Source organism: Orenia marismortui DSM 5156, from assembly GCF_000379025.1.
Classification (GTDB): Bacteria; Bacillota; Halanaerobiia; order Halobacteroidales; family Halobacteroidaceae; genus Orenia; species Orenia marismortui.
Map to the genome: position 1 here is coordinate 916,358 of NZ_KB900617.1, position 57,671 is coordinate 974,028.

Annotated in this window: 57 protein-coding genes and 10 tRNA genes (1 of these 67 cut by a window edge); 16 read left to right on the forward strand and 51 right to left on the reverse strand. The window is 30.5% G+C overall.

The genetic code is table 11. The annotated features are described in order from the left end of the window. Positions 1-156: 156 nt before the first annotated feature. The 18 genes from deoC to OREMA_RS0104105 all read right to left on the reverse strand — a co-directional run bounded on the left by deoC (position 157) and on the right by OREMA_RS0104105 (position 17,888). Positions 157-831 (reverse strand): deoxyribose-phosphate aldolase, encoded by a 675-nt coding sequence (gene deoC / locus OREMA_RS0104015; protein WP_018247999.1) that lies wholly within the window; start codon positions 829-831, stop codon positions 157-159. A 139-nt stretch (positions 832-970) separates the two neighbouring features. Beyond that, a complete protein-coding gene (locus tag OREMA_RS0104020; protein WP_018248000.1) occupies positions 971-1,822 on the reverse strand; it encodes a YitT family protein in 852 nt (283 codons plus the stop codon). A 46-nt stretch (positions 1,823-1,868) separates the two neighbouring features. Further along, positions 1,869-2,612 carry a WecB/TagA/CpsF family glycosyltransferase gene (locus OREMA_RS0104025; protein ID WP_018248001.1) on the reverse strand — a complete coding sequence of 248 codons (744 nt, stop codon included), beginning with the start codon at positions 2,610-2,612 and terminating at the stop codon, positions 1,869-1,871. Position 2,613: 1 nt separating this feature from the next. Continuing rightward, positions 2,614-3,699, reverse strand: a complete 1,086-nt coding sequence (gene csaB / locus OREMA_RS0104030; RefSeq protein WP_018248002.1) for a polysaccharide pyruvyl transferase CsaB — start codon at positions 3,697-3,699, stop codon at positions 2,614-2,616. Further along, positions 3,696-5,552, reverse strand: a complete 1,857-nt coding sequence (locus tag OREMA_RS0104035) for a DUF5693 family protein (protein WP_018248003.1) — start codon at positions 5,550-5,552, stop codon at positions 3,696-3,698. Before OREMA_RS0104035 ends, csaB begins: the two co-directional genes overlap by 4 nt. Positions 5,553-5,668: 116 nt before the next feature. Next, on the reverse strand, positions 5,669-6,358 hold the full coding sequence (locus tag OREMA_RS0104040; protein ID WP_018248004.1) for an LmeA family phospholipid-binding protein: 690 nt from the start codon (positions 6,356-6,358) through the stop codon (positions 5,669-5,671). Between the two features lie 92 nt (positions 6,359-6,450). Next, positions 6,451-7,173, reverse strand: a complete 723-nt coding sequence (locus OREMA_RS0104045; protein WP_018248005.1) for a ZIP family metal transporter — start codon at positions 7,171-7,173, stop codon at positions 6,451-6,453. Between the two features lie 118 nt (positions 7,174-7,291). Next, positions 7,292-8,384, reverse strand: a protein-coding gene (gene prfB, locus OREMA_RS0104050) for a peptide chain release factor 2 (protein WP_407667761.1) whose coding sequence is annotated in 2 segments (ribosomal slippage) — positions 7,292-8,314 and positions 8,316-8,384 — 1,092 coding nt in all. Because the reading frame shifts where the segments join, the coding sequence is not laid out codon by codon here. A 92-nt stretch (positions 8,385-8,476) separates the two neighbouring features. Then, on the reverse strand, positions 8,477-11,032 hold the full coding sequence (gene secA / locus OREMA_RS0104055; RefSeq protein ID WP_018248007.1) for a preprotein translocase subunit SecA: 2,556 nt from the start codon (positions 11,030-11,032) through the stop codon (positions 8,477-8,479). Positions 11,033-11,265: 233 nt separating this feature from the next. Then, positions 11,266-11,811, reverse strand: a complete 546-nt coding sequence (gene hpf / locus OREMA_RS0104060; RefSeq protein ID WP_018248008.1) for a ribosome hibernation-promoting factor, HPF/YfiA family — start codon at positions 11,809-11,811, stop codon at positions 11,266-11,268. Between the two features lie 205 nt (positions 11,812-12,016). After that, positions 12,017-12,220, reverse strand: coding sequence for a cold-shock protein (locus OREMA_RS0104065; protein ID WP_018248009.1), 204 nt, complete (start codon positions 12,218-12,220; stop codon positions 12,017-12,019). Positions 12,221-12,353: 133 nt separating this feature from the next. Further along, positions 12,354-13,076 (reverse strand): amino acid ABC transporter ATP-binding protein, encoded by a 723-nt coding sequence (locus OREMA_RS0104070; RefSeq protein ID WP_018248010.1) that lies wholly within the window; start codon positions 13,074-13,076, stop codon positions 12,354-12,356. Next, the gene (ehuC, locus tag OREMA_RS0104075; protein ID WP_018248011.1) at positions 13,069-13,728 is read right to left on the reverse strand and encodes an ectoine/hydroxyectoine ABC transporter permease subunit EhuC; all 660 of its coding nucleotides are present in this window, start codon (positions 13,726-13,728) and stop codon (positions 13,069-13,071) included. Before ehuC ends, OREMA_RS0104070 begins: the two co-directional genes overlap by 8 nt. A 17-nt stretch (positions 13,729-13,745) precedes the next feature. Beyond that, a complete protein-coding gene (locus OREMA_RS0104080; RefSeq protein ID WP_018248012.1) occupies positions 13,746-14,519 on the reverse strand; it encodes a basic amino acid ABC transporter substrate-binding protein in 774 nt (257 codons plus the stop codon). A 163-nt stretch (positions 14,520-14,682) separates the two neighbouring features. Beyond that, a complete protein-coding gene (locus OREMA_RS0104085; protein WP_018248013.1) occupies positions 14,683-15,438 on the reverse strand; it encodes a basic amino acid ABC transporter substrate-binding protein in 756 nt (251 codons plus the stop codon). A gap of 198 nt (positions 15,439-15,636) precedes the next feature. Continuing rightward, complete coding sequence (locus tag OREMA_RS0104095; RefSeq protein ID WP_018248015.1) at positions 15,637-16,392, reverse strand: basic amino acid ABC transporter substrate-binding protein; 756 nt, start codon at positions 16,390-16,392, stop codon at positions 15,637-15,639. 119 nt (positions 16,393-16,511) lie between these two features. After that, the gene (uvsE, locus tag OREMA_RS0104100) at positions 16,512-17,438 is read right to left on the reverse strand and encodes a UV DNA damage repair endonuclease UvsE (RefSeq protein WP_018248016.1); all 927 of its coding nucleotides are present in this window, start codon (positions 17,436-17,438) and stop codon (positions 16,512-16,514) included. 60 nt (positions 17,439-17,498) lie between these two features. Further along, positions 17,499-17,888 (reverse strand): Fur family transcriptional regulator, encoded by a 390-nt coding sequence (locus OREMA_RS0104105; RefSeq protein ID WP_018248017.1) that lies wholly within the window; start codon positions 17,886-17,888, stop codon positions 17,499-17,501. A gap of 303 nt (positions 17,889-18,191) precedes the next feature. Here OREMA_RS0104105 and OREMA_RS0104110 point away from each other — a divergent pair, with 303 nt between their 5' ends. The 11 genes from OREMA_RS0104110 to OREMA_RS0104160 all read left to right on the forward strand — a co-directional run bounded on the left by OREMA_RS0104110 (position 18,192) and on the right by OREMA_RS0104160 (position 21,011). Further along, positions 18,192-19,151 carry an L-lactate dehydrogenase gene (locus tag OREMA_RS0104110; protein ID WP_018248018.1) on the forward strand — a complete coding sequence of 320 codons (960 nt, stop codon included), beginning with the start codon at positions 18,192-18,194 and terminating at the stop codon, positions 19,149-19,151. Positions 19,152-19,210: 59 nt separating this feature from the next. Further along, on the forward strand, positions 19,211-19,432 hold the full coding sequence (locus OREMA_RS0104115; protein WP_018248019.1) for a NifU family protein: 222 nt from the start codon (positions 19,211-19,213) through the stop codon (positions 19,430-19,432). 275 nt (positions 19,433-19,707) lie between these two features. Continuing rightward, positions 19,708-19,784: transfer RNA gene (locus tag OREMA_RS0104120), tRNA-Pro, on the forward strand. Positions 19,785-19,846: 62 nt separating this feature from the next. Continuing rightward, positions 19,847-19,923 (forward strand) — tRNA-Arg (locus OREMA_RS0104125). Positions 19,924-19,957: 34 nt separating this feature from the next. Then, positions 19,958-20,034: transfer RNA gene (locus tag OREMA_RS0104130), tRNA-Lys, on the forward strand. Positions 20,035-20,054: 20 nt separating this feature from the next. Further along, positions 20,055-20,130 (forward strand) — tRNA-Lys (locus OREMA_RS0104135). A 92-nt stretch (positions 20,131-20,222) separates the two neighbouring features. After that, positions 20,223-20,298: transfer RNA gene (locus OREMA_RS0104140), tRNA-Glu, on the forward strand. Positions 20,299-20,507: 209 nt separating this feature from the next. Further along, positions 20,508-20,583 (forward strand) — tRNA-Val (locus OREMA_RS0104145). 95 nt (positions 20,584-20,678) lie between these two features. After that, positions 20,679-20,756, forward strand: a tRNA-Asp gene (locus OREMA_RS0104150). 5 nt (positions 20,757-20,761) lie between these two features. Continuing rightward, positions 20,762-20,837 (forward strand) — tRNA-Thr (locus tag OREMA_RS0104155). An 89-nt stretch (positions 20,838-20,926) separates the two neighbouring features. Beyond that, positions 20,927-21,011 (forward strand) — tRNA-Tyr (locus OREMA_RS0104160). Positions 21,012-21,131: 120 nt separating this feature from the next. Here the strand turns inward: OREMA_RS0104160 and OREMA_RS0104165 are convergent. The 8 genes from OREMA_RS0104165 to OREMA_RS0104200 form a co-directional block, all read right to left on the reverse strand. Continuing rightward, entirely contained in the window at positions 21,132-21,455 is a 324-nt protein-coding gene (locus OREMA_RS0104165) for a thioredoxin family protein (protein WP_018248020.1), read from the reverse strand. A 113-nt stretch (positions 21,456-21,568) separates the two neighbouring features. Further along, complete coding sequence (dat, locus tag OREMA_RS0104170) at positions 21,569-22,426, reverse strand: D-amino-acid transaminase (protein WP_018248021.1); 858 nt, start codon at positions 22,424-22,426, stop codon at positions 21,569-21,571. Positions 22,427-22,463: 37 nt separating this feature from the next. Beyond that, positions 22,464-22,922 carry a tRNA (uridine(34)/cytosine(34)/5-carboxymethylaminomethyluridine(34)-2'-O)-methyltransferase TrmL gene (gene trmL / locus OREMA_RS0104175; protein WP_018248022.1) on the reverse strand — a complete coding sequence of 153 codons (459 nt, stop codon included), beginning with the start codon at positions 22,920-22,922 and terminating at the stop codon, positions 22,464-22,466. Positions 22,923-22,964: 42 nt separating this feature from the next. Continuing rightward, entirely contained in the window at positions 22,965-23,438 is a 474-nt protein-coding gene (locus OREMA_RS0104180) for a DUF523 domain-containing protein (RefSeq protein WP_018248023.1), read from the reverse strand. A 4-nt stretch (positions 23,439-23,442) separates the two neighbouring features. Beyond that, the gene (locus OREMA_RS0104185; protein WP_018248024.1) at positions 23,443-23,790 is read right to left on the reverse strand and encodes a hypothetical protein; all 348 of its coding nucleotides are present in this window, start codon (positions 23,788-23,790) and stop codon (positions 23,443-23,445) included. Positions 23,791-23,908: 118 nt separating this feature from the next. After that, positions 23,909-24,841 carry a DUF362 domain-containing protein gene (locus tag OREMA_RS0104190; protein WP_018248025.1) on the reverse strand — a complete coding sequence of 311 codons (933 nt, stop codon included), beginning with the start codon at positions 24,839-24,841 and terminating at the stop codon, positions 23,909-23,911. A gap of 282 nt (positions 24,842-25,123) precedes the next feature. Continuing rightward, on the reverse strand, positions 25,124-25,393 hold the full coding sequence (locus tag OREMA_RS0104195) for a DUF4282 domain-containing protein (protein ID WP_018248026.1): 270 nt from the start codon (positions 25,391-25,393) through the stop codon (positions 25,124-25,126). Positions 25,394-25,610: 217 nt separating this feature from the next. Next, a complete protein-coding gene (locus OREMA_RS0104200) occupies positions 25,611-26,096 on the reverse strand; it encodes a superoxide dismutase family protein (RefSeq protein ID WP_018248027.1) in 486 nt (161 codons plus the stop codon). 181 nt (positions 26,097-26,277) lie between these two features. On the opposite strand from OREMA_RS0104200, the gene OREMA_RS0104205 reads away from it, so the two are divergent. Next, positions 26,278-26,354: transfer RNA gene (locus OREMA_RS0104205), tRNA-Ile, on the forward strand. 690 nt (positions 26,355-27,044) lie between these two features. Here OREMA_RS0104205 and OREMA_RS0104210 read toward each other — a convergent pair. Further along, on the reverse strand, positions 27,045-28,325 hold the full coding sequence (locus tag OREMA_RS0104210; RefSeq protein WP_244871484.1) for an HD-GYP domain-containing protein: 1,281 nt from the start codon (positions 28,323-28,325) through the stop codon (positions 27,045-27,047). 836 nt (positions 28,326-29,161) lie between these two features. After that, positions 29,162-30,232: an IS30 family transposase gene (locus OREMA_RS0104225; protein ID WP_018247563.1), complete on the reverse strand. Its 1,071-nt coding sequence runs from the start codon at positions 30,230-30,232 to the stop codon at positions 29,162-29,164. A 299-nt stretch (positions 30,233-30,531) separates the two neighbouring features. Between OREMA_RS0104225 and OREMA_RS0104230 the strand changes: the two genes are divergently transcribed. Then, on the forward strand, positions 30,532-31,173 hold the full coding sequence (locus OREMA_RS0104230; protein ID WP_018248031.1) for a DUF4397 domain-containing protein: 642 nt from the start codon (positions 30,532-30,534) through the stop codon (positions 31,171-31,173). A gap of 242 nt (positions 31,174-31,415) precedes the next feature. Here the strand turns inward: OREMA_RS0104230 and OREMA_RS0104235 are convergent, their stop codons facing one another. The 10 genes from OREMA_RS0104235 to OREMA_RS0104280 form a co-directional block, all read right to left on the reverse strand. After that, complete coding sequence (locus OREMA_RS0104235; protein ID WP_018248032.1) at positions 31,416-31,919, reverse strand: flavin reductase family protein; 504 nt, start codon at positions 31,917-31,919, stop codon at positions 31,416-31,418. Positions 31,920-31,981: 62 nt separating this feature from the next. Continuing rightward, positions 31,982-32,170 carry a 4-oxalocrotonate tautomerase DmpI gene (gene dmpI / locus OREMA_RS0104240; RefSeq protein WP_018248033.1) on the reverse strand — a complete coding sequence of 63 codons (189 nt, stop codon included), beginning with the start codon at positions 32,168-32,170 and terminating at the stop codon, positions 31,982-31,984. Positions 32,171-32,677: 507 nt separating this feature from the next. Continuing rightward, on the reverse strand, positions 32,678-34,321 hold the full coding sequence (locus OREMA_RS0104245; protein WP_018248034.1) for a Na/Pi cotransporter family protein: 1,644 nt from the start codon (positions 34,319-34,321) through the stop codon (positions 32,678-32,680). A gap of 322 nt (positions 34,322-34,643) precedes the next feature. Then, on the reverse strand, positions 34,644-35,999 hold the full coding sequence (gene bioA, locus OREMA_RS0104250) for an adenosylmethionine--8-amino-7-oxononanoate transaminase (RefSeq protein WP_018248035.1): 1,356 nt from the start codon (positions 35,997-35,999) through the stop codon (positions 34,644-34,646). Between the two features lie 548 nt (positions 36,000-36,547). After that, entirely contained in the window at positions 36,548-37,282 is a 735-nt protein-coding gene (gene bioD, locus OREMA_RS0104255; RefSeq protein ID WP_018248036.1) for a dethiobiotin synthase, read from the reverse strand. A gap of 126 nt (positions 37,283-37,408) precedes the next feature. Next, positions 37,409-38,374, reverse strand: a complete 966-nt coding sequence (bioB, locus tag OREMA_RS0104260; protein WP_018248037.1) for a biotin synthase BioB — start codon at positions 38,372-38,374, stop codon at positions 37,409-37,411. 183 nt (positions 38,375-38,557) lie between these two features. Next, positions 38,558-39,868 (reverse strand): hypothetical protein, encoded by a 1,311-nt coding sequence (locus tag OREMA_RS0104265; protein ID WP_018248038.1) that lies wholly within the window; start codon positions 39,866-39,868, stop codon positions 38,558-38,560. Between the two features lie 107 nt (positions 39,869-39,975). Continuing rightward, positions 39,976-41,106 (reverse strand): tRNA epoxyqueuosine(34) reductase QueG, encoded by a 1,131-nt coding sequence (gene queG / locus OREMA_RS0104270; RefSeq protein ID WP_018248039.1) that lies wholly within the window; start codon positions 41,104-41,106, stop codon positions 39,976-39,978. Positions 41,107-41,202: 96 nt separating this feature from the next. Further along, the gene (locus OREMA_RS0104275; protein WP_018248040.1) at positions 41,203-41,442 is read right to left on the reverse strand and encodes a hypothetical protein; all 240 of its coding nucleotides are present in this window, start codon (positions 41,440-41,442) and stop codon (positions 41,203-41,205) included. A gap of 47 nt (positions 41,443-41,489) precedes the next feature. Next, positions 41,490-41,678 carry a ferredoxin gene (locus OREMA_RS0104280; protein WP_018248041.1) on the reverse strand — a complete coding sequence of 63 codons (189 nt, stop codon included), beginning with the start codon at positions 41,676-41,678 and terminating at the stop codon, positions 41,490-41,492. 131 nt (positions 41,679-41,809) lie between these two features. Between OREMA_RS0104280 and OREMA_RS0104285 the strand changes: the two genes are divergently transcribed. The 3 genes from OREMA_RS0104285 to OREMA_RS18215 all read left to right on the forward strand — a co-directional run bounded on the left by OREMA_RS0104285 (position 41,810) and on the right by OREMA_RS18215 (position 44,034). Then, on the forward strand, positions 41,810-43,225 hold the full coding sequence (locus tag OREMA_RS0104285; protein ID WP_018248042.1) for an aminotransferase class V-fold PLP-dependent enzyme: 1,416 nt from the start codon (positions 41,810-41,812) through the stop codon (positions 43,223-43,225). A 102-nt stretch (positions 43,226-43,327) separates the two neighbouring features. After that, complete coding sequence (locus OREMA_RS0104290; protein ID WP_018248043.1) at positions 43,328-43,507, forward strand: hypothetical protein; 180 nt, start codon at positions 43,328-43,330, stop codon at positions 43,505-43,507. A 17-nt stretch (positions 43,508-43,524) separates the two neighbouring features. Further along, complete coding sequence (locus OREMA_RS18215) at positions 43,525-44,034, forward strand: DUF2085 domain-containing protein (protein ID WP_018248044.1); 510 nt, start codon at positions 43,525-43,527, stop codon at positions 44,032-44,034. Positions 44,035-44,097: 63 nt separating this feature from the next. Here OREMA_RS18215 and thiE read toward each other — a convergent pair whose 3' ends face one another. From thiE to OREMA_RS0104365, 13 genes are all read right to left on the reverse strand, one after another. Beyond that, positions 44,098-44,730: a thiamine phosphate synthase gene (gene thiE, locus OREMA_RS0104300; protein ID WP_018248045.1), complete on the reverse strand. Its 633-nt coding sequence runs from the start codon at positions 44,728-44,730 to the stop codon at positions 44,098-44,100. Beyond that, a complete protein-coding gene (thiF, locus tag OREMA_RS0104305; protein WP_018248046.1) occupies positions 44,727-45,341 on the reverse strand; it encodes a sulfur carrier protein ThiS adenylyltransferase ThiF in 615 nt (204 codons plus the stop codon). Before thiF ends, thiE begins: the two co-directional genes overlap by 4 nt. A 95-nt stretch (positions 45,342-45,436) precedes the next feature. Further along, positions 45,437-46,537, reverse strand: coding sequence for a 2-iminoacetate synthase ThiH (gene thiH, locus OREMA_RS0104310; RefSeq protein WP_018248047.1), 1,101 nt, complete (start codon positions 46,535-46,537; stop codon positions 45,437-45,439). Positions 46,538-46,539: 2 nt separating this feature from the next. Beyond that, complete coding sequence (locus OREMA_RS0104315) at positions 46,540-47,313, reverse strand: thiazole synthase (RefSeq protein ID WP_018248048.1); 774 nt, start codon at positions 47,311-47,313, stop codon at positions 46,540-46,542. Between the two features lie 4 nt (positions 47,314-47,317). Then, a complete protein-coding gene (thiS, locus tag OREMA_RS0104320) occupies positions 47,318-47,518 on the reverse strand; it encodes a sulfur carrier protein ThiS (RefSeq protein WP_018248049.1) in 201 nt (66 codons plus the stop codon). Positions 47,519-47,927: 409 nt separating this feature from the next. After that, positions 47,928-49,763 carry a methyl-accepting chemotaxis protein gene (locus OREMA_RS0104325; RefSeq protein ID WP_018248050.1) on the reverse strand — a complete coding sequence of 612 codons (1,836 nt, stop codon included), beginning with the start codon at positions 49,761-49,763 and terminating at the stop codon, positions 47,928-47,930. Between the two features lie 83 nt (positions 49,764-49,846). Further along, the gene (locus OREMA_RS0104330; RefSeq protein ID WP_018248051.1) at positions 49,847-51,601 is read right to left on the reverse strand and encodes a B12-binding domain-containing radical SAM protein; all 1,755 of its coding nucleotides are present in this window, start codon (positions 51,599-51,601) and stop codon (positions 49,847-49,849) included. Positions 51,602-51,803: 202 nt separating this feature from the next. Further along, positions 51,804-52,229: a CBS domain-containing protein gene (locus OREMA_RS0104335; protein ID WP_018248052.1), complete on the reverse strand. Its 426-nt coding sequence runs from the start codon at positions 52,227-52,229 to the stop codon at positions 51,804-51,806. A gap of 66 nt (positions 52,230-52,295) precedes the next feature. Then, positions 52,296-53,486, reverse strand: coding sequence for an MFS transporter (locus OREMA_RS0104340; protein ID WP_018248053.1), 1,191 nt, complete (start codon positions 53,484-53,486; stop codon positions 52,296-52,298). A gap of 124 nt (positions 53,487-53,610) precedes the next feature. Beyond that, complete coding sequence (locus tag OREMA_RS0104345; RefSeq protein WP_018248054.1) at positions 53,611-54,459, reverse strand: DMT family transporter; 849 nt, start codon at positions 54,457-54,459, stop codon at positions 53,611-53,613. Positions 54,460-54,486: 27 nt separating this feature from the next. Further along, the gene (locus OREMA_RS0104350) at positions 54,487-55,419 is read right to left on the reverse strand and encodes an AEC family transporter (RefSeq protein ID WP_018248055.1); all 933 of its coding nucleotides are present in this window, start codon (positions 55,417-55,419) and stop codon (positions 54,487-54,489) included. Positions 55,420-55,687: 268 nt separating this feature from the next. Then, a complete protein-coding gene (locus tag OREMA_RS0104355; RefSeq protein ID WP_018248056.1) occupies positions 55,688-56,383 on the reverse strand; it encodes an SDR family oxidoreductase in 696 nt (231 codons plus the stop codon). Positions 56,384-56,823: 440 nt separating this feature from the next. Next, positions 56,824-57,671: the final stretch of a bifunctional aconitate hydratase 2/2-methylisocitrate dehydratase gene (locus tag OREMA_RS0104365; RefSeq protein WP_018248058.1), read on the reverse strand. 1,660 nt of this gene lie beyond the right edge of the window; only the last 848 of its 2,508 coding nucleotides appear in the window; its start codon lies beyond the right edge, outside the window; its stop codon occupies positions 56,824-56,826.

A 57,671-nucleotide genomic window follows, 5' to 3' on the forward strand; every position in this document is an offset into this window, starting at 1 on the left:
AAACTTAGCTTTAATAACCTTAACTTACTCTAAAAATTAGCAAAAGTAAGTCGTCTGACATCTTACAATATAAGTCTAATATAATTAAGCTAATTTGTCAAGAGCATAAAAAAAGACTTATTTATCAGCTGATAAATAAGTCTAAAATATATAGATTTAATAATCACTTGTAGCTGTCCCACCTGTAACAATAGCTATACCTGAACTAGCTCCAATTCTAGTAGCCCCTGCTTCAATCATCTTCATAGCATCTTCTTTACTTCTAACTCCACCAGAAGCCTTAACTCCCATCTTATCTCCAACAACTTCTCTCATTAATTTTATATCTTCAACTGTTGCTCCACCAGTTCCAAAACCTGTAGAAGTCTTAACAAAATCAGCCCCTGCTTCTTTTGAAACTTCACAAGCCTTCCTTTTTTCTTCATCTGTTAAGTAACAAGTTTCTATAATTACCTTAACTATAGCTTTTCCTTTAGCAGAATGAACAACAGATTTAATATCATCTTTTACAATATCCCAAGCTCCCGACTTAATAGCACCAATATTAATAACCATATCGATTTCATCAGCACCATTTTTAATTGCATTCCTTGCCTCAAAAACTTTAGTTTCTGTTGTACTCTCTCCTAGTGGAAATCCAATTACTGTACATACCTTAACATTACTACCTTCTAGTTCTTTGTTTACAACAGAAACAAAGGTAGGATTAACACACACAGAAGCAAATTCATATTCTAAAGCTTCTTGACACTTCAACTTAATATCCTTTTCCTGAGCATCCGCATTTAATATTGTATGGTCAATCATAGCTGCTAATTCTTTATTATCCATTTATTCTCCTCCTAGTTTTAAAGTTATATATATCCAAAACAATTGTATGACGTCTAACAATCTTATGATACCATAATGTAAATATCTTTTCAAGCCCTTACAAATCTTATCATATCCTAATTCACTATCTTAATTCTTCTTAACCGTCCCTAAATAAACTTTCATTAAAGCCTTCTCCTAATACCTCATGCACCTCAGTAATAATAACAAAAGCATCTTCATCAATATTATGTACTAATCTCTTTAAATCAGATACTTCAGAACGATTAATAATACATAATAACACATCTTTATTATTATTGGTAAAACCACCTTTACCTTTTAAGATAGTAACTCCTCTATCCATACTATCCAAAATTTCTTTTCTAATATCTTCTGCATGATCTGAAATAATAAATGTTCCTTTAGAAATCTTTAATCCCTCTTGTACTAAATCAATTGTTTTACTAGCAATAACCAGCGAAATTAAGGCATAAAGTGCTAATTCAGCATTGAAGACTATTCCAGCCAAAGTAATTACACAAAAATCAATAATCAACAAAGCCTTCCCAACACTAATCCCAGTAAATTTATTAATTAATTGTGCTACTAAATCAGTTCCTCCAGTAGTCCCCTTAGACCTAAAGACCAGACCTAAGCCTAAACCTGTTATTCCACCACCATAAATAGAAGCTAATAACAGATCATGTGTCAAAACGCTTAAATAAGGAGTTAACAAATCTATCCCAAAAGATAAGACAATAATTCCATAAAAAGTTCTAATGCCAAATTTAGCCCCCATCTCTTTAACTCCTATTATAAAAAGAGGAATATTAATAGCCAAACTTAGCATTCCTACTGGCAAATTGAATAAATAATAAATCACTGTAGCTAAACCACTTACTCCTCCGGCAGCAATCTTATTTGGAATTAAGAAAATAACTAAACCTACTGCTGTCAAAAGTGAGCCAACTGTAATCCAAAAATAATCATAAATAACTTGTCTCTTCATTACCAACACCCTTATTAAATTCTTATTTAATTCTACTCTAAAATAACTATTTCAATTTATTTAACTTTCTTATCTTCTCCTGAACAATTCGGTAAATAAATTTAGGGATTGAAGACATTCTACCTAAACGTTCAGGTTCTTGAGCTAATCTATATAACCACTCTAAGTGAATCTTTTGCATTAGCTTAGGAGCCCTAGTCTTCTTTTCAGCCAAAATGTCAAAACTGCCACCAACTCCAATTCCCACTGCTACATTTAATAAATCTAAATGTTTATTTAGCCATTTTTCTTGTAAAGGAACCCCCATACCTACTAACAAAATATCTACCCTATTCTGTCCTATTTCATCTAAAACTTTAGCCTCTAAGCTAGCATTTAAATAACCATGATGGGTTCTAATCTTTAAATTAGGATATTTTTCTTTAACCTTATTTTTAGCTTCTTCAGCTACACCTGGCTTGCCTCCTAAGAAATAAAAACTATAACCTTTCTGATTACCTCTAGCCAATAACTCTTCAACTACATCTACTCCTGCTACTCTCTCTTCTAAATTATACTTTAATAACTTAGAAGCTAAGACAACACCAGCACCATCAGGAATAGATAACTGGGCTGAATTTAGAATTTTTTTTAACTCTTTGTCCTGTTGAGCTCTAATAATCATTTCAGCATTGGGAGTAACCACCAAATTACTATCCTGATTCTGTATAAACTCTTCTATCTTATTTATTGCCTCTGATTGGTTGACATGATCTATGAAAACCCCTAATATATTTATTCTTTCTCTCACCTCAATCACCTAGCAACCTTAAAGATAATTCTATATTTTGCTTAGCTAGTCCTTCTAAATTCTTAACTTTTTTATCTATTCTCTTTATTAAATCTTCTTTTTGCTCCCAAATCTCAACTATTTGCTTTAATAACTGTTGACTGTCTAATTTTTCTATAGTACCAATAGGTGACAAATCTAATTGATCTAGAAAGCTATCTATCTTAGGATCATAAGATATTCCTGCAATTGCTACCCGATTCAAACTAGCAAAGATCAATGAATGGAGCCTTACACCTAATAACATATCTACCTCTCCTATCAAAGATAATATTTCTTTGGGAGTATAACTGCCTTCAATTATTTCTACTTCCTCTTTCATCAAAGCTTCTACTTCCTTACTTACTTCTAAATCCTGTGGATAATGTAATGGTAAGAATAAAATCTTCACCCCCAAAACCTCTTTAACTTGATCTAACACTTTTGCTATTTCTTTTAAATAGTGATTATCCTGCCAGGGGCGTAAGGATACTCCTAACATACCCGTCCGACAACAAATACCTTCCTTTTTTAGGATTTCTTTTATTCTGCTTCTATTTGTTTTATTCAAAGTAAAAACAGGGTCTGCTGTTAAATAAATTTTCTTCTTCACCCCTATACTCTTCAGCAAACTTTTAGAGTCTTTATCTCTAACTGTTATTAACTCTAACTTATTCAAGATCTTTTTAATCATTTTCCTATTAAAAGACTTTTTAATAGGGCCTACTCCTTGAGCACAGAAAAAGACTGGTACTTTTAATAGTTTTGCTATAACTATAACTCCCAAATAATAGGGAATACTCCGATTACTACTTACATCCTGTAATAAGCTACCTCCACCACTAATTAATAGATCAGATTCTTTCAAATAAGAGATTAATCTCCTAATACCTACTCTATTAATAGAACTAACATTATAAGTATTTTCTGTCCATTCAGGATCAGCTGATAAAACTATAATCTCTATATCTTTGATAACTCTTTTTAAATTATCGATCAAGGCTGCTAAAATGGCTTCATCTCCTGCATTCTTAAATCCATAATAGCCAGATAAAATTATTCTTTTCACAATGGGTCACTTCCCCTTAGTCTATTATATCTATCAGATATACCATCAAAGATAATAATTAATAATAAACCTATAGCAGAACCTAAAACTATACCTATTAAAACTCTTATAGTAGATATTAATAAAGGAGTATGGAGATGAGAAAATGTATTTATTATATTAATCTGTCCAATTAATCCTAACAAATTAATCCATAGATACCCCCTCTTCTTATGAGATAAGTAAATTCCTAAGATTAATAAAGGATGTCCAAATAAAAAAGACTTAAATCTAGGTCTAACTATCAAAATCTCTTCTAATAATTCTCTAAATTTTAATTCTAAATCACTAACTGGAATGATTGGATTATTACCTGTGCGACTAAGATAGATAATAGTAACAACTATAACTACGAGAATAATCACTATATCATATAAGAATAATGGCCTTTTTAATAACTTTATTACACTAGCTTTTAAATCTCTAAAATTATTATATTGATAATACAAATAATAAATAAAACTCAAAATAAAAGGTAAAATAAAAGATAGCTTAATACCTCTCAAATATCTCACTTTTAATAAATATTCATTAGAGACTAGTAATGATAGCATTAATAAAACACCTATAATAGTTATAGAAGTTGACTTAAAAAACACTTTATAACTTTGTAAAATATCTCCGCTGTTATTAATTTTGTTAATTAAATACCTAAAACTTAGGACTGGAGAAATAATAGCAATTAGTAAAGCTATTATTTCTAAACTTAGATTAGGTTTTAATAAATAGAGTAACGATGCTATTGATATATCTACAATAAAACTTAAGTAAAACAACCTTATACTCCATAAACTTAAAATTAAAGAAATAATAGAAACAACCGATATAACCACCAGAAACTTAGCTAACTTATTGGGCTTTAGCTTTTTAAATCCTTGTGCTGAACCCAATTGATATCCCTCTTCATTTAAATCTTTAACTAATAGCTTAACAAACTCTAAGGTTTTATTCCTATCTGCAAAAGGTTTTAAATATAAATTTCTAACATTCCTCTCTTTTACCGCCCTAATATAACGATTAACTGTAGCTTCTATTCCTAATTTAGCTAACTCCGCTTGTTGTAAACTATGAACTCTAATCGCCTTTAGATCAATCATTTGAGCTAATTTATCTACACCTTGCTGCTTAGCAATAAAAGCTTCTATTATCCCCAATTTTATCTCTCTATCTTTTAATATTTCTGCTGTTTCTTTAATTTGATTAGGAAATCCTAATACACTTTCCCCATTAAAGATAATCTCCTTTACAGCAGGCAAGTTAGCTAATAACTCATCAAATTCTTCAATAGCAATATTATTTGAAATCCGAGGTATTAAATTAAAGCCTAAAGAATTTATAAGCTTAACCTCTGCTTCAGAAAAGTAAAATGGTTCTTCTAAACTTTCCTTATCAAAATCAGATAATATTAATACATCCTTTTGTGTAAGCACTTTATCTTCACCAAATCTACTAATTAAAACCTCTCTTAATTTATTTGAAAATTTATTACCACCACTAATATATAAATCTGAGTCATTAACCTTTTCAAGGTTAGGAAGAAAGTTAGCAAAGAAATTAAGTTCTCTTCCAAAATAATAGCTTATAGTATTATTACTACTTAAACTTTCTAAGCTCTGCTCATAAATAGCTACTGAATTAACCCCTATTTTTTTTAGCTCTGTTAATATTTCAGTTTGCTGAAAATCTTTTAACAATTTATAATCTATTGTTAACTCTACAACTTTATTACTCATCTCAACTTGATACCTATCAAAAATCAAATAAACCGAACTAATAAGCCCTAGAATAATAATTATAATCAATAATTTCCTCATGAAATTCCCCCACTAAGTTCCCATAAAGATTATTAAAAAATAAAAACTCATCCTTGTAATTAGGATGAGATTCTTCTAAGGCAATTATTCTATTATTCTTAGTATTTTAAAGCAAGCTATTGATTCTTACCTAGTATAGATAGTCTATCTTCTTCTAAGATAATCTGATTAATTTCTAAAGGAATAGGCAATTGAGAAAGATCGATCTCAAATTGTAATTTATCCTTTAACTGTTCTATTAAAGCTGTAGGAATTACAATATTTTCTAAAGCTAATTTATCAGAGCTAAATACTATAGTTTGAGGACCGGCTATGTTGAAATTACCAGATAATTGAATATTAACTTGTGCATTAAAAAAACTTATATCCCCAACTAACATTACTTTATTCTTTAATAGTTCAACTTTAAAGTTTTCAAATATATCTAATTCAGGTCTAGTATTTAAGTACTTATTTAATCCTTCTTCACTTAACTCTAAATCTAAATAATCATTTTTTCCTTTTATAACCTTCCATTTTCCTTCTACTTGCTTAAGCTTTAAGTCTTTAAAGCTACTATTCAATTTCGAAATAGGCAAAGAATCTACTACTAGACCCTCTCCTACCACAATAAGTTCATCAACTCTTCCTATTAATAATTTTAATGCTGGAAAACTACTAAGCTCTAATGATAATTCAGCACTTTTATTTATCTCCTTATCTAAACTAGCTTTAATTCTTTTAGAAACTGCATTTGGTAATATCAATTGAGTAGAAATAAGCAAAAATAATATAAAAAAAATCAATCCTACCCTAAACTTTCTCATATCATCACCTCATCTTTACCTAAATAATTTATCGGCTAACTCTAAGTATAGTAATGTCATCTAAAATATAATATTATGTATTATAAATCCATTTAAAGAATAATGGTTAATAAAATACCAGTAGACAAACCAGCTATAATACCAAAGCTAGCATCAAGTCCATAATTGAATTTATATGCTCCAGGTACTAGCTCAAAAATAGTAATATACAACATAGCACCACCTGCAGATCCCAAAATAATAGATAAAAAAACAGGAGAAATATCACCTATAACAGCCCCACAAAAAGCCCCAATTCCCATTGGTATCCCTGGTAAAATAGTAGAAAATAATATTTTACTAGGACTCCAACCTCCAACATTCATAGGTGTAGCCATCGAAAGACCCTCGGGAAAATTATGAAAAGCCATAACTAGAGCCAATCCAAAACCTAATTGCTCAGTCACAGCATAACCAGCTCCAATAGCTAAACCTTCAGGAAAATTATGGAGTGCAATCCCTACTCCCAATAAGATACCAGTTTGGATATACTCACTTTCCTTAATATAATGGCTAAAATAACAAGAAGACATATTAAGTAAAATAAAGCCTAAAACCATCCCCAATATGGCACAAAAAAGATTACTATTTTCAATAGCCTCAGGAAGTAAATCTATTATTACAATAGAAAACATTATTCCCCCAGCAAATCCCAATAATACACTAACTGATCTATTAGTAGGCTTTCGCCAAAAAAAAGTAACAAGACCACCAAGTCCTGTTCCTAACATACCAGCTACTAAGCCAACCATTGTTGTTAATAAGATAGAATTCATTATTTCACCCCACACAATCAAAATAAATTCTTTATATAGATTTATGTAAGGCATCTATCGCTTATAACTAAAAATAGGGGCTCAAAATTGCAAGCCCCTTGAAGATTTCTTGATTTAATTATGACTGTTTCAAATAACTTTCAATAAAGATATCTAAGTCCCCATCCATTACATCATTGGTCTTACTTGTCTCACATGATGTTCGATGATCCTTAACCATTTGATAAGGATGAAAGACATAGGATCTAATTTGGCTCCCCCAAGCAATCTCTTTGTGCTCTCCACGAATCTCCTCTAATTTTTCTGCCTCTTTTTCTTGCATATATTCAAACAACTTAGATTTAAGTATCTTCATGGCACTTGCTTTATTCTTATGCTGAGAACGTTCGTTCTGACATTGAGCTACAATTCCAGTAGGTAAGTGAGTAATTCGAACAGCTGAATCAGTTGTATTAACATGTTGACCTCCAGCTCCACTAGCTCGATAGGTATCTATCTTTAAATCACTTTGCTCAACTTCAATTTCGATATTATCATCAATTTCAGGCATAATATCTACAGAAGCAAAAGATGTATGCCTCCTTCCAGAAGAATCAAAAGGAGAAATTCTAACTAAACGATGCACACCTTTTTCTGATTTAAGATAACCATAAGCATAAGGTCCTGTTACTTCTAAGGTTACACTTTTCACTCCAGCTTCTTCTCCAGCTAAAAATTCTAAAGTACTAACCTTATAATCATGTTGTTCTGCCCACCTAGTATACATCCTTAACAACATCTCAGCCCAATCCTGTGATTCTGTTCCCCCTGCTCCAGGATTGATTGATAATAAAGCATTATTCTCATCATATTCTCCCGAAAGTAAAGTCTTCAACTCTAATTTCTCTAATTTTTTCTCTAAGTTCTTAACTCTTGATTTAACTTCATTTATGACATTCTGATCATCTTCCTCTATAGCTAGCTCTAATAATAAATCTAGTTCCTCTTGCTCTTCTACTAAAGTATCAAAATCAGAAATTTTTCCTTTAATTGTACTTAGTCTTTGGGCAACCTTTTGAGCTTTTTCATTATCATCCCAAAAATTTGGATCTGCCATTTCAAATTCTAACTCTTTTTTCTTCTCCTCTAAACTATCATAGTCAAAGAGACTCCCTCAAATCTGATAATTTTTCTGCAATCACTTCTAACTTTGAACTCAATTCATTTACAATCATTTTACCACCTCATAATTGATATAATTAAAATAAAGACGAACATAAGGTTCGCCTCTATTAATGATCATCTAGTATTAAAATAGCAATTTTTATTTATTTAAGCAACATTTTTTATATTTTTTGCCACTACCACACGGACATGGATCATTACGTCCTGGTTCATCTTCTTTTACAATTGGTTTAAGTTTTACCTCTTCAGGCTGCTGACCTTGGCCTTGAACTTCTGGTCTAACTGTATCATAGGCTGTTAATAAAGGGCCTTGCCCATAATCTAGTTTTCTCTTATCTTCCTGTTCACCTGTTACAACTTCAATTGTAAATAAATACTTAATGATATCTTCTTTAATCCAAGAATTCATCTGTTTAAACATCTCAAAACTTTCGAATTTATATTCAATCAACGGATCGCGTTGACCATATGCTCTTAAACCAATCCCTTGTCTTAGTTCATCCATCGCATGTAGATGTTCCATCCATTTTTGATCAATCAATTTAAGCATAACTACCTTTTCCAACTCTTCCATAGCTTCATTACCAAGTTCTGATCTTTTAGCACTATAAGTGTCAGTGAATTTATTAAATAATTTATCTTTGATCTCTTCTCTAGTTAATTTAGATAGTTCTGCCTCAGATATTCCTAAACCTCCTAATTGATTCTCTAAATAATGAATTAATCCTGATAAATCCCATTCATCAGGGGAATATTTCTCATTAACATAAATATCTAAAGTCTCTTCTAACCAACTATCAGCCATAGAGAAGATAATTTCTTCTAAATTTTCTCCCGTTAAAACCTGAAGTCTTTGATCATAAATAACCTTTCTTTGTTGGTTCAATACATCATCATACTCTAAAATACTCTTTCTAATTTCAAAGTTACGAGATTCTACCCTTTTTTGGGCATTAGCTAAAGATCTACTAATTAATTTATGTTCAATTGGCTGATCATCTTCTAATCCTAAGCTATCCATAATTCCAGCAATCTTTTCTGAACCAAATAATCTCATCAAATCATCTTCTAAGGATACATAAAAACGAGAAGCTCCCGGATCCCCTTGTCTCCCTGAGCGACCTCTTAGCTGATTATCAATTCTACGACTTTCATGACGTTCTGTACCAAGAACATATAATCCTCCAATATCTTGAACTCCATCGCCTAATACAATATCAGTACCACGACCAGCCATATTAGTGGCAATTGTAATAGCACCTTTTTGACCTGCTCTTTTTATAATATCAGCTTCACGTTCATGATGCTTAGCATTCAATACTTCATGAGGAACATGAGCTTGCTTTAATAATCTACTAAGCTTTTCAGAATTCTCAATTGAAACAGTACCAACTAAAACTGGCTGCCTTTTCTTATACCTTTCTTTAATATCAGCTACAACAGCTCTAAACTTTGCCTCTTCAGTTTTATATATAACATCAGGATGATCCTCTCTAATAACCGGTTCATTAGTAGGTATTACTACTACTTCTAAATCATAAATTTCTTCAAATTCTTCTTCTTCCGTTGCAGCAGTACCTGTCATTCCTGATAGTTTATTATACATTCTAAAATAATTCTGGAAGGTAATACTAGCTAAAGTTTGACTTTCTCTTTGAATTTTAACTCCTTCTTTAGCTTCAATAGCTTGATGAAGACCTTCACTATATCTGCGTCCAGACATCAATCTTCCAGTAAATTCATCAACAATATGGACTTCTCCATCTTTAACAATATAATCTTGATCTCTTTTCATTAAAACTTCTGCTTTTAAGGCTTGATTAAGGTGATGTAAATGATCCATGTATTGATTATCATATAGGTTTTCAATACCTAGCATCTCTTCGACTTTATCAGTTCCCTCTTCTGTTAAGGTTACAGAACTAGCTTTTTCATCAACTGTATAATCTTCTTCTTTCTTTAATTTTGGTACTACCTCAGTAAATTTATAATACAAACCTGGTGATTGCTGTGATGGACCTGAAATAATTAACGGAGTTCTTGCTTCATCAATTAAAATACTATCTACTTCATCAATAATAGCAAAATTTAATTCGCCTTGTACTAATTGTTCTGCATCTATAGCCATGTTATCTCTTAAATAATCAAAACCAAATTGATTATTTGTCCCATAAGTAATATCAGCTTCATAAGCCGCTCTTCTTTCCTCATAATCCATATCTGCTAAAACTAGTCCTACCTCTAATCCTAAAAATTCATATATCTGTCCCATCCATTCACTATCACGCTCAGCCAAATAATCATTAACTGTAACAATGTGAACACCTTTTCCAGTTAATGCATTTAGATAAGCTGGTAAAGTAGCTGCCAATGTCTTACCTTCTCCTGTTTTCATCTCTGAAATCTTACCTTGATGTAATACAATTCCACCAATTAACTGTACATCATAATGTCGCATTCCTGTTACTCTTTTAGAAGCCTCTCTTACAACAGCAAAAGCTTCTGCTAAAATATCATCTAAAGACTCCCCTTGACTTAAACGATTTTTAAATTCATCTGTCTTTGCCTTTAAATCATCATCATTTAAAGCAGAAATTTGATCTTCTAAAGAATTGATTTCTTCTACTAAAGGTTCTAGCTTTTTTAATTTCTTTTCATTTGGATCAGTAAATAACTTCTTCAAAAAACCCAACATATATTAATTCACCCCATTATATAATTTGCATATGATTCTTATTTTATAGAAAGTAATTTTGATTATTAGTTCTTAACCTTACTATATAACATTAACCATATACTGTCAATAAACTAAATTATCTGAATATATATTATTGTATACAATAATATATATTATTTCCTAATATTAATTATTTATATAAAAAAGACTAGCCATTAAACTAATAGCTAGCCTAAATAATTATCATTTTTTTAGAAAGTTGGTTCTATTAAACCATAGTCACCATCTTTACGTTTATAAACAACATTCACTTCATCAGTTTTAGCATTTGAGAATACGAAGAAATCATGATGTAATAAATCCATTTGCATAACTGCTTCTTCAATATGCATTGGTTTAATAGCAAATTTCTTAGTTCTCACAATCCTTGGATCAGATTCTTCTTCCTCTTCAGATTTATTTGAATCAACTAAATTACTTAGTATCTCTTTTTTATCTGCTCTAATTTTATTATGAATCTTAGTTTTATATTTACGGATTTGACCTTCTAATTTCTCAACAACTCCATCTATAGAAGCATACATATCGTCTCTTTTTTCTTCTCCTCGTAGAATTAATCCATCTACAAAAAGTGTTACCTCTACAATATGTCTTCCTCGTTCAACTTCTAAAGATATTTGAGCTTCTATAACATCATCATAGTCAAAATACTTTCTCACCTTGCCAACTTTTTCTTCAGCATAATCTCTTAAAGCATCAGTGATTTCTATGTTTTTACCTCTAACCATGAATTTCATTACTAGACCAACTCCTTCCAAAATAATATCTCTATATATACTAATTCGATATTTTGTTTGAAATTCCTTTTTTTAATAATATTTATTTTTACAAAGAACAATAAATATTATTATACAAAATAAAATTCATTAGTTATATTAGATATTAAAAAAACCCCCAGAAATAATCTGGGAGCTTTATAATGCTCTAATCATTCATATATAATTAAAGCTTAGTTACGTTATCAGCTTGAGGTCCACGTTCTCCTTCAACGATTTCAAACTCTACAGCTTGACCTTCTTCTAAAGCCTTGAAACCTTCTTCTTGAATTGCAGAGAAGTGTACAAATACATCGTCACCTTCTGGTCTTTCAATAAATCCATAACCTTTTTCATTGTCAAACCATTTTACATTACCTTCTAATCTCATTCTTTTCATTCCTCCTAAATATTGCTTAAAAAATTTCTAGTGATCTTATCACTTTCCAAATAAAACTATAACATAATACTCAAATATTGTCAATAGAATTCAGGATATAATTTATATTTTAATAAGATAAAATCTATAATATTTTAGCTAAGAATTCTTTAGTTCGTTCTTCTTGAGGATTATTGAAAATATCTTCTGGTGTTCCAGACTCTATAACAATCCCATGATCCATAAACAATACTCTATCCCCAACTTCTCGAGCAAATCCCATCTCATGAGTCACAACTACCATAGTCATACCTTCATTTGCCAAATCCTTCATAACCGCTAATACTTCTCCTACCATTTCAGGATCTAATGCAGAAGTCGGCTCATCAAACAGCATGACTTTTGGCTGCATAGCTAAAGCTCTAGCAATAGCAATCCTTTGTTTTTGTCCACCCGATAATTGACTAGGATAACTATCTGCTTTATCCTTTAGCCCTACCCTATCTAATAGCTCATAGGCTATATTCTCTGCTTTATCTTTAGACAATCCTTTAACTTTTATTGGAGCTAAAGTAATATTGTCTAATACATTTTTATGAGGAAATAAGTTAAAGTGTTGAAAGACCATTCCTGTCTCTTGACGAATAAGATTAATATTAGCATTTATAGAATTAATCTGTTTCTCCTCAATTAACACCTTACCTGCTGTAATATCTTCTAATAGGTTTAAACATCTTAAAAATGTACTCTTTCCCGAACCACTTGGCCCAATAACTACTACCACTTCTCCTTGGTGTATCTCTTCTGTAATCCCTTTTAAAACTTCTAAATCACCAAAGCTCTTGTGTAAATCATCTACTTTAATCACTGATACTCACCCTTCTCTCAGCATAGTTAACTAATCGAGTCATAATAAAGGTCATAATAAAGTATAGTACCGCTACTGCTGCAAAAATTAGGAAAGATTCATAAGTTCTACTAATTATTAATCTACCTTGCCGAGTTAAATCCTTAACTGCAATTACTGATACCAATGATGAATCCTTTAAAAGTGCAATAAATTCATTTCCTAAAGGTGGAATAACTTGTTTAATAGCTTGAGGCAAGATGACATATCTCATTGACTGGAAGTAAGACATTCCTAGAGAACGAGCTGCTTCCATCTGCCCCTTATCAATGGCATTGATTCCAGATCTCACAATTTCCCCTACATAAGCACCACTATTTAAACCTAAGCCTAAAATAGCTGCCAGATAGCCACCTAAATCTATTCCTAAATTAGGTAGTCCAAAATATAATAAAAATAACTGAATCAATAAAGGCGTTCCTCTAAAAAATTCAATATAAACTTTGGCTATATTATTAAACAACTTATTTTTAGAAACTCTTGCTAAACCTAATATAGTACCTAAAACAATTCCAATAAAAACAGAAAAGGTTGTTAATTTAATTGTCATTAATGCGCCCTTTAGTAAATAAGGAATTGATTCCTTTAAAATTAATATCTTATCTGCTAGCATCTATTTCTGTCCCCTTTCTATTTAAACCACTTAGCATAAATCTTATCATAGATTCCTTTTTCTTTAATATTACTTAGAGCTTCATTAAGCCTTTTTTCTAACCCATTATCGTCTTTTCTAATAGCCATACCATAATTCTCTTCTGTAAATGGAGCTCCTACAATTTTAACTCCTTCTACCTTCTTTACAAAAGTAGCTGTAACAGGTAGATCATTAACAATAGCATCAATTCTACCATTTTTTAAATCTATAAAAGCTTGTGGTATCTTTTCATATCTTTTAATTTCTAAACCATCAATTTCACTTACTTTTAAATCTCCAGTTGTACCTAACTGTACACCTACAGTCTTCCCAACTAAATCTTCTACATTCTCGATTTGATCTTCACTATCTAAAACAGCAATTACTTGACCTGCATTAAAGTATGGAGTACTAAAGTCTACTGATTTTTTTCTACTCTCAGTAATAGTCATTGCTGCAATTACCAGATCAAATTTTTTAGTCTTTAAACTAGGAATCAAACCATCAAAAGCAATATCTTTTATCTCTAACTCAACACCCAACTCTTTAGAAAGAGCTTTAGCTATATCTATATCAAAACCTACAATCTCATCCTTTGCATTATGATATTCAAAAGGACGATAAGAAGCTTCTGTTCCTACTACTAATTTTCCTTCTTCTTTGATCTTTTCTAAAGTACCTAGCTGGGTACTATTTGAACACCCTACTATTAATAACATCATCAACAAACTTAATAAAGTCAGTACCAAATTATTAGTAATTTTTTTCATTGTCTTCCTCCCTTTTATTTCATCCTTTATAATTATACATTAATGTGTTTTTTTATTCAAGGGATTTATTGAAATTAAATCAGATATGATAATTACTTAATTTAATATAAAAAACTTAGGATAGAATAAATTCTACCCTAAGTTTTTAAAAAGAATTCAATTCTTAAAACCATTTATTATATATTTCATCATAAGTACCATTCTCTTTAATTCTTTTCAAAGCTTTATTAACCTGAGTCAGCAATTCTTCATCACCTTTTTTTAATGCTATTCCATATTTTTCTGAAGTAAAAGGCTCTCCAACAATTTTAACTTCCGGATGCTTACTAACATAAACTGCTGTTACAGGTAAATCATTAACTACTGCTGACACTCTTCCATTTTGTAATTCAATAAATGCTTGAGGTATATCTTTATAACGAGTAATTTCTATACTATCTTCCATTTTACTAATTTCTATATCACCTGTAGTACCTAATTTAGTTCCAACTTTCTTACCTTTTAAATCATCTACAGTTTTAATCTCATTATTATTAGCTATAGTAGCAATTACCTGTCCAGCATTAAAATATGGATCAGAGAAATTAACAGCTTTTGCTCTTTGCTCTGTAATTGTCATAGCTGAAATTGCTAAATTAAACTTACCAGTCTTTAAACCAGGTATTAAGCCATCAAAAGCAATGTCCTTTATCTCAATTTCAAGATTTAACTCATCAGCAATTGCTTTAATTAAATCAATATCAAAACCTACAATCTCATCTTGATTATTATGATACTCAAAAGGTCGATAAGCAGCTTCTGTCCCAATTAGCAACTTTCCTTCTTTTTCTATTTTACTCCAAGTTGTATCTTCTACTCCATTACATCCTGTTACCACTACTAAAGTAATTAATAGTAAGATAAATAATATCTTTTTCATCTAAACTCTCCTCCTATAAGATAATCTATTTAATATGTCACTTATATTTTATGTCTGTGTTGATTATATCCTTTTACTATTTGGCTAGTTGGCTAGGCAACTTAACTTATAATTTTAATCAAATTTAGCCCAAAACAAATATAATCTATAGATTTAGTATTGGATAAAAAAGTAGCAGGATTTCCTGCTACTTTTTTATTACTTAAACCATTTATTATAGATTTCATCATAAGTACCATCAGCTTTTAAATCAGCTAAAGCAGCATTAATCTTTTCTAGTAGCTCAGTATCAGCTTTTCTCATAGCAATACCAAAGTTCTCTGTAGTAAACGGCTTACCTACAATTTTGACTCCAGAATGATCTAAAGTATACTTAGCCACTACTGGTAAATCGGCAGCTACCGCATCTACTCGACCATTATTTAACTCAATAAAAGCTTGTGGTATCTTCTCATAACGCTTAACTTCTACTCCTTCCACCTTGCTAGCCTCTATATCAGCTGTTGTTCCTAATTGGACTCCAACTATTTTACCTTTTAAATCCTCTACATTTTTAATACTATCATTACTTTCTGATACAGCAATTATCTGGCCTGCATTAAAATAAGAATCAGAAAAGTTAACTGCTTTCTTTCTATCTTCTGTAATTGTCATAGCTGACATTATTAAGTCATATTTACTAGATTGTAACCCTGGAATAATCCCATCCCATGCAGTATCCTTTAATTCTAACTCAAGATTTAATTTTTTGGCAATTTCTTTTAAGACATCAACATCAAAACCAACAATATTATCATCTTTATCATGGTACTCAAAAGGCTTATAATCAGCACTCATCCCAACCACTAATTTACCTTCTTTTTCAATCTTTTGCCAAGTTCCTTGCTCTTCACTAGAACATCCTGCCATTACTAATAATCCAACTAATAATGTAAATAAAATTATTTTTTTCATTAGTTCTCTCCCCTTTGTCTTTTTTAATAATTATACATTATAAATTATATTTATGCAAGGATTGGTCCGATTTTATTCATAATAATAAAAACTACAATTAAAAGGAAGATATCTTCCTTTTAATTGTAGTTAAAATCCATCGCATCTAAATCTTCTCTTAATTTTAATAAAGCCTTATCTTTATTTTTACACTCTAGCATAATATCAAAATCTTGATCACTTATATCTCTTAAAGTATCAACAAATAGATAAAAATCTATAGGATCAATATTATCAGCATGGCTTGAATATTCATCTTCACTTCTAGGTGAAGAAAAATGAAACTTCGGCCTTTCATCTTTCCAAGTATCAAAAACTCGCGGTAATATTTTATTCAAATTTTCATCTTCACTATGGTTACAATTGAAATGATGAATATCAAAAACAATAGGTATGCCTAATTCTTCTGCTATTTCTAACACTTCAGTTGCAGTATATGATTTATCATCATTCTCAATAATTAATCTATTCTTTATATCATCAGATAACCTAGAAAAATTTTTCTTAAACCTATCTATTGCCTTATCTTTATTTCCATAAACACCACCGATGTGTAACACAATTTTGACACTTGTATCCAATCCCATTGCTAATAAAAATTTAGAATGATATTCTAGTTCCTCTATAGATCTTTCTACAACATTCTTTCTATTACTATTTAATATAGTATATTGACTAGCATGCATACTAACCCTAAGATTATGCTTCTTTACAAAATCTCCTATCTCTAAAAATTCATCTTTAAACTTTTCTAAATAACCCCAATTGTCTGTAGATTCATGAGTTGCTAAAGGAACAATATTAGAAGAAAAACGATAAAAATCAATATTATAATCTCGATTAAATTTCAAAATCCTTAATGTATTCTTTAAATTATCTTTTAATAATGAATTAAGTTTAATTCTTTGCCCTTCTGGAGAAAGTTTTTTTAAATATCCTACAGTAGTTCTACGATTAGGTGTACAATCTTTTAAACTAAGATTAATACATGCATAACCCAATTTCATTCTAATCAATCCCCTCTAATAATAATAAAAGTCTCCTGATATCAGGAGACTTCTTTATTATTATTCACTACATTCTTTACAATAACCAAAAAACTCTGTACGACGATATTCTACTTCCCCATCAACAAATTTAGCTACCTTATCTTCTAACTCTTCATTCATCTCCAAATCAACATCCATTACTTTACTACAAGATAGACAAGTAAAATGATAGTGATCTTCAGCATTAGCATCATAACGACTATAGCTGCTACCATAATTTAATTCTATAATCTGTCCCATTTCTCTTAAAACATTTAAATTACGATAGACCGTTCCTAAGCTGATATTGGGAATATCTTTTTTTACCTTATCATAAATCCAGTCTGCAGTAGGATGAGATTTGATCGATCTTAAAACCTCTAAAATTTTCTTGCGCTGCTTGGTCATTCTCCTTTTTTTCTTAGGCATAAATTGTCATCCTTTTTATAAGTAATTATTCTTAATTAGATTATAACAATTATCAAATCAAGTGTCAATTAATGGTGAAATAATATATTTTAAAAAAATACATTTTCAAAGCAGGAATAATTATCATTATCGCGAAGAATACATATAAAAGAGAATATAAAAAATAAGAATATCATAGTTTGTTATTCTAATCACAAATTTTAATATATGCTATAATAGATGTTAAGAAGTTCTCTTGTATAAGAATATAAGAATATACTCTTTAGTTAATAATATTTGTATAAGAAAAAGGAGAGGATAATAATGAAATGCCATTCAAAAAATGATCCAAATAAAATCGCTATTATTGGTGCAGGTGGTGTAGGAGCTACTACTGCTTATGCTTTAATGGTTCAGGGAATAGCTTCTGAAATTCCATTAATTGATATTAATAAAGAAAAAGCAGAAGGAGAAGCGATGGATTTAAACCATGGAGCTTCCTTTGTTAAACCAGTCGAAGTTTATGCTGGTGATTACTCTGATTGTGTAGGAGCTAATATCATAATTATTACTGCTGGAGCTAATCAGAAGCCAGGAGAAACTCGTTTAGATTTGGTTAAGAAGAATACAGCTATTTTCAAAGAAATAATTCCACAGATTACAAAATATAATCAGGATGCTATTTTATTAGTTGTAACTAATCCTGTAGATATCCTAACTTATGTGACCCTCAAGCTTTCTGGATTCCCAAAAGAAAGAGTCATAGGATCAGGTACTGTACTAGATAGCTCTAGGTTTAGGTCATTAATCAGCAGAAACTGTGGAGTAGCAGCAAGTAATGTACACGGATATGTTATTGGTGAACATGGAGATAGTGAAGTTCCAGTCTGGAGTTTAGCAAATATTGCTGGAACAAACTTAGATAACTATTGCCCTATCTGTGATAAGACTTGCCAAAGCAATAACAGAGAAGAAATTGCTAATAAAGTTAAGAATGCAGCTTATGAAATCATTCAACGAAAAGGTGCTACTTTCTATGCTGTTGCCTTAGCTGTAGCAAGAATTGTAAGAGCTATTATTAGAGATGAAAATGCAATCCTAACAGTTTCTAGTTTAATGGAAGGACAATATGGTATAAAAGATACTTGTTTAAGCCTACCTACTATTGTTAATAGTACAGGAATTGGAAAAGTATTAGATTTACCTCTAAATTCTAAAGAAGAGAATAAATTTGTTGAATCAGCAAATACTCTAAAAGAAACTGCTAAAAAATTAAATTTGTAAAAGGAATTCAATAATTGTTATAGAATTAGTCTAAGAATAACAAGGAGGTGAAATTTTTCATGACAGAAAAAGTAAAAGAAGTTTTAGATAAAATTAGACCTTCTCTACAAGCTGATGGCGGTGATGTTGAACTTGTAGAAGTTACTAATGACGGAATTGTAAAACTTAAACTTACAGGTGCTTGTGCTGGTTGTCCTATGTCTCAAATGACTTTAAAAATGGGAATTGAAAAAAATCTTAAAAAATTCATCCCTGAAGTTAAAGAGGTACAATCTGTATAGATTATTAATAAAAACTCGGTTAAAACCGAGTTTTTATTCTATTTTAAAAATTCTTAGATCACAAGTAAATAAAATTATACATGATTATCATCATCTAACTAGTAAATAGTATGTTTTTATTGAAAATAGTTGACAAAACAAAATAGTAGTGTTATATTATTATTTGTCGCAAGAAAAATTGTATTTGATATTAGCTTTTATTTTTTCTTGACAGCTTTCGAGAAATTAGTTATAATAACTATTGTTGAATTGAGAATGTTTCTTATTTGAAATATCGGAGCATGGCGCAGTTTGGTAGCGCACCTGGTTTGGGACCAGGGGGTCGCAGGTTCAAATCCTGCTGCTCCGACCAAATTATTAGTTACCAATGTATAATTGATAGTTAATAATTAAAAACCAAAAATAATTTATTGTGCGCCTGTAGCTCAACTGGATAGAGTAGCAGACTTCGAATCTGAAGGTTGGGGGTTCGATTCCTCCCGGGCGCGCCACTAAGATTATAACCGTTTTTATAATATAAGAAATAGGACCATTAGCTCAGTTGGCAGAGCACCTGACTCTTAATCAGGGGGTCGCAGGTTCGAACCCTGCATGACCTACCATTTAGTTTAATAACTAACGTGGGCCATTAGCTCAGTTGGTAGAGCATCTGACTTTTAATCAGGGTGTCGGAGGTTCAAATCCTCCATGGCTCACCATTTTAAATCAATTAACAATGTATAATTAATAATTGATAATTAAAGGTCTTCTAATTATAGATTTTAAATTATTAATTATAAATTAATCCTATGCCCCCATCGTCTAGTGGCCTAGGATAACGGGTTTTCATCCCGTCGACAGGGGTTCGAATCCCCTTGGGGGTACCAAAATACTTTAAGATTTCACGAAGGGTTTTTGTTTTGAAAAACCCGAAGGGGTACTAAAATACTTTATAATTACACGTAGTGTTTTAGATTTGTAAAACACGAAGGGGTACCATTAATTAGCTACTAGCTTCTAGCTATTAGTCACTAGCTTAAAACCTTTTTAAGGTCTAAGCCAGTAGCCAAAAGCTGGCAGCCAACAGCTAAAACAAGGGCGAATAGCTCAGTTGGGAGAGCACCTGCCTTACAAGCAGGGGGTCACAGGTTCAAGTCCTGTTTCGCCCACCAAAAATTTAGCCATTAGCTACTGGCTATTAGCTTTTAGCAAAATCTTAAAAGATTTAGCCAGAGGCCAACAGCTAGAAGCCAAAAGCTAACAATACGGGGATGTGGTGGAGTTGGTTTACCACGCCGGCCTGTCACGCCGGAGGTCGCGAGTTCGAGTCTCGTCATCCTCGCCATTTATGCTAACGTAGCTCAGCTGGCAGAGCAGCTGACTTGTAATCAGCAGGTCGTCGGTTCGATTCCGACCGTTAGCTCCATTAAATCAATCAGCTACTAGCTTCTTGCTATTAGCCATTGATTTAAATTACTTTAAATTTTTAAGCCAGCAGCCAATAACCAAATATACGGAGGGGTTCCCGAGTGGTCAAAGGGAGCAGACTGTAAATCTGCCGGCGACGCCTTCAGAGGTTCAAATCCTCTCCCCTCCACCATTTATTCCAAACTTGGTAATTAACCAAGTCCTTTTGTTTTTTGAATATATTAATTATATCCAAGAATAAATTAAGAGCATAATTTTCTATAGCTATAGAAAATTATGCTCTTAATGATATTTATAGAAAAAAAGATTTAAGCTGATAATATAAATCATTAGGATTCCTTACTCCAAATCCCGTATACACTAATTTACCATCACTAAATAATTTTAAAATCGGAACACTCGATATATTATATCTAGCTATAGTTTTGGGAGCTTTAGAAATCATACACTCATAAATAGCTAGCTCAGGAAAATTGTCAATAACCTCAAGTAAATTATTCTTTGATAGTTGACAATAACCGCAACCCTTTGAAGAAAATATAATTAACAATTTTTTATTATACCTAATTACTTCTTCTATATTATTATCTTCTACTTTAGGAAATTTAGATATCATAATCACCCCTAGGCTAAAATCAACCTCTATGTTAATAGTATTTTAGTAAAGTTGTTTATCAATATATAATTTTAATTCTAACCCTATCCCCTAAGTTATATTCTTATATTAAATTAAAAATTATTTAAATCTTGTTTATATTCTCTATATAAGTTATGCAATTCTTTAGTTATCTTACCTACCTTAGCTTGATTGATTACTTTATCATCTATCTCTACTACAGCTAACACTTCTTTGGTTGTACTAGTAATAAAGACTTCATCTGCATTATAAAGTTCTTCTAAAGTAAATATCTTTTCCTCTACATCAAAGTTTTCCTCAGCCAATTCCAATACTATCTCTCTAGTAATACCACTTAATAACTTCTTATTGATTGGATGAGTAATGACTCTTCCATCTTTTACAATAAAAATATTACTACTTGTTCCTTCAATAACTATATTATCATCAGAAATAAATACCCCTTCAAAAGCCCCTTCTTCCTTTGCCGCTTGATTAGCCAATATATTAGGTAATAAATTAGTAGTTTTAATATTACAATAACTCCATCTAGTATCAGGAAGAGTTACTGCATTAACACCACTTTCCCATAATTCACTTGGAAAAGGTTGAGGAGGTAAAAGATACATAATTACCGTTGATTTGAGATCAAAATCAAAGCTATGATTTCTAGGAGCAATACCACGTGTTACCTGAATATACAGACTTCCAGATTGATTATCTGTATTTTTATCAACAACTTCTAAAGCAATCTTCTTTAAATCTTCTAGGTTATACTCTAGATTCAATCTAATCATTTCTGCACTATTTAATAATCTACTAAAATGCTCATCTGCCTTAAATAATTTCCCATCATACAATTTTATTACTTCATAAATACTATCGCCAAACTGAAATCCTCTATCTTGTATTGAAACTTTGGCATCATCTAATTCAATAAATTCTCCACTTACGTAAGCTATATTTCCCATTATTATCCCCCTTAGATTTATAAAATAAAGTAATTTATTATAGCAAATCTAAAAAATCAACTTGTCTTAATGCTTCATATAAAACTATACAAACAGAATTAGCTAAATTAAGGGATCTAGTATTCTCTTGCATAGGAATTCTAATACAATTGTCAGAGTAATCTTTCAAAATATGATCTGGTAAACCAGTAGTTTCCCTTCCAAAAACTAAGAAATCATCTGCTTGATAATTTATATCTGTATGATGTTTCTTAGCATATTTAGTTGAAAAGTAAAAATTACTATCACTGTATTTTTCAAAAAGTTCTTCTAAACTATCGTAGTAATGAATATCTAACTTATCCCAATAATCCAAGCCTGCCCGTTTTACAGTTTTTTGATCTGTAGAAAAACCTAAAGGTCTTATCAAATGCAAACTAGACCCTGTACAAGCACAAGTTCGTGCAATATTTCCAGTATTAGGTGGGATTTGTGGTTGATATAAAACTATATTCATTATAATAATTCCTCCTTAATTATGTAATGATTAATTTCTTCTTTATTTATGATATTCTTTAAATATTACCTCGTCTAACTCTTCTTCATTATATACTCTAATCCCTTCTTTTTCTAATAAAGCAGCAGTAACTCCTATACCAGCTTTCTTTTTAGCACTAAAACTACCATCATATATCTGCTTACTACCACATGAAGGACTTCTAGCTTTTAAAATAGCAAAACTACAATTCTTCTTCCTTAGTAAGTTAATAGATTTATTCGCTCCTTTAACAAAGTTAGCAGTTATATCTTCATTATTCTTATTTATAACCTTAGCTTCTCCTAATAATACATCTTTACCATCACCATCTATAATTTCGGCAGCTAATCTAGGAGTAGATAAACCTCCTAGTTCCTCTGGACAGATAGTAATAATCTCTTTACCCTCTAACAACTCTATTAATCTCCTATTATAATTATTTTGTCCATTATATTTACAGTTTTCACCTAATAGGCAAGCACTTACCGCTATCATGACTTTACTCCTTCTTTAACCATTTTTTACCTTCTTCAAAAGTTAAAAATTGTTCTATACTTACATATTGACTATATTTTCTTCTCCATAATCTAAATTTTATTTTATTAATTAATTCAGGTAAAATAATTGATATCTTATCTATATTAAACTTCGATAGAGATTGAATAAAAATATCAAATTTACTATCTTCTAAATTTACTTCTCTAACATCTAGCATTAGTTTATTGCTATCTGCTCTTAATGCTAAAAGATCTTTTAATTTTCTACAAATTGCTCTTGCTTCTATCTCATCTATTATATCACTTCCACTCACAACTATAAACTCCTCTTTCACTTTCATATGATACATTGATACCCCTCCTTTATATCCTTATCTCTTTATCATATTATATTTATATCTATTCTGTGTTTATTGATGATAAAAAGAATTTATATAATCTTCTTATCAGTTAGGAGGATTAAAACAATTATTTTTTTCGTCTTAAATGCAGAGGTAATATTTCATATTTATCTAATACTATCTTATATCCATAAGCAGCTTGGCTAAATTTATCTTCAGCTTGATTAAGAGGTAATCCCATTAGATTAACCTTCTTTAAATCTCCTTCTCCTATCTTCTCTCTAATTAAATTATGTAGATAATGAATAGCTTGTTGGCGAAAACCTAATAGCCTAGCTCCTACTACATCAGTTGCTATAGGATCTGTTCCTACTACTACTAAATCAGCATTAACAGGCTTGCCATGGGAAGGCCCTGTACCTACCATAGCATTATCCGCACTTAAAATACTCAAATCTATAGGAATCAATTTGCCCATAGCAGTTATAAATTCATGTAAGTATTCATGTATTCCCCGATCAGCTTTGGGAAATCCATGTATCTCAGCTGGTGGCCATGCTAAAGCTATATTCTTGATTCCTAAAGATACTGTTGCTTCTTCATGATGCTTTATTTGAGTATAAGAGATTAAAAAATCAGTCTCAGCTAATAATTTATTCAGCTTAATCTTTTTAATAATTGGATGATCTAATTGAAACTCTTCATATGGACCATAATTAAGATCAATAAATTCTACCTCCTCCTCTTCGATAATCTTTTGATATCCAGTCTTTTTCATTACTTCCTTGGTATCAGCTCCACCAGAACCAGTAGCAATAACTACCCTAGATGGTGACTTGCTCTTTACATACTGAATTAATTTTCTCAAAGACTCTGGCCCTACTACAGTACCTGTTTCAGGAGCATTAGTATTAACCCAATTTGGAGTAATAGTAACTGTATGTTGTGAACTAATTTTTTTATCAGTCCCTAACATATTAAGTAAAGCTTGAATAACATCACCTTCTAATCCCTCACCTATGGCTACACAAGAATCCTTAACCCTTCTCTCTCTTAACATCTTTACCTCCTTTAATAGTAGAAACTAATTTTAATTAAACTTTAGTTTATACTAAAGACTTATATCTAATTCAATATCGAAAAAATTATTCAGACATAAGAACAAGATCCTATTATTCAAAAACAATTATTAAAATTCTTAAATACATCTAAGCTTCTTATATCATGAAATTTCAAAATTATAATAATTAATGTTGTACAAATAAAAATAGAAGAGTTAATCAATTTTGATTAACTCTTCTAATATAATAATTATCATTCTAATAATAAGCTATAGCATCTATTAACTATCTAGCTTCTCGTTTATCTCATTTATAGAATCATTGAGCTTAAAAAATAAAATAAGCATTTCACAATATATTCGCACAGATAAAGGACCAACTACTAATATCATTAGTCCCATAAAGACTGTCATTCCTCCACCATAAGGACTAGAAAAGCCTGAAATCATAGTTCCTAAACCAACTAAAATTGAAACAACTACTCCTATCCAAAAAATAGCCTGGATAATAATTGGGGAAATCATTTTCTTAAACTTTAAATACTCATTCACAGTTAAAACCTCCAATATAATATTTTAGTATGTTAATTCTTTAATTAAATTCTATATTTCAACAGAAAAACCTTTAATTTTTAGAATAAAAAGATAATATTGGTTAAAAAATATAGAAATAAGAGATTATAAACTATATAGCTATATTCTTTAGCAAAAACTTAATTCAAAATAATAAATATTATGAGTTAATAAATTTAAATTAAATAGCAATATCCTAAGACCATTTAATTACTCCGCAAGCTAATCTCTTTCCAGCATCACCTGCTGGTTGAGTACGATAATCATCAGGGTTCTGATGAATAATAACAGAACGACCTACTACACCCTTCACTCTAAATCCATTACTGAACAGATTCATTTTAGCATAGCCATCATTAGAAAATAATACGGGAAGATCTCCAGCATGGTTGCCATGAGACTGATTGTCAGGGTTATAATGTCCACCAGCGGCCTGGAAAGGATTATTAGGATCTCCTATCTCACAATTACCAAATTCATGGATATGGAATCCATGAGGACCAATAGGATCTTCACCATCCATAGCAGATTGATAAGGAGGAAGTCCTTTCACTTCTACCGAAACCTTAGTACCTCCTAATACTGGAATAAAATAGACTATTCCTCTTATATTCGGAGCTAAAGGACCACCTTTGATTTTAGCACAGGCTATTCTTCTAAAAGGATTAGATAAACTTACCATAGATATTCACTCCTCTTTCTTATATAATAACAAATGTCACTTGAACACTTTATAGATATTATATTAACCTTAGCTAGAATTGTGCTTAAGCTAAAATTAATATTTGATTTTTTCTTGACAGCTAAAGAGATTTTAGTTATAATACTAATTGTTGTTGCAAAAATAATAATTTTAAAATCATGGACCTGTAGCTCAGTTGGTCAGAGCAATCGGCTCATAACCGATTGGCCGGAGGTTCGAATCCTCCCAGGTCCACCATTAATTTAATTATCCAAAAAACTGCCCTTGATAGGCAGATTTTTTATTTTTTGTAAGAAAAATTATAATTTATATAGTTCTTATAGTAATTTATTAGAATGAGATTGCGACACTTTTCTCCCTCTATATTTCATGATATTTTTAATATATCTATTTCTATCTACTTTTAACTAAGTATTTGTTTTATATGTTCATTTTTTCAATGATGAAAAAACGAACCAAAAAAATCACTTTGAAAAACGCTTTCTTTATATTATTAATTTTGCAAACTGTTTAGATAAATTATATTTAATTGTTAGTAATTCGCTCTAAAGAAAGTCCGCTTACTTTTCAAGATTTATAAAAACAAATTATCAAATAATTGCGTTATTATTTTATCTTTTAGTTCTTTTAGGAAAGAAAGCGGTATAGTTAATAAAACTAAATTTTAATAACTACTCTATAATGGTTAATTAATCTGATATTACTAATTAAGCACAAGCGTTTTCCACATTATTTTAAATGATTTTTTGGTTACTTTTTTATCTATGGAAAAAAGGTAACCCGCCCTTAGGCGGAACCTAAAAGTTTTGTTTGCTTTTAAAAAGTAAAAATGTCTCTTTATATCTATTAAGCAATACTTTCTTTCTACTATTACTACAAAAAATTATTAAACTGAGGAATTAACTCCTCAGTTTAACATATAAACATCTATTTATTAGCACAAAGATTATAATCTGCTTTTATATAATTTTGAGCCAAATAACGAGCCCTATTTATTTGATCATAATTCTCCTCTAATAATCTTAGTAAATCTATGTCTATAGCATTCTTTTTAGCCATGGAATTTAGGATCATTAAGACCTTATTCTTGTCCATACCCTCTCTATAAGGACGATCTTCACTAAGTGCTGTAAAGATATCCGCAACTGCTAAAATTCTACTTCCAACAGATAATCTATCTCCGTGATGTTTAAAAGGATAGCCATTACCATCTAGTCGTTCATGATGAAAAGATGCCCATTCTTTAATCTCCTCTAATCCTTCTATAGAGTCTAAGGCATGGTAAGTATAAAAAGTATGGCTCTTAATAATGTTCATCTCATCATTAGTCAACTTACCTGGTTTTTCTAATATTTCAGTGGGAACAGCTAATTTTCCTAAATCATGTAAGTACCCAGCTATCTCTAATTTTATACTTTTAATTTTAGACCATCCTAATAAATTTGATATCTCTTTCGCCGTTACAGCAACACCTTTAGAATGGGTTGCTGTAAAGTTACTTCTAAAATCTATGATTCTACTATAAAATTTACTCAAATCCAATAGATCACTTAATTTCAAATTTAATTTCCAAACTTTAAATACTCTCCTAAGTTCTTTTTGGATTATACCTGTATTTATAACTGAAAACCAGAAATCTTCTTTTGCTGATAACTCCTCAAAAACATCAATTAAATCTGGATTAAGCATATTACCAGAATATTTTTTTACAATTCTTAATATATCATCTCTCTGCGATAATATATTAATGTTATTATTAATTAAAATTGCCACTCTATCTGCTAAATGAAGCAGATGGCTCAATATAGGCACATTTTTACCCTTAGATTTAACTCCTTGACCATAATTCCATTCCAAATGATGATACTTAATTATAGGCGCCAACTCAGAAAAAGGTTCAAAAGTGTTTACTAAATAAGCCCCTGCCTCAGCATGTTCAAATATATTATTAGATTCAAAATTTAAAGTTTTTAATCTGCTTTTTATGGAAAAAGCACCAATATCATGGATAGATGCTGCTAATACTAATTTCTTCTTTTCCTCTTCTTCTAGCTCTAACTCTTGAGCAATTCGGAAACTTATATAAGCTACTTGTTCATGATGATTATTTAAGTTTGAATTTACCATATCTGTAATATTGGAAATACTAAATAACAAATCATATAAGGAAAGATTAATTTCATCTGACATTTTATTTATTTCTATCACTTTACCCAACTCCAAACTAACCTCTTTTTCATTATTCTGCTACAGTATAGCAGCTTAAAACTAAAGATACTGCACCATATATATATCACTAAAATAACTTATAATAGTTAAAATTTGATATTACTATAAGGTTTAATAATTATATTAGCTTATTAAAATCAGTTATGACAATCCATTAAATTTATCCCTTAATCTTTTACTATTAAGATGAACCATCAATATAGTTCCTATAATTAGTGCTATATTAAAATAATTTTTATAATTTTCACTTATGTATAATGATACAATAAAAATTAAAGCTATTATTGCAACTTTAAAAAATATCTTCTTTATAGATATTTTATTCTCTCCTTTATCAACCAATCTATTTAAATATAAATTAAGTAAAATTGAAGGAATCCAAACTAAAAATAACAGAATTACTAACAAAATATTAATAGAAATCTTGACCACCTCCAAATAATATATATTTAGTAGTACAATTATACTCTTTCTTAATTTCACAAACAATTCTTAGCCAACCTTTTGTATCTTCTATAAAGTAAATTCTTAGTTTCAAAGGAAGTTTTATGCCAAGTCGATTCGGTAGTACCAGGATCAACATTCCATATAAAATAGGAGATAGTAGTTATCTCCCTCTGAAACTTAGTCCCAAGGGATAACCTAAAGAACAGACCCTAGAACGAACCCAGAATCATAGTGTTCGATAAGATCTATTATTACTTACATAATATCAGAATTTAATACTTTTTTCATCTTAATTATCTAAAGATCAAATATATATAAATTGCAATATAAAATGCACGGTTTTTTATTTACTCAATACCTCATAAATTTTAAGCTGCCTTTAACTGTTCTTCAAATATATAATTTGCATTCTTAAACCCAAACATTTTTCGTGGATAATTATTTATCCATCGCTCAATTCTTTTAACTTCATTTCTGCTAATATTCTTAAAGCTACTTCCTTTTGGTAAAAACCTTCTAATCATTTTATTTAAATTCTCATTACTACCTCTTTGCCAAGAACAATAAGCATCAGCATAATATTGACTAGTTCTTGAGATATCACTTCCTGTAAAGGAAGTTTCTATCCCTTCATAATCATAGAATTCTTTACCATTATCTGTAGTTATAGTTTTAAATAAGTCTCTAAATTTTCTAACTCCTATTCTTCTTTCTACGCGATCTAATCCTTTTATTACAGATTCTTGAGTCTTATTAGGTATTAGTTCTATTATTTCTTTGCGACTATATCTCTCTGTTAAAACTAATAAAAAGGGCTCATCTTTACCTTTCCTACCCTCTACTAAGTCCATTTCCCAATGACCTATTTCTGACCTTTTATCAGCTTCCTTAGGCCTATCTGATATCTTTCTTCCCTCTTTTCTCCTTTTTGTTGATTCTTTTTCTTTCTGTTTAGATTTATTAGTCTTTTTATATCTACCATAAACCAAATCTTCTCTATCTATAAACAGAATGCCTTTATCTATATAATTATATATCGTCTTCCAATGTATTTTAATTTCAAACCCATCATCCTCTTTAATCATCTCTGCAATTACCTCTGGAGAATAATTTCCTTTTATTTTTTCTTCTATGAATTCAGCTAATTGATGATCTTTTCCTATTTTAATCTTAGCTCCTTTAGCAGTCGCATTGTTATCATATAAGTTTTGAGCTATATCAGCATCGTATTCTATTCTTTTAGTGTAATCTGAATTTAATAATACAAGCTTTCCCCTTTCAATTTCTCGACTTATTGTCGTCCTATGCCTCCCTAACTCTCTTGCTATTGCTGTCTTCGATTTGTTTTGTATATTATATAAATGTTCTATTATCTTTCTCTCTTCCCACTTTAAATGTTTTCCTTTTCTACTTTTTGTGTTATAATTATTTTGGCACATATTTAATACCTCCAATGTTTGCTTTGGTCAGTTAACATTATATATGAGGTATTAATGTGTGTCATTTTTTATTTTTTGAACTATCCGTGCATTTAATTATACAATGCACCAAAGATCAAATATAATCTACATAACCTTAACTAAAACTTCTTATTTTAACAACCACAACTTCTATTAAAATTCCATAATAATATCTAATTGCTTGGGATTTCTTATTTGAAGCTACTTTTATCTCTTCTCACCTTTTCTTCTATTTCACATATAATATTCTAATGATAATAAGAAAGGTGGTGAAATTTATGTATCATGAACCATATTATCTAAACACCGATAATGATGCTAAAGCCTATATTCGTATTCTCCATGCTGCACCACAAGCACCTGCTGTAGATGTATATGCTAACAATAATTTAATTGCTCAAAATTTAAGTTATAGAAACTTTACCGATTACATTTCAGTTATGCCTGGCAGATACAATATTAAGGTTTATCCGGCAGGTAAAAAGAGAAATCCAGTTATAGATACTTCAGTAAATATAATAGAAAATACAATTTCTACTGTAGCTGCTATTGGTCAATCTCCTAATCTCAGTTTACTTCCTATTGAAGAACCTCGTATTCCAATAAGACCTAATAGAGCCTATGTTAGAGCAGCTCATTTATCTCCCAATGCACCTAGTGTGAATGTAACTCAAGAAAATAATGTGATCCTCTTTAGAGATATTGGCTATAAAGAAGTGACCGATTATATATCTCTAAGACCTGGTACTTATACCTTTGAAGTAAAACCTACTGGTAGTGATCAAACTGTATTATATGTCCCTAATGCAAGGTTAACAGGTAATAGATTCTATACTCTTTATATTATTGGTCTGGTTGGTGAAACTCCACCATTACAAATGTTAATTCCTCTTGACGGGAACTCCTATTTAAGATTTTGATTTATACTTAATTTAATAAGACTTAAAATGAGAGTTAATGGGTATAAAGAGACACTTTTAGGTGCTAGGTTATAGGTTATAGGTTATAGGGGTTAGTAAGGTCTTCCTACTTCCCACTTCCTAACGCCTAACTCCGAAACTGTCGCTTTATCTTTCTATAGTATTACTTTGATTTTAATGACAAATTCAAAAAATACATAAAGGCTCGAAACTAAGCTTAGTTTCGAGCCTTTATATAGAGTCTACTCCTCTAGATAAGCACCTACAATTTCACCAAAATAAAGTGTATGATAATCTTTTTGAGGATACCATTTTTGATCATATTGATCATTCAAGTTATCAGGATCCATTATCTGCTTAAACTTAATCTTACATTCATAGTGTAGATCACACCCTTTTATGATTGGAGTATCTACTTCTTGACCTGGCTGAATTGATAGCTTACATTCGCTAAACTTATCATAATCTCTACCTGACTTAGTTCCACAAAACTTTAATTCCTCCTTAAATTTACCTTTAAAAGGAATACTTACTGTAAATTCATCACTGTTCTCTATTAATTTATATGTATAACGTGAATCTCTAACCATCACCATAAAAACTGATGTACCCCAGATATAAGCAATACTTCCCCAGCCAATGGTCATAGTGTTTACTTCATCTCCAGATTTAACCGTTAAGAAAGCACCTTTACTTAAAGCTTGAGTAGCCTCTTTAATATATTCATCATAAGCAATCTCCTTCAATCCTATACCTCCCTAAATAATATTATATCTTTTACCTATTTATATTATTTATAACAAAGAGATTATGATTTAATCTCAGATAACATTTTACCTCCAACACCAACATTCTCAGCTGAGTTCTCTTTAATTAAGATAGAAAAAGAACTCTCTGGAATAGCTGTAATCTCACTAGCTGTTTTAGTGAATTCAGATATTAACTTAGCTTTTTGTTCCTTAGTTAATTTTGGGCCTTCCATAGTGATAATTGGCATATTAAATCATCCTTTCTTGTTGATTATATGATTACTTTTATTATATCAATTCATTTCTAATTATTAAAATTTAATATTAAAAAACTTTATTTTAATTAAATTCAACAACAAAGCTCAACTCAGTAAAAACACTCGTCTATATTATATCTAAATACAATATCAAAAATAACAAGAATAATCCTATCAATAATACCACTGTAGAAATTTAGACTTAGTATTTATTATAAAATATAATTCTGCTTATCCAAAGTTAATGATTAAATATATTATAATTGATTATAAATATTATAAAGAATATTTCATATAACGGTTGAAGTAAACTTTAGAACATTAATCTTAAACCACACAAGCTTAATTGATTAATAAAACATTTATAAAATACAAGTTATATAAAAGTTAACTTTTAAAGTATAATCTAATTTAATTATGGGCTTATTTAAAATTAGAATTAAATCTCAAAAAAACACCACTGTTACTTTATTAGTAACAGTGGCATTTTTTAAATTATTATTTATTTTCTATATAAGTATGGGCAATATCAGCAGATTGATCACTAATATGTTCTAACTTCTCTAGAGTTTCTAAGTAAATAATAGCTGCTCCTGGTACACAACTACCTTTACTAAGTCTTTTCATATGTTCTTCTCTATATTGTAATTGTAAATCATCAACATATTGTTCAGACTTAATTAACTCTGTTGCAAATGAAAGATTTTCTACATCTACCAATCTATATGTCTTTTCTAATATCTCTAATATAATATCAAAGATATTTTCTACACTATCTTGGGCATCTTTAGAAAATTCATTTTTACTATCTGAAAGTTCAATTAGCAATTTAGCTAATGAGTCAGCATCATCAGCAACACTTTCTATAGCATCAATTATAATAAAATACATATCGATCATTTTAATATCTTCTTCTGATAATCCCGCTTGAGGTATCTTAGTCAAGAAGACTAATAATTCTTCCTCTAACTCATTAATAATTTCTTCTTTCTTCTGAATAGATTTAATCAAGTCTTTATTTTCAGTTCTAAATGCCTCTTTTGCATCACTAACCATATCAGAAGAAATTTCTAGCATTCTTGCAACTTCATGCTTGAGTTGTTGTGCAGCAACACTAGGAGTTTCTAGCATTCTCTCATCAAGATAACTCAAACCACGTTTAATATCCTCATCTTCACCTGGTACAATATAATTTACTAACTTAACTATAAATGGTACAAAAGGTAACCAAATAAGAGCATTAATAATATTAAATGCAGAATGAGTATTAGCTATCATTCGAACCGAGTTAACTTCATGTCCTGCACTTAAAGCTCTATTAGTAAAGAAATCCTGTAGAACACCTGTAAAGTTTGGAATAATATATAAAACTGTTAAGAAAACTAAAGAACCAATTACATTAAATACGGTATGGGCTGCAGCAGCACGCTTAGCATTTCGATTAGTTCCAATACTTGATAATATAGCAGTAATAGTTGTACCTATATTATCTCCTAAAAGAATTGGTACAGCAGCATGATAGTCAATTACACCGACAGATAATAAACTAATTAAGATACCAATACTAGCGCTACTACTTTGTACCATTACTGTCATAATAGTACCCACTAATACTCCTAAAATAGGAGATTTACCAAAAGTTCTCATAGCATGCACAAAAGCTTCAGAATCCCTTAATGGCTTCATTGTATCCTTCATAATTGTCATCCCTAAGAACAAAATACCAAAACCTAATAGAACTTGTCCTAAATGTTTAGTTCTATCCTTTTTACTAAATAAATATAAAACAGAACCAATAGCAATTGCATGTAATGAATAATGACTTAATTTAAAAGAAATTAATTGAGCAGTAATCGTTGTTCCTATATTAGCACCTATTATTACTCCTATAGATTGTTTTAAAGTCATTAACCCTGCATTAACAAAACCTACTACCATTACTGTAGTTGCACTACTACTTTGAATTATAGCAGTTACACCAGTTCCTACTAATACCCCAGCCACACGATTAGTAGTTAACATCTCTATTAATCTCTTTAACTTACTACCAGCAGACTTTTGTAAGCCATCTCCCATCTGCTTCATTCCATAAATAAAAAGCCCCAAACCACCTAACAAAGAAAATATCATTTCTAAAGACAAGCAAAATCTCCCCTTCCCAAGTATAAAATCAAAAATAAAAAAGTCCCAAACATACTTATTTTTCGACAAAAAATGACGAATTCCTCTTAAATTAATAAAATTTATAATTGAAATATATGTAAATCTCATTAAATCTAATTAACTATAAATTTTAAAAATCATAGAAAAATTTAAAATAAATAATACATTCTTATAAAGCCATACAATTAATATTATATCATTTTTTTAATTTTGGTCAAGCTAATAACAGTTTATTAATCTTATCAAAAATAATAAAAACCTATATTATCATTTTCAAATGACAATATAGGCAAATTAAAAGCTATTCTGTTATATCTATAATTGAATCGTAAAGTATATCTAACATCTCTACTAACTCATCTTTTCTACTACATAAGGGAGGCATAAAAACAACAACATTGCCTAAAGGTCGAATAATCATTCCCTTTTCTCTTGCTGCCATACAGACTTTAACTCCTATTCTTTCCTCCCATGAATACTCTTCTTTGCTCACTTTATTCTTAACTAGCTCTATTCCTATCATCAACCCTTGTTGGCGAATATCACCGACATGACTTAGTTTCTTAAAAGATTCTAATTTCTCTTTAACCAACTCAACCTTATCTTGCATCTCTTCAATGATCTCTTCTTCTTCAAATAACTTTATATTGGCTAAAGAAACTGCTGCAGCTAATGGATTTCCTGTAAAAGAATGTCCATGAAAGAAGGTCTTCTGACTTACATAGTCATCATAAAAAGCATTATAAATCTCATCAGTAGTTAAAGTAGCTGAAATAGGTAAGTACCCACCACTAATACCTTTAGCTACTGTCATAATATCTGGACTAACCTCTTCATGTTCACAAGCAAACATCTTCCCAGTTCTACCAAATCCTACAGCCACTTCATCAGCAATCATTAGTACATTATATTTATCACATAATTCCCTAACTTTAGCAAGATAACCTTCTGGAGCTGTAATCATTCCTCCAGCACCTTGAACCAATGGCTCTATCACTAAAGCTGCTATCTCTTTATGTTGCTTTTTTATCATCTTTTCTAATTCTTTAATACAGCTGAAGTTACATTTGTCTTTCTCCTCTTCAAAAGAACACCGATAACAATAAGGCGAAGGAGCTTTAAGACTATCAAATAACAATGGTCTGTAAATTTGATGGAAAAGATCAACTCCTCCAACACTAACAGAACCAACTGTATCACCATGATAAGCATTCTTTAAGGTAATAAACTTATTCTTAGCTCCATAATTTCCATCTATTTGTTGCCAATATTGAAAAGCCATCTTCAAAGCAATCTCTACTGCCGTTGACCCACTATCTGAATAAAAGACCTTATTCAATCCGCTAGGAGTAATTTCTACTAATTTCTCTGCTAATTCTGTTGCTGGCACACTAGCTAAACCTAGCATAGTAGTATGAGCAACTCTATCTAACTGCTCTTTAATAGCTTCATTTAGCTCTTTCTTCTGATGTCCGTGAACATTTAGCCAAATAGATGAAACCCCATCATAATATTCATTTCCTTCAGTGTCATAGAGTTTAACTCCTTCTCCATACTCTATAATTAATTGATCATTCTCTACCCACTCTTTCATCTGAGTAAAAGGTTGCCAAACATACTTTTTATTCTTCTCTAGTAACGATAATTCTTCTGTCATCTTTTTCCTCCCTATTATATATATACAAATAATATTTCTATATTGCCATCATAAATATCTTTAAAGATTTATAATAAAACAATTTTTGGCCACTAATCACACAACTCTTCATGAATTAGTTCAAAAGAGCTTTAAAATTTATGGTTATATTTAATACTTGATGAATTTGTATTAATATAGACAAACAACTCTAAAAAGAGGTTTAAAACCTTATTTTGACCACTATTATACACGAATGGACACTAATAAAAGATTAAAAACTTTTGAACATTTATTTTTCTTATTCGTGGGTATTCACCCCAAGAGTACTTCCTCAGAAAATAAAAATCAATTCTTCGGGTTTGAAAACACAACCCTTCGCGGGATTTTAATTTCTAAGGTCCTTCTTCAGGGCGCGTGACCATTCGTGGTTTCAAAATTTTGAGTTTACTTTTATTTCACTTTGGGATTAAACATCTATATCTAAATAAATTTTTGAACTTTTATTTTTAAGATCTTTTTTATCTATGTTAATCCGTTGTTATCAATTTTTAGCATTATATATTTTTTCAATTATCAATTGTAAATTGTACATTGTCAATTATCTTTTCCATATTAACATGATCCTCAAAAATCTTAGCCAAATCTAACTTTTTAGAACTGCTATTCAAATCTTCTATGTAAGGAATTATCCCTAAAATCTCTACATCTGCTAATTCAGCAATCACCTGTGGATTTGTCTCTTCTGCAATTCCGGCTTCCTCTTCCTTGAATCCATTAATGATCACACCCAATACTTCAATTCCTAATTGTCTAGCTAATTTTACCGTTAAGACTGTGTGATTAATTGTCCCCAAATTGGGTCTAGCTACAATAATTAATGGTAGATCCAACTTCTTGATTAAATCAGGTATCAAAAAATCTTTAGTTAAAGGAACCATCAAACCACCTGCTCCTTCAACAATTAATCCTCGATGTATAGTTAATAATTCTTCATAAGCTCTATCTACCTTAGTCAAATCAATTTCTATTCCTTCAACCTCAGCAGCTACACTTGGAGCCAAAGGCTCTCTTAAGCGAATTGGATTCATCAAATCATAATCTGTATCTAAATCTACAAAAGGTAATACATATTCAAGGTCTGGCGATAATATTTCACCATCCTTCTCAATAAAATCAGTTTGAAATGGCTTCATTAAGCCAATATCATGACCTCTTTCCCTCAAAGCAGCCAATAATCCAGCTGTAACAACTGTCTTACCTACATCAGTATCTGTTCCTGTAATAAAAAGTCCTCTACTCATTGTTAACCTCCTTATAAAAGATAAATTTAAAATTTGCTCACATATTACTTATATAGACACAGCATGTTTACTTAGGAAAGTAAGTGATATATTGAGCAACAACAAATTAAAATAAATACTTACTACTTACTCCCCTAATCCTAAATCTTTAATCATCTGTAAATCTTCTGCTGTTTCTCTTCCTTCAGTAGTTAAATAGTTCCCAATTAATAAACCATTAACACCAGATAAAAGACTTAGTGATTGTAAATCCCGTAAGTTATTCTCTCTTCCTCCACATAACTTGATTACCTTGGTAGGTAAGATAAATCTAAAGATAGCTGCAGTCTTTAAAGTCTCCATCGGTGCTACTGGATTATTCCCATATAAAGGTGTTCCTTCAACAGGATTTAGAATATTGATTGGTACTGAATCAACATCTAACTCCTTAACAGTAAAAGCTAAATCTACTCTATCTTCAAAACTCTCTCCTAAACCGATAATTCCACCACTACATACTTCCATACCTCTTTCTTTTAAGAACTTAACAGTATTTAGTCTATCCTGATATGTATGAGTAGTACAGATCTCTGAATAATAACTTTCGGAAGTCTCTAAATTATGGTTATATCTCTTAAGCCCTACATTAGCCAACTTCTCTGCCCGCTTCTCATCTAAAGTACCTAAAGAAGCACAAACCTCTAAATCAGTCTCTTCTCTGATCAATCTAAAAGCCTCTATCAACTGCTCAAAATCTTTATCACTAACAACTCCCCGTCCACTAGTAACAATCCCAAAATGCTCTGCTCCACTACCTTTCATCTCTTTTGCTCTAGCCAGAATATCCTCTTTAGCCATTAATGGATAAGTAACAGTCCCGGTATTATAATGAGCCGATTGGGAACAGAAAGTACAGTCCTCTGAACAACTACCAGATTTGGCATTAACAATCGAGCACAAATCTACTTTTTTACCAATAAATTTATTCTTAATCTCATTAGCTGCTGCTAATAATTCCATTGTTCTACTTTCATCTAAATTCACTAAATACATTGCCTCTTCTTTAGTAATACTCTCTCCAGTCAAAACCTTCTTCTTCAATTCCTGTATCATAATATCCTCTCCTTTGTTAGTTAACTCATTTAAATAAAGGTTAACAATATATTTAAAATTTTTTTACATAGTTATTTATACTATATATAAAATAACACCTATTGTCAACTTTTAGTTTTGATAGTTAACAATAGGTGTTTCAATATTAGAAGCTGATAAATAAAAATCTAAGTAGTTAATAAATTAAAATTTTCTAGTAACAGATAACCCAAATTCCATATCAAATCTCTCTGTTTGACCATTTGAATCTTCATCATCATATTCTCTCTGTCCAATATTCATTTCAGGGGTATATGAAAGATCTATTGTTGTTAATTCATCATATTTATAACCCAAACCTATATTTACTGTTTTAATTGAAGGAAGAGAAAATTCTTTGCTATCATAATCTCTGGAATGATGTTTCGACTTTATATTTCTAAACATTTCACAACTATCCCCAATTCTAACTGTTAATTTATCAGTAACTTCCTTTTCTACTCCCCACTTTAAATTGATGCTAGTGGTTTCTTCAAATTCTTCCAAATATCCTAATTCTTCATCTTTACTATGCTCTAATTCAAAGGCATATGCTAATAATGTATCTTTATAATTTATATTTTGACCAATTGTTAATTTCTGACTTAAATTCTTATCTCCAAAATAACCAGATTCCACCTTTGACTGTTTAATTTCACCCAACAAGACTAAGTTAATTTTTGAGCTTAACTCTTTAACCTTCCTGATAAACAATGAGAAATTATCTTGAAACTTAACTTTATCATTTGAATCATCCTTTTCAATCTTCCAAGTACTGATACTTCCATCTAAAGTACTATCATCACTTAAACGATAAATAAAACCACTAGATAGATCAAAATGTTTTTGAGTAGCTTTATCTTTATCTATATCAATATCATTATATATTTGATCACTATCATAATCCTCATCATAATCTTCATCAATCTCTTTATTGTACACCATTCCTAAGCTTACACCTAAAACTAATTTTTTATTTATCCTTATTGCATCTGCTAGTCCAAGAGAATAAATATCTCTTTCCAATTCATCTTCACTTTTGTCTTTAGACAATATATCCCCAGATTCTAAATCCCTAGTCTTCCAAATTCTTGACCTATCTCTATTATAACTATCCAAGCCTAATTCTAAGCTTAATACATTATCTTTACTAAGCCTATAAATAAATGTGGGAGAAGCCAAAATACCTATTCTATCTGATTTATATTTACTCCTCCTCTCTTCTCCCTCGCTCTCATCATTATAATAATCTTCATCCTCATCCTTTGATAAAAATAAGTTAAAATCTAAAAACATCTTATTCTCTTCAATATTATATAATTGAGCTGGATTTAATTTGATATCAGTAGCTTCATCAGCTATTATTCCTTCTAGCCCTCCTAAAACTTTTATTCGATTCGAGGTAGCTCCAACAAGTGAATTATTCATTGTTAATAATGTCAAAACTAGAATAACTATTATACTACTTTTTTTCATTTTTACCCTCCTGTAAATTACATGTTTTTGATATAATGTAATAATTAAACAACAGAAGGTGAAAATCCTCTCTTTTTATGGGAATATATTAATATATTTGGATAAAATTAAATTTTTAACTTTCCTATAGCCTTCTTCAACTCTTTAATTACATTATCTTCTTTCTCCTTGGCTAAAGTTTTTTCTAATTTATCTAAAGCCGCCTTATCACCAATCTCCCCTAAAGCCCAAGCTACATTAGCTCTAACTATCGGCTTAGGATCAACTAGAGCTTCTAAGAGATATGGTACTGCTCTATTATCCTTTAAGTTTCCTAAGATAATAGCTGCATTACGCTGAATTGGTCGTTTACCCCTCCAATTCATTGGAGTAATCATAAACTTCTCTTTATACTCTTTATTAGTCAAGGTTAATAGAGGGGCTAATTCAGGATAAGCATCTAAATTTTGAGGTCTAAATTCCTGGTGGTCACCCACTTTTGCTCTTTGATTATGGGGACAGACACTTTGGCAACTATCACAGCCCCATAATCTATTCCCCATCTTCTTCCGTTGCTTTTCATCTAGATATCCCTTACTTAAGGTAATGTAACCTAAGCATTTACGACTATCCAAAGTATAAGCATCTACCAAAGCTCCTGTAGGGCAAGCATCTATACACCTTCTACAATTACCACACTTATTCTCTATAGCAGAATCATACTCTAAATCTAAATCAGTGATTATCCCTCCTAAGAATATCCATGAACCATATTCAGGATTGATAATACTACAGTTCTTACCTTGCCAACCAATTCCCGCTCTTCTAGCCAAAGCTCTATCAACAGTAGGACCTGTATCCACAAACTTGAATACCTCTGCCTCCTGTTGCTTACTTTTAATAAATTCCACCAATTCATCTAGTTTATTACCTAGCACATGATGATAATCCTGTCCCCAAGCAAATCGAGAAAGACTTCCCCTAAGTTCTTCTTTGGCCTTATTTCTACTTTCACTTATATATCTATCATCTACACTATAAGAGATAGCACACACAATTACTGAGCTAGCCTCTGCTAGTACTTTTTTAGGATCACTTATCTTTTCTAAATCATCATTAACAAAAGTAGATAAGTACTCTTTCTCTTTAAGCTCTATTAAAAATTCCTTTAATTCTGGAAAAGATTCGGCATCAGTTATCTTCATATCATCTATGCCCATAGATTTAGCATAAGATTTTATTTTTTCTGTTATATTCATAGTGTAGTCCTCCTTTCTATTTATTTTAGCACAGTATTCTAACTTTCTAAAGCAGGCTAATTTATAATATAAAAAGAGACAGCATAAGCTGCCTCTCTAATTATCTTCTTTTTTAGCTTTAATAAAAAAGTCATCATCTGCATGTCCGCCTTTAGTCTGACAATTATAATTATTCTCTCGTAAAATATTTAGGATTTCATCAGCTTGATGAGCATCTTGTCTTTCTAAAGTAATAGATAAGTGTTGTCCTGCTTCCATATCAGAAGCTACCTTTCTTAACTTTGCCAACTCCGCTTTAGTGATTTCTGGTCTAAAATCAAGCGATATATATCCCATATCACACCACCTTAATTTAAGAGACATATTTCATCCTTATTCTAAAATTATACTTCTTCAATAGCATCTGTAGGGCAAGAATCGATAGCATCCTCAACTTCTGCTTCTAACTTTTCTGGTACATGATCAGTCATAGCAAGAGCTTTTTCATTGTCATCCCATTCAAAAACAGCTGGTACAGAGTTTACACATAATCCACAACTGATACAATCATCTGCTATTACTTGTACTTTCATTCTATCCCATCCTTTCTTATTATAAATTCCTCCTTAGTATTGCAACTTTTCAAAAGAATTATTCACTCTCACCTCACAGTCCATTAGTCTAATTCATAAAATAATCTAAAACTAAAGATTGGAGGATATAGATGATAGATAAAACTTTTTTACATAAAGTTAGAAATCAAATTATCGGTATTAATACTAAGGTGCCCCTAATAAATGGAAAGAGAATAAAGTATATCAACTTCGATAATGCAGCTAGTACTCCCAGTTTTAAAAGAGTTGCTTATAAAGTAAAAGAATTCCTGTACTGGTACTCTAATGTACATCGTGGAACAGGATTCAAATCTCAAATTTCCACCAAAATATATGATGAAGTACATGATCTAGTTGCAAATTTTTTTGGAGTAGATACTAAAAATAATACTATAATCTTTGTTAAGAATACAACAGAAGCAATTAATAAACTATCAAATAGCTTGAACTTATCATCTAAAGATATTATTATAACAACTCCCATGGAACATCATTCTAATTTACTTCCCTGGCGAGATAAATCAAAGGTAATATATATAAATTTAGATCAAGATGGAAGATTAGATTTAGAGGATTTAGAGGAAAAATTAAAAGAATATAAAGATCAAATAAAACTTGTTGCAATTAGTGGTGCTTCCAATGTTACTGGATATATCAACCCAATTCACAAAATTGCCAAATTAGTCCATAACTATGATAGTAAAATCTTAGTTGACGCAGCTCAATTAGCACCCCATCGCCCAATTGATGTAAAGGACGATACTAGCTCAGAGCATATAGATTACCTCGTTTTCTCTGCACATAAGCTTTATGCTCCTTTTGGTACAGGAGTTTTAATCGCTCCCAAAAGTACCTTCGCAGGAAATAAACCAGACTATACAGGGGGAGGAACAGTAAAAGCAGTTACTTTAGATGATGTTATCTGGGCAGACTTACCTGATAAAGAAGAGGCTGGTACTCCTAATATAGTAGGAGCATTGGCATTAGGGGAGAGTATTCAACTGCTTAATGAATTAGAATGGGAAAAGATAATTCAAAATGAGGATTACTTAAACAACTATACTTTAAAACAATTGCGAAAGATTGATGAAGTAATACTTTATGGCACAATGAAATCAGATACTACAACTAATCAGGTTGGAGTAATACCTTTTAATATTAAAGGAATAGAAAATACTTTAGTTGCCTCAATTTTGGCCAATGAATTTGGAATAGGTGTTAGAAATGGCTGTTTTTGTGCACACCCTTATATCCATCATCTGTTTGGTCTGAGTAATGACGAGATAGCTCGAGTGAAAGATGATATTGCTAAGGGAATTTATACCCATAAATATGGTTTAATTAGAATCAGCTTTGGCTGCTATAATACCTTAGCAGAAGTTGATCGTTTAATCTATGCTGTAAAAGATATTATAGCAAGAAAGAAAGCAGGAATTGATTTAACTACTAATTATGAATTTGATAGTAAAAAAGCAGAGTATAAACCTAAAAACAATATAAATTATAGCAAATATTTCAAATTATAACTCTATTTGAATATATATTAGATTTGATTTATAAATAAAAAGGAAATTTAGTATTAATGTAGAATAAAAAGTAAAAAGAATATTATTTAGGAGGTTTTTATAATGGCTGAAATTAGATATTGTGAACTATGCGAAAGGAATGTAGAACCTACAAAAAAATTCAACTGGCTTGTATTTATATTTTTATGTGGACTATTTTATATTCCTTTTTACCTTTTGAAAGATAAAAAATGTCCACTTTGTGGTTCAACTCATTTCTCTGCTCCTAAGAAAAAAGGCTAAGAACTGTAGATGGTACTTTGATAGAAAAAAAGATTACTTTTTGGTATTTATTTTTTTCTCACCATCCTTACTCAGAATTAGATAGGACTTTAAAACTTAACCTATTTAATAAAAAAGTTTATCTCTGTGCTAGATGTACTGGCCAATACCTTGCATTATTCTTATTTATGTTATTTCAAGCTAAAATTGATTACAGCAGTATTCCTTTTGAAATAATTTCAATTCTACCTTTATTTGCAACATTAGACTGGTTAACTCAAACTTTAGAAATTAGAAAGTCTAATAACTATTTACGAGTAATTACAGGAGGCGTATTTGGAGTATGGCTTGGTATAATATTATGTTCTATAATAAATTTAAATTTTAACTTATTAATTAAGTTATCTATACAGAGTTTGATATATTTTATTATAGTATTAAGTATATTGTTTTTTAGACGAGATAAGCTAAATAAGTACTTAAAACCTTATGAAAAATTTATTCAAAAATATGAGCAGCAGAGATGTTATGAAGATTTATCAACTTAAAATATAATAAAAAACCTTAAAAATAATATTATTTTTAAGGTTTTTTTACTATAACAAATAACTTTAATTTAACTTTTGTCTAATACTTCTTATCTTAGCTTTAATATCCTCTGCTCCAACTATCTCTGTTACCATACAAATACATCTTCCACCTAATTTCCACACTTGATCAACATTATGTTCTTTAATCCCACCTATTGCTACAAAAGGAATATCTAAATTTTCTACAACATACTCTAAATACTCTAATCCAACTGGATCACAGACATCATCTTTAGTATTAGTTTTAAAGATAGGACCTACCCCAATATAGTCTGCCCCTCTTTTGACAGCATCTTCAGCCTCTTGAGGTGAATGGGTTGATAAGCCTATTATTTTATCTTTACCAAGAAGTCTTCGTACCTCCTCTAAAGGTAAATCCTCTTGGCCAATATGTACACCATCAGCACCTATTGCCATAGCCAAATGGATATCATCATTGATGATAAAGCTTACTCCTGCCTCCTTAGTCATCTCCCTTAACCTCTTACACTCCTGATACTTATAGAGCATCTTCTTCTTCTTTTCACGATACTGAATAATCTTGATTCCAGCATCAATCATCTCCTTTACAACCTCAATATTACTTCTTCCCAAAGAAAATTTTTCAGCAGTAATGCAATATAAATCTGTACTTAATCTTTCTTTTTTATTCATATTCTCCCCTCCAATACTGCTTCCAAAATCAAATCTGCCTGTTTAGCTGCTACTATATTAACCCGTGGAGATAGAGGTGGATTATCAGCACTTACCTCTGTAGTAAAATCTCCTACTATATAAAATTTATCGTTGAATTTTTTAGTATGAATCTTATCCGTATCACCCCAACCAGCCAAACCTGAAGCAGAGACTAAAAATTTATTAGAATTGATATATTTATCTACTATCATCTTCTTACTCTTTATTTCATCAAAGGCTTCTACTATAATATCACAATCATCAAAGAATCGAATAATATTATCACCATTTACTCTTTCTATTATGGTTTCAATCTCTAAGTCAGGATTAATCTTTAAGAGATTCTCCTTTAAAGCCAATACCTTCTCCTGACCTACTTGTTCACTAAAATAGAATTGGCGATTCAAATTAGAGTACTCCACCTTATCAAAATCTACAATAACAAAGTGTTTAAAACCACTTCTTACTAAATTAAAGGCTGAGTTAGAACCAAGTCCACCTGCACCACCAATTCCAACCTTAAGCGATTGTAATCTCTCTAAACCTTCTTCTCGAATATATCTTAACAATGATTTTTCAAAATCATTCATTTAACAAAAAACCTCCACTTATTATACTGAGAATGGATAATTAAGTTCTTAAGCACTTCAATTCTAAATTATACATTTTTAATTCTCAATTATTATTATATCTGTTCCCAATCTTTAAAGACAGGTTGATATCCTCTAGCTAGCAATAAACCCTTTACTTCTGTTACTGTTCTAGCATCAGAAATATCAAATTGCTTTACCCCTTGATCCTTAGCATATCCACCAACAGCTGTTGAAGATTCTGCCGACATCTTAGTAATACCTAAAGGCAAAAGATTGTCTCTTAATTCATCACTCTCTCTAGTAGACAAACTGATACCCACTCGTGGTAAGAACAACCTATAAGCTAATATAATCTGTACTAAAGCAGGATCATCTACAATCGAATTTGGTTGAAAAGAACCTATATGAGGTCTTAATCTTGGTAATGATAGACTAATCTCAGTATCCAAATATTTATTTTGCAGATAATTAGCATGTAAACCAGCAAAAAAAGCCTCTTTTCTCCAATCATCAAGCCCTAATAACGGGCCAATATTAACTCTTCTCATCCCTGCTTTACAACCACGTTCTGGAGCATCTAATCTAAATCGATAATTTTTTTTGGGTCCTGTAATATGTACCTTATCATAAACATCTTCATTATAAGTCTCTTGATAAATAGTCAGTCCATCCACTCCAACCTCTACTAATTGACCATATTCAAACTCTTCCATAGCATAGACCTCAATCGCTATCGAAGGAAAATATTCTTTTAAAATATTTATAGAATCTTTAATATAAGAGACTGGACTATGTTTTCTTGATTCTCCTGTTAAGACCACTAAATCCTTAATCCCTTTATCCACTATAGCTTTAGCTTCTTCTTCAACTTGATCTAAAGTTAATTTATCTCTTTTGAATCCATTTTTTACATTAAAACCACAATAAGCACATTGGTTTACACAATAATTGGCTAAATAAAGTGGGGCATATAAAAAGATAACTTTACCAAAGTTTTGCACTGTTAATCTATGAGCTTTTTCTGCCATCTCCTCCAAATAATTACAAGCTACTGGTGATAATAATGCTAGAAAATCCTCTTGGTTTAACCTCTCTTTAGCTAATACTCTCTCTATATCATATTTAGTCACTTGATTAAAGAAGCTATCAAACTTAAAATTTTTAACCTGTTTATATTCTTCATAAAAACTCATAACTACTCTCCTTTTAAAAAACCTGTTAATGGTGAAGAAGCGGAAGCATAATCTTTGACTGCACCTGGTCCAGCTAAATAAGCTATTCTTCCTGCTTGGACTGCATAATCAAAGGCTTGTGCCATCTTAACTGGATCATTTGCTGTTGCAATAGCTGTATTTACAAGTACTGCATCTGCACCCATTTCCATTGCTTCTGCCGCATGAGAAGGCTTACCTATTCCAGCATCCACAATAATTGGCAAATTAATCTCACTGATTAAGATTCTGATCAACTCTTTAGTCTTTAAACCACGATTAGATCCTATTGGAGCTCCTAAAGGCATTACTGCTGCTGCTCCTGCTTCTTCTAATCTTTTAGCAACCATTAAATCTGGACTGACATAAGGTAGTACAACAAATCCTTCTTTAGCTAAAACTTCTGTTGCCTTAATAGTCTCTTGATTATCTGGCATTAGATATTTATTATCAGAAATAACCTCAATTTTAATCCAGTTTCCACAACCTGCTGCTTTAGCAATTCTAGCTATTCTCACTGCTTCCTCTGCTGTTCTAGCTCCTGAAGTATTAGGCAATAAAGTAAAGCTGTCTGGAATATAATTGATTACATTATCTTCTGGATTATCAAAATCAACTCTACGTAAAGCCATAGTCACGACTTGAGAATTAGACGCTTCTAAAGTTTCTCTAATAGCCTCCTTGCTTGGAAATTTACCTGTTCCTGTGAACAATCTACTTTTTAACTCTATTCCTCCAATTACTAATCTATCTTCCATCTTTTTATCCACCTCCTACAAATCTAAGCACTTCTAAACTATCTTGATCCTTTAAAATAATATCTTCCCACTCTTCTTTACTAACAACTCTTTTATTGTACTCAATTACTAAGCGATCCAACTCTAAACCTTTTGATTCCAAAAAATCTGTTAGCTTTACTTCTTCTTCTAAAACTTGCTGTTGACCATTAACTTTTAGTCTCATAATCCACCTCCTTATTAAAGTTTTATAGGAATTAAGTATTAGATAAATTAAAAATGCTCCCTATATAGGGAGCATTTTTTAGTAAAAAGCCTAATTGATCATTAAGCTTATATATCTAAATCCACTTCCCTACGCTGGCACTAACCAGATCAGGTTAAAGAGTTAGAGATAAATTAAATTCTTAGTTTCAAAGGGAGTTTTTATCTCCCAATGAAACTTAATAGAACTAATCCAAAACCATAGTACTTCTTTATCTCCCACTTATTAGATGTGAGAGTTTTAGAAGCACTTAGATGTCGGATAAATCTCCTCTCAGCCTATAAACTTAGGCACCCCTAGCTTTTCATATTCTATTTTAACTATATTATATTCCATTTCTTTGATTATTTCAATTAACTTTTCTTAGACCTTATTTCGCCAACTTATCATTTGCTTCTACCACTTGCTTTATTAATTCTAACTGTTCTTGAGATTGATCAGACTGATCTTTAACCTTCTCATTTAATTCATCATTAACCTCTATTACTTCTTTCATAATCTGAGTCAAGTTATTTGTATCTAATAAATTGTCTTCAGTTTGAGCCGATATCTCTTCAGTAGCTGCAGAAATCTCTTCAGTCAAAGCACTCATCTCTTCAGTGGCTGCTGCTTGATCTTCTGCTGCTGCAATAACTGCTTCCATCTTATTAGTTACACCTTCCGTTAGAGTACTAATTTCTTTGAAGATACTAACAATACTATCTTCTTGCTTACTATCATCAGATATCATAACTTCAACTGCTTTTTTAGCAACACCTTGAACATTAGAGACAATATCTTTAACCTCTTTAGTAGCAAGCATACTTTCATCAGCTAAACTCTTAATCTCTTCAGCTACTACTGCAAATCCTCGACCAGCTTCTCCAGCTCTTGCTGCTTCAATAGCAGCATTTAAAGCTAACAGATTGGTCTGATCACCAATCTTCATAATCTTATCTGATATTTGGTTGATTTTACCCACACTTTGCTGCAACTCTTTCATAATATCAACAGTATTATTCACAAGTTTATTTCCTGAATTAATTCTTTTGTAAGTATTCTTTATAGCTTGATAAGTATCACTACCTGAAGTTGATATATCCTCTGCTTGTATAGCTAAGCCTTCTACTCCAGTTGTTATTTCTTTAATAGAAACTGAGACTTCCTCAATAGAGGTAAATACCTCTCTATTGATATTTAATAAGTCTTCTAAGATATCATATGAATGATTGATCTTCTCATTTACTAAATCAGCCGATTTTGTCATTGACTCTGCAGAAGATAAGACCACTTCTGACTTATTAGCAGCTTGATATGTTCTCTTTTTGGTTTCTGCAGTTATTTGCCGTATTCCCATTCTAACAAAAATTATTAATCCACTACCAATAATAAGAGTTACTATAGTCATTATAATAATCGCATCTCTATTACTTTGTGATTCCTCTGCAATAGTAGTTATCTTCTGATTTAAATTATCCATATTAGTATTTAAATGATTCCAAACATCTTTATTTAAAGCAGCCAAAGACATATTTAAATTAAAGGTAATAGAATCATTAATTTCATTTAAGATCATCTTTTCGTCAAAAGAACTCTTTTCTATAGTCTTCAATTCAATAACCTTATTTTGAAATTTATTATTCCATTTAGATAACTTATCCAAAGTTTTAAGTAGTTCTGGATCATCAATTAATTCTTTGATCTCCTCTATACTTTGAGAGGTTAAATTACTTTCAGCAGCCCCTAAATTTGCAAAACCTGCTTTCCATCTAAATAAACTACTTTGCTTTTGATTAACTTCTCTTATAATATCACTACTAGTTCTAACTACTGGTATATATTCATTCTCTAACTTATTCATTTCAACTGTAATTGATTCTATTTCTTCTACTACCTTATTACTATTATTATAGACACGTACTCCCACAAATAATAACATTATTAACAATAATACAAAAGCAATCTGTACCTGTCTAATAATAGTTAAAGAGAAATCAAATTTCCCATTACTTCCCTTATCTTTATTTTGCTCTTTTAATTCCTTAAGATCATCTTTCTTTAATCTCATATAAACTTTGATTATAAATTCCTTAATAACTAATATCTTATCTACTAAAAATTCTTTGACCTTTCTTCTTCTAGCCTCTGATAAAAACTTCTTTAGATTTTTAATTAAATTATTAGAGAATGATTTTAAACTACTCAATAATTTTTTTAAAACATCCATTTTATGAACCTCCTTTTAAGATCAATTCTATAAATTAATTATTAGGAAGTCTTATATTATTATTTTTTTCTTATCTTCTTTGATTATAATTTAATCTTAGCAAAATTAGCTTTATCAAATAATCCTTCTTTATCATAATAATCAAATAAAATATTAGTTAATTTCTTTTTATGGTCTTTATCCATATCTTTAATAACTTCTACAATATCATAAGCAAAGCCTTCTACTTGAACCTTTCTTTGAATTCTACGTGAACTATATTCACTTAAGTTGGGTAAATATTTTTTTATATTATTATCATCATTGATAAAAGATTTGAATTTAGATTTATAATCCTCAATTTCATATTTGCTTAGAAACTTTGGCAAGTCTATCTTTCTTTTATTTAATAAGAAGTCAAATTTTAATATCTCTCCAAAAATATCCAAACTATCTTTACAATACTCACGATAGAATTCTTGTAGATATTTATATAGATTTTGAAACTTATGAGCATAACGGTAATATCCTTTTTCTTCCCAAAAACTAGCTAAATCCTCATAAAAATCAAAAGGAGTATCATAAAAATTTGATATAACAAACTCTAAACTATTTTGAAATTTATGTGAATTCCCATAGGTTTCCAGTACTTCTTCTATCATTTTTAATTTTAATATCTCTTTATAACTTAACTCTTTACTTGCTAAAACCTCATATGGTGGATTATCCATCCATACAAATTCATATTCTACAGCCTTATTTCTTAAGCCTGAACCCTTTAATAATTTTAAGAATCCTAATTGTAATCTGCCAGGATTCAAATTATAGACATCATTAAAAGATTGTTTAAAACTTTGATAGTCCTCTTTAGGTAAACCAGCAATCAGATCTAAATGTAAATGAATATTTTCTGGCTGGGATAAGCTTTTAACCACCTTACTCAACCTTTTAAAGTTCACCCTACGATCAATTACTTCTAATGTATCTTTATTGGTCGATTGTACACCAATTTCAAATTGAAAATATCCTTTAGGTACATCAGCTAAAAATTCAATTACTTCATCAGTTAATAAATCGGCTGTGATCTCAAAATGAAAGTTCATTTCATGATCTTCTGCTTTATTCTCTAGTAAAAACTTAAAAATCTCCAAAGCTCGATTTTGATTACAATTAAAAGTTCTATCTACAAACTTTACTTGCCTTACCTTAGCTTTGATTAACTTCAATAAATCTTCTTTTACTCTATCTAAAGAAAAATATCGTACTGATGAAAGAGTAGAAGATAAGCAATATTGACAATTGTAAGGGCATCCACGATTAGATTCAAAATAAATAATTTTATTATCTAAACCTTCCAAATCACTATAAGGTGAGGGAATTATATCTAAATCCTCAATAACTGCTCTAGATTTATTTTTTATAATAGAGCCTTCTTTACGGTAAACTAATCCCTTTATCTCTTTAAACTCCTCTTTATTTTCCAATTGAACAAGTAATTCTTTAAAGGTAATCTCACCTTCACCATATACAATATAATCTATCTCTGGGTTTTCTTTCATTACTTGCACTGGATCATAAGAGACCTCAGGCCCTCCTAAAATAACCTTTACTTCTGGTTGAACTTTTTTTAGAAGTTTAATTACTTCTAAGGTCTTTTCTATATTCCATATATAACATGAAAAACCTATAATATCAGCCTGCTGTCGATAAATCTCTGCTACAATATCATCACTATGCTGATTAATTGTATATTCAAGTAAATTTATGTTAAACTGATCTTTACAGTAACCTCTTATATACCTTAAAGCCAATGATGAATGAATATATTTTGAATTTAAAGTAGTTAATAATATATCCATAACTTGCTCCTTTCTTTGTTATTTAGCTTATTTCTATATCTCATTAATAAAAACCTTCTTTATTAGTAAAGTAATTAATTAATTTCCATTAAATTAATACTAACTTTATTTAAATTAATTTTTAAACTATAATTATTAATTTTTATATTTTATTAAGAATAAAAGTCCCTACTCTTATGAGCAGGGACTAAAAGCAAATAAATTATTTTTGAGGATTACTTGGAAGTGAAATAGTTGATAAAGCACTACCTGCTTCCATATCACTCTTATTTTGCACTGCCAAATCTCCTAAAGCAACAATACCAACTAAATTCCCATTCTCAACTATTGGTAACCTTCTAATCTGATTCTCTGCCATTAAATTGGCAGCTTCCTCAGCACTCATTTCTGGATTACCATAAACCAATCCACTAGACATGATTTGCTCTACTGGAGCATTAAAATCTCCACCTTCTGCTGCATTACGAATAGCAATATCACGATCAGTAATAATACCTACAGGCTGAGTCCCATTTGTAATCGGAACAGCTCCTACATTTAAATCTTTCATGATTTTAGCAGCTTCATTCACACTAGAAGTGGGAGAAACTGTTGACACATTACTAGTCATAATGTCTCTAACATTCATATTAATATCCTCCTCCTTTTCAAGATTAGGATATGTAATTACAAAAATTTTAATCATAAACTTATTTTAATTAACTCTAGTAACTTTCTTATCAGTATGGACTGTTTTTAAATAAAATACTAATCCTGCTAAGAGAAGCAAGTAAAAGATCATGATAGAATAGCCTATTTTTACACCTAATAAATCATTAATAAATCCAATTAAAAGATTTGCTAAAAAGATATTTCCCAACTCTCCAGCTGCTAAAGTAAGACCGATAATTACAGAAATATTATCCTCAAAAGTTTCAAACATTGCTGCTTGAATTGTAGGGAAATTAGCTGCTGCAAAGAAACCTGTTAATGATAGAAAGAATACAAAATAATTAGGACCAACTACTCCAAGAAAAATAGAAATGGCAGACCCTAAAACACAAATTAATACCATCTTTAGATATCCAAGCTTTTCTACTATGAAACTAGCTAAAAACCTTCCTAAAGTAAATAATCCAAAATATAAAGAGATATAGAATCCAATTTCTACTTTACTTCTTTCCTGAACAGTATCTAAATAAACTCCCAACCAACTTACAGAACCAATCTCTACCCCAACATTTATCAAAAACATTAATACAAAGATAATTACCCGAGTATCCTTTAAAATATTCCAAACATTAACTTCTCTCTGCTTATCTTCTTGTTCTAATCCCCTTTCTTCTTTTGGAAATTTACAAAAAGTAGCAAATAAAATTATGTAAAAAATAAATATAATACTAAAAGAATAAGTAGCTTCCCATTCAAACCCCAGACTAAAAACCCGATTAGCATATAAAGGTGCTAAATAACCTCCTACACCAAAAAATAAATGGAATAAATTCATCATTCTTCCCCTGTTCTTCACAAACACCCTAGAAGCTAACGAATTAGCTACTACATTAATAGCACTAATACCAATCCCCATAAACCCCATTATGATCATTAATAAATAATAATTATTAATATAGCTAAGTGTAATTAAACTAATTATTGCAATCAATGCTCCACCTAAAAAGAATTTTTTTAGGTTAAATTTCTTAATTAATTCTCCACTAAACAAACTTACCATAATCCCGCCTATAGAAAACAAGGTCAGAACAAGACCTAATTTTGTATTATTAATCCCGTAATCTTCCTGTATCAAAGGATTTATTTGCCCTTTTAGATTAACAATAATTCCAAAAACCAACATTATACTGAAAGTTAATACAACTAAGATCTTATGGTTTTTAATTTTCTTCATTTATATACCTCCTAAAATACAACTTCAATTATTATAGCATATCATAAAATATATCTTCTTAAAAGAAATTGACAAAGAATAACTTCAGTTCTAGAACTGAAGTTATTTAGATTAAAGATATTTATTAGTTTTTGGAAATTACTAAGTAACTACTAAGTAGAATTAATATTCCTCCTATAAAGGTTGACAAGCTAGGAATCTCACTTAAAAATAACATAGCAAATAAAATTGCACTTAGAGGATCTAAATAGCTTAATATACCTACATCTTGTACTTTGCTTAATCTTAAACCTTTAATATAAAGAACTAAAGCTAATGCTGTATGTAATACTCCCATAATAACTAATAAAACTATAGAATGAAGATCAGGTAATTCATATCCTAAAACTATAGGAAATAGAATTATTGTAGCAATACCTGTTTGAATTAAGGTTAACTTTTGAGCAGATAGATCAGTTATCATCTTACTACTTAAAGTAAATAATGAATAACAGAAAGCAGCTAACAGTCCATAAACTATTCCAACTCTTCCATCTAAAAGTAGATTTTTAGGACTAAAAATCATAATACTAATACCTAATATACCCAATAACAAAGAGATTATCTCTCTAACTCTCAATCTTTCTTTTAAAAACAATACCGAAAGCAAAACTACCATAACTGGTGAAGTATAATAACTTAAGGTTGCATTAGCAATAGTGGTCTTCTTTACTGCTTGGAAGAAAAAGAGCCAATTTAATGATAATGTAACTCCAGATCCTAATAGTAATAACTTATTATCAATCAATAAATTAAGCTTTAAATCTTTTTTTAATACTGATAAAAGTAATAAAAATAAAAAAGCAAATAAAACTCTATAAAAGACAATAAGTTCTGATGAATAAGGAACCCAACGAACAAATACACCTATACTCCCCCAAATTAACATGGCAATAATAATAAATAGATAACCTATTTTATCTTTATCAAACAATCTATATTCCTCCTATACTTATTTCACCTATATTAAATAAACAATTAGTGGAATTGTCAATATAGATATTAATGTAGTCAAAAATACACCCTCTGAAGCTAAGGCTGCATCTCCATTAAATTCTGAAGCAAAGATAGCTGTATTAGCAGCAGCAGGCATTGCAGTTAAGATAACTGATATTCCTAATACTAAGATATCAAAGTCCCATGGCAAAATCTTCAGCATAACTAAAACTATTACTGGCAAAATTACTAATCTAACTATTGTAATAATCCACAGTCTCCAGTTATAAAATATCTCAGTTAATTTAACTTGAGCCAAAATAGAACCTACTACTAGCATAGATAAAGGAGTAGTAGAATGTCCTAATATTTCTAAAGTATCGGAAATTGCTGTAGGTAACTTAATAGAGAAAATAAATATGAACAAGCCAATAACAATAGATATAATTCCTGGATTAAGTAATTGACTAAAATTAATCCCTTCTTCTTTGGAATGGCTTCTACTCATAATCATAACCCCTAAAGTCCAAAGCATAATATTAAAGACTAAATTATAAATAGCTGCTAGAAATACCCCTTCAGAGCCATATATAACATTTACTATAGGATAGCCCATAAAACCTGCATTAGAAAAGATTAAAATAAATTGATAGATATCCTTTTCTGATTGCTCTTTTGATAAAAATGGAACTAATAAATAGGATACTAATATCATTAATAAGTAAATACCTAAAGTAATTATAAATACATTAGCTAATTTACTTAATCGTTCAAAGCTAAAATTATAATTCATTGAATTAATAATTAGAGCTGGTAATGTTAGGTATATAATAATATTAGTTAAGTTCTTATTAAGATGATCATCTACAATCTTCAATCTTTTAATAATAAAACCTGCTAATAATAATAAAAATAATATCAAAGTCTGATTAAACACTGTCCAAAAATTAATCTTCATCACCCTTTTCTTATTTTAATTTAAATTATCAACTTCCTAATTTAACTTTGATTAAAATCTCTTTCTATACTAATCAAAAATAATCTTCAATAACCTAAAGCAATCAAGCTACTAACAAGCAAAAGTATCGCAGAATTTATATTAAATAATAAATATTTAGTTAATACCAAGAGAATATTATATTATATAACTTTATTAGAAACTTGTTCCCATAACTTAATTTTAGAACTAAGCCAATAGCAACAGCTACATATCTCTAGAAGTATTATCAATTTCTATCAATAACAATTTCAGATACATTCATATTCTTAGGTTTATCAAGTAATTCTAAAATAGCTTCTGCTACATTATCAGCTGACATAAATGCTGAAATATCATCTCTAACCCCTTCCCAAAATGGTGTTTCCATCCCACCTACATAAACTCCTGTAATTTTAATTTTACTTTCTTTTAACTCTTGTTGTAAACTTTTAGTCAAACCACTTACCCCAAATTTACTAGCAGAATAAACACTCTCTTCTGCCTTTCCTCTTTTACCTGCTGTAGAGATAATATTTACTATTTGTCCTTGATCTTCTAACTTCATTAAAGATAATGCTTTTTGTGTACAGAATATAGTTCCTTTTAAATTTGTATCTACCATCTTATCAATCTCCTCTAATGATAAGTCTTCCAATTTACCAAAACTTCCTACTCCAGCATTATTAATTAGAATATCAACCCTATAATATTCTGCTTTGACAAACTTAAATAATCTCTTTACCTCTTCATAAACTGTAATATCTGCTGTAAATATATCTGCATAACCTTCTATATCTCTAACCAGCTTAGCAGTCCTCTCTAGCTTATCTAAACCTCTCCCAACTAATATAAGCTTAGCTCCTTTTTGGGCAAATAATACTGACATTACTTTACCTAAACCACTTCCTGCACCAGTAATTACTATAACTTTATCTTTTAGCATCTCTACAACTCCTTTTGTATTATTTTAAACTATGATTTAAAATATATCTATTAATCTTAGCTTTACCCTATAACTATATTATTATAAAGTAGAGAGGGATAGTTAGATTTCGACTAATGATACTTAATAGATATAAAGCTCACACCTCACCCCTTAGTCCCCTCTCCTGTACGACGGGTTGATAAATCCAGAGGAGTTAGAGTGAGGTGTGAGGTTTTAAATTTTAAAACTGTCGTAATACCTATCTTTAGCCTCTAGCTATTATTATTATTTTTTTGAATTTTTATAAGCTCTAAGCCAGCGCCTAGTAGCCAATAGCCAGCAGCTAAAAATATCTTAATGTCTATCTTATCTAACACCTTGACTTTCAAATATATATTTAAAGACCCTCCTGTTTAAACAAGAGGGTCTTTCTATTATACTCAAATTAAATCTAAGTTTTATTTAAACATATCAAAATATTCTTCTACTGTTGGAAACTTACCTAACACAGCTGCCATAGCTGCTACATGAGCACTACCTAAGTAGGTTTGAGAATCAGCAGGTCCAATTCTAGATTGGTAATTTCTAGTTGTAGTTGTTAATGCAGTTGACCCTGCTCCAATCCTACGCTTATTACCCATACATAATCCACAACCTGGCATAGTAATTGTAGCTCCTGCTGCTGTTAATTTAGCTAAACTTCCGTCTTTAGCTAACTCATTATAAATATCTCTAGAAGCAGGACATACCACAAAGTTAACCCCATGAGGTACCTTCTGACCTTCTATAATTCTAGCCGCAGCCCTAATACTCTCTAAATCTCCTCCAACACAGCTACCAATAAATACTTCATCTAACTTAGTTCCAGCTACTTCTGATAGTGGTGCTACATTATCAGGGTGATGTGGTTTAGCTACTAATGGTTCATCTACCTCATCTAAAGGAATCTCAATAGTAGCTGCATAGTCTGCATCTTCATCACCTTTTAATAATACTGGATCAGCTAAATAATCCTCTATAGCTTTGATTGTATCCTTTACAGATGGACAACTATCTGCATCAGGTCTAGATTTTAAATATTCTAGATTCTTCTCAACCGCTGCAATAGTCACTTCATCGGCTGGAACTGTACCAGCAGAAGCACTTCTCTCAGCTACTGCATTTGTTAAAATATAGCGTTCATCGGCATCTAAGAACTCTACACCTTCCATCTCAATAATTCTACCCGTATAAATATCTTTACCAACAGTCTTATCAGCATAAACTACTAAAGTAGAGACTAAATCTCTAGCTGTAATACCTTCTT

What these genes read in the sequence shown, in the direction of transcription:
- deoC (WP_018247999.1), bottom strand. Translation starts at nt 831, where the DNA reads ATGGATAATAAAGAATTAGCAGCTATGATTGACCATACAATATTAAAT.
- OREMA_RS0104020 (WP_018248000.1), bottom strand. Translation starts at nt 1,822, where the DNA reads ATGAAGAGACAAGTTATTTATGATTATTTTTGGATTACAGTTGGCTCA.
- OREMA_RS0104035 (WP_018248003.1), bottom strand. Translation starts at nt 5,552, where the DNA reads ATGAGGAAATTATTGATTATAATTATTATTCTAGGGCTTATTAGTTCG.
- OREMA_RS0104040 (WP_018248004.1), bottom strand. Translation starts at nt 6,358, where the DNA reads ATGAGAAAGTTTAGGGTAGGATTGATTTTTTTTATATTATTTTTGCTT.
- OREMA_RS0104045 (WP_018248005.1), bottom strand. Translation starts at nt 7,173, where the DNA reads ATGAATTCTATCTTATTAACAACAATGGTTGGCTTAGTAGCTGGTATG.
- secA (WP_018248007.1), bottom strand. Translation starts at nt 11,032, where the DNA reads ATGTTGGGTTTTTTGAAGAAGTTATTTACTGATCCAAATGAAAAGAAA.
- hpf (WP_018248008.1), bottom strand. Translation starts at nt 11,811, where the DNA reads ATGAAATTCATGGTTAGAGGTAAAAACATAGAAATCACTGATGCTTTA.
- OREMA_RS0104065 (WP_018248009.1), bottom strand. Translation starts at nt 12,220, where the DNA reads ATGAGATTAGAAGGTAATGTAAAATGGTTTGACAATGAAAAAGGTTAT.
- ehuC (WP_018248011.1), bottom strand. Translation starts at nt 13,728, where the DNA reads ATGCTAGCAGATAAGATATTAATTTTAAAGGAATCAATTCCTTATTTA.
- OREMA_RS0104080 (WP_018248012.1), bottom strand. Translation starts at nt 14,519, where the DNA reads ATGAAAAAAATTACTAATAATTTGGTACTGACTTTATTAAGTTTGTTG.
- OREMA_RS0104085 (WP_018248013.1), bottom strand. Translation starts at nt 15,438, where the DNA reads ATGAAAAAGATATTATTTATCTTACTATTAATTACTTTAGTAGTGGTA.
- OREMA_RS0104095 (WP_018248015.1), bottom strand. Translation starts at nt 16,392, where the DNA reads ATGAAAAAAATAATTTTATTTACATTATTAGTTGGATTATTAGTAATG.
- uvsE (WP_018248016.1), bottom strand. Translation starts at nt 17,438, where the DNA reads ATGAAATTGGGTTATGCATGTATTAATCTTAGTTTAAAAGATTGTACA.
- OREMA_RS0104105 (WP_018248017.1), bottom strand. Translation starts at nt 17,888, where the DNA reads ATGCCTAAGAAAAAAAGGAGAATGACCAAGCAGCGCAAGAAAATTTTA.
- OREMA_RS0104110 (WP_018248018.1), top strand. Translation starts at nt 18,192, where the DNA reads ATGAAATGCCATTCAAAAAATGATCCAAATAAAATCGCTATTATTGGT.
- OREMA_RS0104115 (WP_018248019.1), top strand. Translation starts at nt 19,211, where the DNA reads ATGACAGAAAAAGTAAAAGAAGTTTTAGATAAAATTAGACCTTCTCTA.
- OREMA_RS0104165 (WP_018248020.1), bottom strand. Translation starts at nt 21,455, where the DNA reads ATGATATCTAAATTTCCTAAAGTAGAAGATAATAATATAGAAGAAGTA.
- dat (WP_018248021.1), bottom strand. Translation starts at nt 22,426, where the DNA reads ATGGGAAATATAGCTTACGTAAGTGGAGAATTTATTGAATTAGATGAT.
- trmL (WP_018248022.1), bottom strand. Translation starts at nt 22,922, where the DNA reads ATGAATATAGTTTTATATCAACCACAAATCCCACCTAATACTGGAAAT.
- OREMA_RS0104180 (WP_018248023.1), bottom strand. Translation starts at nt 23,438, where the DNA reads ATGATAGCGGTAAGTGCTTGCCTATTAGGTGAAAACTGTAAATATAAT.
- OREMA_RS0104185 (WP_018248024.1), bottom strand. Translation starts at nt 23,790, where the DNA reads ATGTATCATATGAAAGTGAAAGAGGAGTTTATAGTTGTGAGTGGAAGT.
- OREMA_RS0104190 (WP_018248025.1), bottom strand. Translation starts at nt 24,841, where the DNA reads ATGTTAAGAGAGAGAAGGGTTAAGGATTCTTGTGTAGCCATAGGTGAG.
- OREMA_RS0104200 (WP_018248027.1), bottom strand. Translation starts at nt 26,096, where the DNA reads ATGGTAAGTTTATCTAATCCTTTTAGAAGAATAGCCTGTGCTAAAATC.
- OREMA_RS0104225 (WP_018247563.1), bottom strand. Translation starts at nt 30,232, where the DNA reads ATGTGCCAAAATAATTATAACACAAAAAGTAGAAAAGGAAAACATTTA.
- OREMA_RS0104230 (WP_018248031.1), top strand. Translation starts at nt 30,532, where the DNA reads ATGTATCATGAACCATATTATCTAAACACCGATAATGATGCTAAAGCC.
- dmpI (WP_018248033.1), bottom strand. Translation starts at nt 32,170, where the DNA reads ATGCCAATTATCACTATGGAAGGCCCAAAATTAACTAAGGAACAAAAA.
- bioA (WP_018248035.1), bottom strand. Translation starts at nt 35,999, where the DNA reads ATGACAGAAGAATTATCGTTACTAGAGAAGAATAAAAAGTATGTTTGG.
- bioD (WP_018248036.1), bottom strand. Translation starts at nt 37,282, where the DNA reads ATGAGTAGAGGACTTTTTATTACAGGAACAGATACTGATGTAGGTAAG.
- bioB (WP_018248037.1), bottom strand. Translation starts at nt 38,374, where the DNA reads ATGATACAGGAATTGAAGAAGAAGGTTTTGACTGGAGAGAGTATTACT.
- OREMA_RS0104265 (WP_018248038.1), bottom strand. Translation starts at nt 39,868, where the DNA reads ATGAAAAAAAGTAGTATAATAGTTATTCTAGTTTTGACATTATTAACA.
- queG (WP_018248039.1), bottom strand. Translation starts at nt 41,106, where the DNA reads ATGAATATAACAGAAAAAATAAAATCTTATGCTAAATCTATGGGCATA.
- OREMA_RS0104275 (WP_018248040.1), bottom strand. Translation starts at nt 41,442, where the DNA reads ATGGGATATATATCGCTTGATTTTAGACCAGAAATCACTAAAGCGGAG.
- OREMA_RS0104280 (WP_018248041.1), bottom strand. Translation starts at nt 41,678, where the DNA reads ATGAAAGTACAAGTAATAGCAGATGATTGTATCAGTTGTGGATTATGT.
- OREMA_RS0104285 (WP_018248042.1), top strand. Translation starts at nt 41,810, where the DNA reads ATGATAGATAAAACTTTTTTACATAAAGTTAGAAATCAAATTATCGGT.
- OREMA_RS0104290 (WP_018248043.1), top strand. Translation starts at nt 43,328, where the DNA reads ATGGCTGAAATTAGATATTGTGAACTATGCGAAAGGAATGTAGAACCT.
- thiE (WP_018248045.1), bottom strand. Translation starts at nt 44,730, where the DNA reads ATGAATAAAAAAGAAAGATTAAGTACAGATTTATATTGCATTACTGCT.
- thiF (WP_018248046.1), bottom strand. Translation starts at nt 45,341, where the DNA reads ATGAATGATTTTGAAAAATCATTGTTAAGATATATTCGAGAAGAAGGT.
- thiH (WP_018248047.1), bottom strand. Translation starts at nt 46,537, where the DNA reads ATGAGTTTTTATGAAGAATATAAACAGGTTAAAAATTTTAAGTTTGAT.
- OREMA_RS0104315 (WP_018248048.1), bottom strand. Translation starts at nt 47,313, where the DNA reads ATGGAAGATAGATTAGTAATTGGAGGAATAGAGTTAAAAAGTAGATTG.
- thiS (WP_018248049.1), bottom strand. Translation starts at nt 47,518, where the DNA reads ATGAGACTAAAAGTTAATGGTCAACAGCAAGTTTTAGAAGAAGAAGTA.
- OREMA_RS0104325 (WP_018248050.1), bottom strand. Translation starts at nt 49,763, where the DNA reads ATGGATGTTTTAAAAAAATTATTGAGTAGTTTAAAATCATTCTCTAAT.
- OREMA_RS0104330 (WP_018248051.1), bottom strand. Translation starts at nt 51,601, where the DNA reads ATGGATATATTATTAACTACTTTAAATTCAAAATATATTCATTCATCA.
- OREMA_RS0104335 (WP_018248052.1), bottom strand. Translation starts at nt 52,229, where the DNA reads ATGAATGTTAGAGACATTATGACTAGTAATGTGTCAACAGTTTCTCCC.
- OREMA_RS0104340 (WP_018248053.1), bottom strand. Translation starts at nt 53,486, where the DNA reads ATGAAGAAAATTAAAAACCATAAGATCTTAGTTGTATTAACTTTCAGT.
- OREMA_RS0104350 (WP_018248055.1), bottom strand. Translation starts at nt 55,419, where the DNA reads ATGAAGATTAATTTTTGGACAGTGTTTAATCAGACTTTGATATTATTT.
- OREMA_RS0104355 (WP_018248056.1), bottom strand. Translation starts at nt 56,383, where the DNA reads ATGCTAAAAGATAAAGTTATAGTAATTACTGGTGCAGGAAGTGGTTTA.